We start from the raw sequence: 57,671 nt of genomic DNA on the forward strand, positions 1-57,671 counted from the left end.
ATTTTCAATTTTACCTACACCCATGTAATACTGTGCACGTTTCATTCTACCACCAGAGAACTCTCCTCCTACTTTTAATGTTTTGGCAAATTCTATTCTTACTTTATCGTAAAAAGGTACGTAATCTGTAGGAATTTTAGATTTAGGAACAGAACTAAGTGCAAAGAATGCTTTTACTCGTACGGCTCTTTTTTTATCCTTTAAAAGGGGTAATAATGCTTTGTAATTATCAGTTCCTAGTTTTAATTCGAATAATAAATCTGCAGTAGCTCCTTTTACCAATGGAGATTCATCTTTTAAAAATTGTAATACTTTTTTAACATTTATTAAATGGGTATAGTTATTTAAATTAGAAACAGCAGAAGCTCTAGCAATATTAGGATATACTGTGTCTTTAGCTAAGGCAATTAAACTATCCTTACCACCTTCTTTTCCTTGCATTCCAGGAGCTAATTTATCAGAAAAATGATTCTTTTTAGGCTCTCCATATAATTTTACATAATTCTCATAAGCCCATTTATCATCTTTGTCTTTATGACATCCAGAACATACATTTGGTGTATTGTATTGTAAGCTTAAATCGGGTCTAGGAATTCTAAAACTATGGTCACGTCTAAAATCGTTCCCCATATAATACCTACCAGGCATATGGCAATTAATACACAATGCGCTTTCTGTTCCCATGCTATGTTTATGATGGGTTTCTGTATCGTATTTAGGAGCTTCGTGACATTGTAAACATAAACGATTGTCATCAAACTTACGTTGGGTAGAGTGTACATTGTGGCAATCTTTACAACTTACGCCATTATGGTACATTTTACTTTGAACAAAAGATCCGTATACATAATCCTCATCTAAAATTTGTCCATCTGCATAATACAAGTTTTCTCTAAGCAGCTGAGGATAGTAATGGTCTAAAAAGGTTCCTTGTGGTGTATGAAATAAACTTACATTTTCTCTACGAGCATGACATCTAGCACAAGCATCTACCAATTCTTTAGATCCCAAATCGGTCATTAGCATAGAACCATCGCTTTTGTACATATCTCCTTGTATTACTGCTTTAGATACGTGCTGTTTTCCGGGACCATGACAAGCTTCACAACTTACATTTATTAAAGCATAATTAGTGCTGTAACTATGGTCTTTTTCGTTGTAATTCTTTTTTACATTGGTACTATGACAGTCAGAACACATGGTATTCCAATTTAGTCCTCCTCTACTCCAATGCAACCATTCACTATGTACTACTTTAAAATCTGGATATAAATCAAACCATTTATTTTTTTTAGTATCGTAGGCTGTTCTTAAACACTGATAATGACCATCAGGAAATAAAACAATATACTGCTGTAATGGAGTTAAACCAAAAGTGTATATAATTTCATAGTCGTGATTTTTACCATCTCTACCTTCTGTATTGGCGTAAAATTTTCCATCTTTTTGAAAAAAGCGAGAAGTTACTCCCTGACTTTCAAAAGTTTCTCCTTTAAAAGGAGCTAAAATGCTCTCTCTAGAGGCTTTTTGCATCGATTTATCATGATGAGAGCCTTTCCAGTCTTTAAACTGATCTGGATGACATTCTGCACATTTTTTACTACCCACATAGTGTTTATTAGGAATACTGTCCGTATTGGTAAATATGGACATGGGATCTAATTTTTGGTAGTTTTCTTCTTTTTTGTCACCACAAGAAACAATACAGAAAAAAAGTATAGAAAGAAAGACTAATTTTTTCAAAATACGATGGTTTTTAAAAATCTAAATTTACAAATAAAAGACTAAAAAGTAGTTTATTTATTCAGCCGATTTAGCACATCTAAATCCAGTATTAAACAAAGAAGACTCAATGGTATTCTGTGCTCTAAAAGTAGTTGTGTAACTTAATTCCAAAGCCTGATCAAACATAAAAGAACCTCCTCTAGTAACTACTACTTGCGGATTTCTTTGAAAATTTCCGTTATTATATGGAGCAAAAACGGTAGCAGTCCATTGCCAAACATTCCCTACCATATCGTTAATTCCACTTTTACTTTTAGGAAAAGCACCAATAGGCGAAGTATACAAATAACCATCTAATACATTTTTATCTTTTACGGTAGTACCGTCCCATACATTGGCCATAAATGTGTTTCCGTTTTTAGGGGTATTTCCCCAAGGATATTTTAAGTTTTCACCGTTTTTAGCAGCAAACTCCCACTCTATTTCTGTAGGTAATCTTTTTCCAGCCCATGCAGCATATTTGGTAGCATCGTTCCAACTAACGTGTGTTACAGGATAATTGTCCATTGCTTTTGGTGCATTAGGACCAAAAGGAAATTCCCAAGTAGTACCTGGTACTAAGTTCCAACGCATTCCACTAAAATCAAAAATCCCAGAATCTCCAAAATTTTCAGCTTCAGTTTTGTAATTGGTTGCTTCTACAAATTTTCTAAATTCTGCAACAGAAACTAAATTAATATCTAAATAAAATGGAGCTACGGTTGTTTCAAAACTTGGAGCTTCTATTGGTGTTCTATCATCAGATCCTATAGTAATAGTTCCTCCTTTAAAGTGAACCATATTGTTTGTATTAACAATGGTTTTTTCTTCTTTTACTGGAGTATTAGTAGCTTTTTTTTCTGTGTTTTCTGTTTTGGTTGTAGTAGTAGCTTCTTGTTTGTTATTTTTACATGAAAACAAGGCAATTATCGCCACTAAAGTAAAGAAATATCTCATTTTTTTGTTTGATTTGTATCTAAATGCAATAATATCCATTTAAATCTATATTTTGGTTACAAGTAATAGATAAGATGTTATTTTTGTTCAATGGTTTAAACTAATAATTAGAAACAATGTGTGTGCAGGAAAAAAAGCAATTAAAGTATCATACTGCTTATTTAAAAATGGCTTTCGAGTGGGCCAAATTATCTCACTGTCAGAGAAAAAAAGTAGGAGCTTTAATAGTTAAAGATAGAATGATTATTTCTGATGGTTACAATGGAACTCCATCGGGTTTTGACAACTGTTGTGAAGATGAAAACTACGATACTAAATGGATGGTTTTACATGCAGAAGCCAATGCAATTTTAAAAGTTGCTGCTTCTACACAATCTACCAAAGGTGCTACGTTATATATAACACTATCTCCCTGTAAAGATTGTAGTAAATTAATACATCAATCTGGAATTAAGACAGTGGTTTACGCAAAAGAATATAAAGACACTACAGGTTTAGAATTTTTGGCTAAAGCAGGTGTAGAATTATTGAAATTAGATATTGATGAAACAGAATAATAATATCCCTCTATTTATTGGAATTTCTATTGCATTAGGAATAATGATTGGAAGTTTTTTTAACATAAAGAATACAGGAACTATTTACGAACCTTCGTACAGAAATTCCGACAATAAATTAAACGCTGTTCTTAAATACATAGAAAGTGAATATGTAGACGATGTAAATATAGATGAATTTACAGAGGATGTTATTACAGAATTATTAGATAAGTTAGATCCACATTCTAGCTATTTACCTAAAGAGTTACAACAGGCTACACAAGAAACTATGAATGGAAATTTTGTAGGTATTGGAGTTCAATTTGTAGTTAAAAAAGATACGGTAGTAGTAGTAAAAGTAATACCAGACGGACCTAGTAAAAGAGCTGGTTTACGCGATGGAGATCGTTTGTTAATGGCAGATAAAGATACTTTATATGGTAAAAACTTAAGCTCTAATGATATTGTTAAAAGGTTAAAAGGAGTAGAAAACACCCAAGTATTGGTAAAAGTTTTTAGACCTGGAGAAGAAAATTTAATAGATTTTAATATCAATCGTGGTAAGGTTGCTATTAAGAGTGTACCTGTATCTTATAAAATTGCAGACAGCTTAGGGTATATTAAATTGGATAGGTTTGCAATGACTTCTTACAAAGAATTTAAGGCTGCTTTAGATTCTTTACAAAAGGATGGAATTAAAGATTTAGTATTAGATTTAAGAGGAAATCCGGGTGGTTATATGCACATTGCAGATAAAATTGCCGATGAGTTTTTAGAAGATGGTAAACTGATTGTTTATACCAAGAATAAAAAAGGAAGACAAGAAAATTCAGTAGCAACAACAAAGGGTTCTTTCGAAAAAGGGCATGTATATGTTTTTGTAGATCAGAATTCTGCTTCTGCAAGTGAAATTGTTTCTGGAGCATTACAAGATCATGATAGAGCAACTATTATAGGACGTAGAACTTTTGGAAAAGGATTGGTACAACAACCTATAGATTTTAAAGATGGTTCTGCTATGCGTTTAACCATTGCTAGGTACTACACTCCTACCGGACGTTCTATTCAGAAACCTTATGATAAAAATAATAACTATAACGATGAGGTTAGCAACCGTTATAAAAGCGGAGAATTGTTTTACAGAGATAGTATTAAAGTGAATGATTCTTTAAAGTTTACAACACCTAAAGGAAAGGTAGTTTATGGCGGTGGTGGAATTACACCAGATGAGTTTATTCCCTTAGATACTGTAAATGGAGCTAATTATTATGAGTTAAATTTAATCAACAATTTTGTATATCAATATGTAGATACACACAGAAAAGAGTTGGCTAAATATAATGAGAACAATTTTATTTCTGATTTTACTATAACCAACAGTATAAAAAGAGATTTTAAGAAATTTATAGCCCCTCATAAAATTGAGAATGTTAGAATAGACACGCTTTTAAAGGAAAATTTTGCCGCTACTTTGTTAAACGATGTAGTTTATTACAAGCTAACGCAACAAAGAGATCCATTTATTAAAAAGGTATTATCCTTAAATAAAAATAAATAGTAATGTCTGCTAAGAAAATATACTTTGCTTCCGATCAGCATTTTGGTGCACCCACTACAGCTAAAAGCTTGCCTAGGGAAAAGCATTTTGTAAAGTGGTTAGACGAAATAAAACACGATGCAGGTGTTATTTTCTTATTAGGAGATTTATTCGATTTTTGGTTTGAATACAAGCACGTAGTTCCTAAAGGATTTGTACGTGTTTTAGGAAAATTGGCAGAATTAAGAGATGCTGGAATAGAAATGCACTTTTTTGTAGGGAATCACGATTTATGGATGACCGATTATTTTGAAAAAGAATTGAATATTCCAGTATACCATGAGCCTAAAGAGTTTACACTGCAAGGAAAAACTTTTTTAATTGGTCATGGAGACGGTTTAGGGCCTGGAGATAAAGGTTACAAAGCCATGAAAAAGGTGTTTACCAATTCTTTCTGTAAATGGTTGTTCCGTTGGTTTCACCCCGATTTAGGTGTTGGGTTAGCCAAGTATTTGTCTGTAGAAAACAAAACAATTTCTGGAGAAGAAGATGTGATATTTCAAGGAGAAGACAAAGAATTTTTAATTCTATACTGCAAAGAAGTTTTAGAAAAACAACATTACGATTACTTTATTTTTGGACACCGTCACTTACCTATGATTTTCGATTTACCTCAGAATTCTAAATACGTAAACACAGGAGATTGGATTGGTTATTTTACTTATGGAGTGCTTGAAAATGGTGTTTTTGAGTTGAGGGAGTATATAATGGATTGATATATAGTTTTTTGTGATTTTGTGAAAAAGATAAAAAAACATTACCTTTGTAATAATAAAGTCTGCAAAACACGAAAGTCGACTTCACGTCGTTATTTTAAATATATTTTAAAATTAGTGTTTTAGTGGACTTATTTTATTTTTGATCGTTAATGGATTCTTTTTATTGTCATAATAATTGTTCCAGTTAGTATAATTATCTGTGTCATATAAATCTACAACAACTTTTATCTGTTCCTTTAGATAATTATAATAACGAATTTCACCTTTTTCAAAAACTCTTTGGATAGTCCAACAAAAATAGTCAGCAAGATTAAGCAAAGGGTCTTTTGTAGGATAATTTACATTAAATACAACGTTAGTTTTCATTTTTTGATCGCTATTATTTTTAGAAAACCTTTGTTTTGCTTTTAAAAAAGCTAGTTCTAAGTTGTGATTTTTAGTGCTTTTCCCTCTTTCAGAGATGTGCATTACAAGTTTTTCATGTTTAGAAAGTTTGTTTTTTAATAAATGAGATAATAAATCTGCATAGAAATATTCTTCTTTGCCCTTATGCTTAGTTTCATATCGTTCTATACTTTTTCTGCCTACTACTGCTTCAAAACTACAATTAATCGTTTTTATTAAATCAAACATTTCTTTTCTTACCTCTGGTAAATCATCAGTAGCATGTAAATAATAGCCATTCTTATTAATTTTCTTTATTACACTTGGTACATGATAAAAAGAATCATCAACTATTTTATTTTGAAGAGAATTTATTTTTTCTCTAACTTCATCCAAAGGATCTTTTATTTTCACCAAACCAAGAATGAAAACATTTGATACCCCATTAGTACCAATAATATTTCTTTTTCCTTTACCATAAAAAGTAGTATCTCCTGCTTCATCTAGAAAACGATGATAATCCATTAGTTTACTTTTTCCCATCCATTAATTTTTTTTTTGCAGTTTTTAAAATTTTATCAATATTTTTTTCATCTTTTAAATCATTTACTATTTTATCAGATAACCAGATCACTAATAGTTCATTAAAATCAATATTGAATACTTCTGCTATTTTATTGATAGTTTCTTTTTTAGCAATTCGATTATTAGTTTCAATTTTACTTAGTAATGATTGATCTATATTAATCTTTGCTGATAACTCCCTTAGAAGAAGATTGTTTTCTTCTCTTAATTTTCTTATGGTTTCTCCAAAACTATTTTCCATATACAGACATGACAATATTTGTCAAATTTAATAAAAATTAATTGTAGTAACCAAAATAAATAGTCGTTTCTTAACTTCACAAAATGAATTTAAATCAAATAACAGTTCCCTCTTTAGATTTAAGTAAATCTATTCCTTTTTACGAAAAATTAGGACTTACTTTAATAGTTAAGTCAATGCCGCATTATGCAAGGTTTGTTTGCCCTGATGGGAATGCTACTTTTTCTTTGCACGAGGTAGCGAGTTTACCAAAAGGAGAAGGAATTTGGGTTTATTTTGAATGCGAAAATTTAGACACTCGAGTAGCAGAACTCAAAGAAAAAGGAATTGAGTTTGAACTAGAGTCAACAAATCAAAGCTGGTTGTGGAGAGAAGCTAGATTAAAAGATCTCGATGGAAATCAAATCATCCTTTACTATGCCGGAGACAATCGATTAAACCCGCCCTGGAGAATTAAAGCAGATTAATACAGCTCCAAATAAATACTCTTTAAATAAGATCCTTCTTTAAACCCTATAGGATGGTCAATATCATGACGAGTGGTTTCTAATATTTTATAGGGAACTCTATTGTTTTGTAGTACCTCCTCTACCAGCTCAAAAAATACATCATAGGTAATTCTAGAACTACAAGAAGCCATTACCAAGGTTCCTTTTTTCTTCACCAATTGTAAACCTAATTTTACCAGTTTTTTATAGCTCATGATGGCTCTATCAACCTCTAATGCACTTTTAGCAAATGACGGTGGGTCGATTACTACAATATCAAATTTTGTGTTGTTTTTGGCTAGGGTATTTAATTCCTCAAAAGCATCACCAACAATGGTTTTATGAGTTCCAGAGAAGTCGTTTAAATTGGCATTACTTTTAGCTATTTCCAATGCAGGTCCGCTAATGTCTAGACTGGTAACAGAAGTAGCACCACCTTTTAAAGCATGTACAGAAAAACCACCAGCGTATGAAAATACGTCTAATACGGTTTTTCCCTTAGCCATCTCTCCTACTTTCTTTCTATTGGCACGATGATCTAAAAAGTAACCTGTCTTATGTCCCTTAATTACATTGGCAGAAAAGTTAACACCGTGTTCTTTAAAAACAATTACTTCGTTTTCTAAAACACCATCTAATACTTGTCCATCAGTTAAACCATAACTATTTTTTTCTTTTTGAACATTTCTACCCAATCGTAAAACAGTGGTTTTTGTTCCGCTTATTTCTATTAAAGTGGGTAAAATATCCTTTAAATAAGGAAACCAAAAAGAAGCATATAATTTTACCACCAATACATGATTGTATACATCTGCAACCAAAGAAGGCAAACCATCATTTTCTCCATAAATTAATCGGTAGCTATTCGTTTCGGTTTTTAATAATTCAGCTCTTTTAGAATAAGCTTCTTTAATTTTGCCAATAAACCAATCTTTATTAATGTTTCCTGCTTTGTTGGCTTGTAATATTTTAATTCTGATAGGAGAATTAGGATCGTAAAAACCAATAGCCAATAATTTATTTTTTTTAGTATCAAAAATAATAGCTAAGTCTCCAGATTTCCCTTCCTTATTTTGTTTTGCAATGCTATTGTCAAACACCCAAGGATGTCCTTTTTTAACCAAAACTTCTGCGTTGGATTTTAATTTAATAGCAATTTTACTAGTGGAAACGTCTGGTAATGGAATCAATGGGTACAGTTTTAATAGACTACAAAGCTACGTGTTTCTAGGTGAATTATTAAATGATGTATGACCTATTGAATTTAAGTTTTGCAAAAAATATAAAAAGAAAGCAATATCTCGATTCTTTTTATTTTAAAATACTGACAACTCTTCCTATTTCACATCAATATTGTAAATTGGTACGCAAATTGATAAAACACAACTGTAAAGCATAAAATCTTAGATAAACAATGGAAGTAGACATAAGAGCTATCAGCGAAAAAATAGAAAAGGAGAGTGCATTCGTGGATTTATTATCCATGGAAATGAACAAGGTAATTGTTGGTCAAAAGCACATGGTAGATCGTTTGTTGATTGGACTATTAGGGAACGGACATATTTTATTAGAAGGGGTTCCGGGACTGGCAAAAACTTTGGCAATTAATACATTAGCTAAAGCTGTAGATGGAGCGTTTAGTCGTATTCAGTTTACACCAGACTTATTACCAGCAGATGTAGTAGGTACCATGATTTATAACATGAAAGAAAATGACTTTTCTATAAAGAAGGGACCTATTTTCGCCAATTTTGTATTGGCAGATGAGATCAACCGTGCACCTGCTAAAGTACAATCGGCTTTATTAGAAGCAATGCAAGAACGTCAAATTACCATTGGCGATGAGACATTTAAATTAGACGAACCTTTCTTGGTAATGGCAACTCAGAATCCAGTAGATCAAGAAGGTACATATACGTTGCCAGAAGCACAAGTAGACCGTTTTATGTTAAAAGTAGTAATTGATTATCCTAAGTTAGAAGAGGAGCAATTGATTATGAGAGCCAATTTAAACGGATCTTTTGAAAAGGTAAATCCAGTAGTTTCTTTAACAGAGATTATAAATGCTCGTAAAGTGGTAAATGAAGTGTACATGGATGAGAAAATTGAGAAATACATTCTTGATTTAATTTTTGCCACTCGTTACCCAGAAAAATACGGATTAGAAAACTTAAAACCATTAATTTCTTTTGGAGCTTCTCCTCGTGGTAGTATTTCTTTAGCCAAAGCTGCAAAATGTCATGCGTTTATTAAACGTAGAGGATATGTTATTCCAGAAGATGTAAGAGCGGTAGTGTTAGATATTTTACGTCACAGAATTGGAATTACGTACGAAGCAGAAGCAGAAAACGTAACCTCTGAGGATATTGTGAACCAAATTGTAAATGTAGTAGAAGTACCTTAATGGCTCTAGGCTTTATGCCGTAAGCTTTAAGCTTATAGCCTACTGCCTATGGCTTACAGCCAAAAAATATGGATACCAAAGAAATCTTAAAAAAAGTTAGAAAGATAGAGATCAAGACACGTCGTTTGTCAGATCATGTCTTTTCGGGAGAATATCACAGTTCTTTTAAGGGTCGTGGTATGACTTTTAGTGAGGTAAAACAATATCAATTTGGTGATGACATCCGTAGTATAGATTGGAATGTAACGGCTCGTTACAACGAACCTTATGTTAAGGTTTTTGAAGAGGAACGAGAGTTAACCATGATGCTGGTGGTAGATATTAGTGGTTCTGGAAATTTTGGAACCAAAGAGCAATTTAAAAGAGAAACCCTTACAGAAATTGCTGCGACCATGGCTTTTTCTGCCATTCAGAACAACGATAAAGTAGGTTTACTATTGTTTTCTGATGAGGTGGAATTATACATTCCTCCAAAAAAAGGAAAAAGTCACGTACTACGTATCATACGCGAGTTGATAGAGTTTGAACCTAACAGTAAAAAAACAAATATAAATGGGGCTTTAAAATATTTGTCTAACGTAATAAGAAAGAAGGCCATTGTGTTTATTCTTTCAGATTTTATGGACGATGGATATGAGCAAACCCTAAAAATTGTTGCTAATAAGCACGATGTAACTGGAGTAAGAGTTTACGATCAGTACGACGAGAGTTTACCAAAAATAGGATTGGTTCCTATGGTAGATGCAGAGTCGGGACAAACGGTTTTGGTTAATACATCGTCTAGAAAAGTTAGAAATAAATACGAGCAGCAATTTGCGCATTGGAAGAATAATTTTCACACTGCTTTTCAAAAAAGTGGAGCAGGAGTTTTAAGTTGTAGAACCGAAGAAAATTATGCTAAAAAACTGTTGACGTATTTTAAACAAAGAGGATAATCAATTATAAATTTGGAATTTCAAATTGATGAAAAAATTTAGTTATATAATCACTTTCTTTTTTTGTTGGGTTATGGCAGGACAATCTAATCCTGAAATAAGCGTACAAGTAGATACCCCTAACATTAAAATAGGGGATCAGCTAACTTTTAGTATAGCTGCTCCAAAAGAAGCAAGTGTTACTTTTCCTAGCCTAGAGTTAGATGGTTTAGAGGTTGCAAAAGAATTAGATGAAGAAACCGTAAAAGATAAGGTAGTTAAAAAGTATTTAATCACTGGTTTTGATAGTGGAGCATTCTACATAAAAAAACAAGAGATTTTTATTGATGCCAAATCATATTTTACAGATTCTTTACTAATTAATGTTGGAATCATAAAGGTGGATACTTCTATGTTGAATCAGTATATCAACTTAAAAGAGGCAGAAAAGGACAAAGTTACCTTTGCAGAAATAAGATACAGATATGAAAACTACCTTTACATTGCTTTAGGAGTTTTAGCTTTTATTATTTTAATCTATTTCTTGTTTCGTAAAGAGAAAGAAGAAAAGCCTGTTATTATTCCTAAAATACCTCCATATATTACAGCTACAAAAGAGTTAAAAGAATTACAAACTAAAGAATTATGGCAAAATAATCAGGTTAAAGAGTACTATTCAGAATTAACAGACATTGTAAGAAAATACATAGGGGGAGAGCTTTCCATTCAAGCATTAGAAAATACTACAGACGAGTTAATATCTTTACTACAAGTAGAAAATAAAGAACAAGGATTAGGTTTAGAAAAAGAACTTGTAGAAAAATTAAAGGGATTGCTATCTCAAGCAGATTTTGTAAAGTTTGCCAAACAAAAACCTATAGAAAGTGATATTAGAGGACATGAATCAGATGCGAAACTAATTATCAATACGATTCATAAAATTGTAGAATCAAAAAAGAAACAGGAAGAAAATGAAGAGCAGTAATTTTGAATTTACAAATCCTGAATTTTTATGGGGCTTGCTAATTATACCATTGGTGGCGATATGGTTGTTTCTAAGTAAAAATAGAAATCAAGCCAAACTTTCTATTGCTACTACCAGAGCTATAAAAAGCAGTTCTTTTTTTACTGTAGTCTATCAATTCTTATGGGTTTTAAAATTAATTGCTTTAGGTTTTTTAATTGTGGCATTGGCCAGACCAAGAAATGTATCTGTTACTACTAAAAACAAAAAAAACAAAGGAATTGATATTGTAATGGCTACCGATGTTTCCGGATCTATGTTGGCAAGAGATTTAAAACCAAACAGGTTAGAAGCATTAAAAAAAGTAGCACAAGATTTTGTAGACAAACGTCCAAATGATCGAATTGGAGTGGTTTTATATGCCGGAGAAAGTTATACAAAAACACCTATTACGAGTGATAAATCTATTGTAAAAAGAACCATTGCTTCTATTGAGTATGGAGGTATAGAAGACGGTACTGCTATTGGTATGGGGTTAGGAGCTGCTGTTAATAGATTAAAGCAAAGCAAGGCAAAGAGTAAAGTGATTATTCTATTAACCGATGGTGTAAATAACTCAGGTTCTGTAGATCCAAAATTAGCTACAGAACTGGCTAAAGGAGTTGGTATAAAGGTGTATACTATTGGTATTGGTACCAATGGAATGGCAGAAATGCCTGTAAAAGATCGTTTTGGTAGAACCTTTTATCAACCTATAGAAGTGGAAATAGATGAAGATTTATTAAAACACATAGCTAGAGAAACAGGTGGACAATATTTTAGAGCAACTTCTAATACAAAACTAAAAACTATTTATGATGAAATAGACAAGTTAGAAAAAACAGTAGTAGAAGAATTTAAATATTACAATTACCAAGAATTGTATAGAAACCTAGTTTTAATTGCACTTGGTTTGTTAGTACTAGAATATGTTTTAAAAAATACCTTATTTAAAAGTTTTATATAAATAGAATGAGTTAAAAAGTTACAAGTTCGAAGGTTAACGGGGGTATTGTCGTTGATACATAAACTTTGGAAACATTCAACTTTAAAACTTTAGAAACGAGATTATGAACAGATTAGAAGAACCTATATACTTTTATGTGTTAGCAATAGTACCATTATTGCTAGTTATTTTGCTGTATAAATTTTGGTGGCAAAAAAGGACTCAGAAAGCTTTTTCTGATAGTAATTTGTTAGAAAAATTAGCACCAGATTATTCAGTATACAAAACCTCTATTAAGTGGTTTTTCTTGGTATTAGCCATTAGTAGTTTTGTAGTTGCTTTGGTAAATCCTAAAATAGGAATAAAGTTAGAGACTGTTAAAAGAGAAGGTGTAGATATTGTATTTGCTTTAGATGTTTCTAAGAGTATGCTGTCAGAAGATATTGCTCCTAATAGATTGGAAAAAGCAAAACAGATTATTTCTAGAACTGTAGACCGGTTAGGAAGCGATAGGATTGGAATTATAATTTATGCAGGAAATTCGTATCCTTTATTGCCAATTACAACAGACCATGCTGCGGCAAAATTATTTTTAAGAAATGCTGCACCAGATATGGTTTCTAGTCAGGGAACAGCTATAAACGAGGCACTTGGATCTGCAAAGAATTACTACAATAATGAGGAACAAACCAATAAATATTTAGTGATTTTATCTGATGGAGAAGACCATGAAGAGAATACAATTGAAAAAGCCAAAGAATTGGCTGCTGAAGGAGTAAAAGTAATTACTGTAGGAATTGGAACCGAAAAAGGGGGGGTAATTCCAAATATGGTAAATGGTTATAAAAAAGGACTTAAGAAAGATAGAAATGGAGAAGTTGTAATTACACAAAGACATGTACAAGTTTTGCAAGAAGTTGCTGCAAGTTGTAATGGTTTTTATGTAGATGGGAACAAAACAAATACTTCTGTAGAAAAAATAGTAGAGGTACTTTCTAAAGCCAAAAAAACAGAATTTGAAACCAAACAATTTTCAGATTACAAAAGCCAATTTCAATGGTTTATAGGTTTGGGGATTTTTTGGTTGCTTTTAGACGTTTTTGTTTTTGAAAAGAAAACGAAATGGGTAAAGAATATAAATTTATTTAATGAAAATCAGGAATAAGATGAAATATACATTGTTGATGATTTTTATGATGATCACTGGATTTACCTTTAGCCAAGGGTTATCTAAGGAAAGATTTTTTAAGGCAAAAGAATTTTTGCGAGAAGGGAATACAGCTTACAAGAAGGAAAAGTATGATGAAGCTTTAATCGCCTATCAAAAGAGTATGGCTCAAAATGGTAATTACTATAAAGGTGCTTATAATTTGGGAAATACTTTTTTTAAACAAAAAAAGTATTCAGAAGCAGAGAAATTTTATAAGCAAGCAAATAGATTAGCAGAAACAGAAGCAGAAAAAGCAAAATCTTTTGAATTATTAGGAGATGCATTAAAACAACAAAAGAAATATGATGAAGCTTTGGATGCTTATAAACAGTCTTTATTAAAAAATCCTAAAGACGATATCCTACGTCAAAAATACATAGCTGCAAAACAAGAAAAGAAAAAGCAAGAGGAACAGCAACAAAAGAATAAAGATAAAAACAAGGATCAAAAGGATTCTAACGACGATAAGGATAAAGAAGAAAAAGATAAAAAGGATAACAAAGACGAGGATAAGAAAGGGGATGAAAAGGACCCTAATGGTGATAAGAGTAAAGAGGATAAAGACGGAGATAAAAAAAATAAGGATAAGAAAGGAGACAATAAGGAGCAAGAGAAGGATCCTAATGGTGATAAGCGTAAAGATGATAACAAAGAAGGAGATAAAAAAAATAAAGATAAAAAAGGGGATAATAAGGAGGAAGAAAAAGATCCTAATGGTGATAAGCGTAAAGATGACAAAGACGGAGATAAAAAAGATAAGGATGGAAAGAATAATGAGGAATCTGGAAATGAACCAAACTCCCAACCTTCTAAGTTATCTAAACAGCAAATAGAACAATTGCTAGAGAATATGAGTAATGAAGAGCAAAAAACACAAAAGAAAGTAAATGCTCAGAAAGTTAAAGCAAAAGGCAATAAAAATGAAAAGGACTGGTAAAATAGTATTTAGTACAAAGTATATACTACAAAGTATTCAGTACTTAGTTAGCAGTATACAGTATAAAGTTGAAAACACTCAAAACAGAAATAAAAATTTAAAAAGTTTAATATTTAAGACTAATTACCTAGTACTCTTTACTTTATTCATTGCCACTGCAAATTATGCTCAAGACGTTCAGCTTATCGCCAAGGTAAGTAAGAAAACGTTAGCAGAGAATCAAAGATTGCGTATTTCTTATGAAATTAACAATCAAGAAGCAGATGATTTTTCGTTGCCTAATTTTAAAAACTTTGAGGTTATTCAAGGACCAATGCAGTCTATAAGCAGTTCTAATATAATAACAAATGGTAGTATTAAATCTGTTTACAAAAAGACGTATACTTATTTTTTAAAACCTAAGAGAAAAGGGGTATTTATTATACCTCCTGCTAGTATTTCATATAGAGGAGATATAATAAAGTCTAATGCTATGACTATAAAAGTTGTGGATGCACAAGATTTACCTAAAGATCCAAATGACCCAAATTATTTAGCCAATCAAAATTTAAAAATGGTTATTTCGGTATCTAATAATAATCCATATGTTGGAGAACCTGTTTATGTAGAATATAGACTTTATGTTAATGTTAATCAGATAGTTGTGAGTAATTATAATCCATATGTACCTGCTAAATTTGAAGGTTTTTGGAGTCAAAACATAAAAGTGGATGTAGAGAGACCAGAGGTAAAAGAAGGGAAATTAAATGGAGAAATTTGGAAATATGTAGTTTTGAATAAAACTCTATTAATACCTCAAAGAGAAGGAGTATTAAAAATAAATCCATCCTCTACAGAGGTTATGGCTGGAGTTCCAACAGGTAAATTAGATTTCTTCCGAAATATTGTAACTAGAAACATTAAGGTAGAAGTAGCTTCCACAGAAAAAAAGATAAACGTTAAACCTTTACCGTTAGAAGGTAAACCACTAGATTTTTCTGGTGCAGTTGGAGATTATAATTACAGTGTAACCACCAGTAGAGATGTATTTAAAGCAAATGAATCTGCACAGGTTAAAGTAAAAGTATCGGGTAGGGGGAACATAAAATTGTTTGAGATTCCAACCATTACCACTCCTAAAGAACTAGAAGTATACGATCCCGAAAGAAAAGAGAGAGTAAGCACAGCTACATCGGGATTAAAAGGAAGTATAGAAAATGCATACACGGTAGTACCACAGTATAAAGGAAAATTTATAATTCCTAAAACTTCATTTTCTTATTTCAACCCAGAAGATGAAAAATACCATACCATAACATCAGACGAAATTGTATTAAATGTAACCCAAGGAAAAGAGTTAACTACGGGTACATCATCAGACTATAGCAATGGTAATGATATTATTAAACAATCGGTTAGAAAATCTGGAGAAGATTTTAGATACATACAGACGTTTACAGTATTAAAAGCTATAGAGAAGAAAGATTTCTTTAAGTCAACCTTATTTTATGTACTGTTATTATTGCCTGTAGTTGTAATTCCTTTAGGTTTATTTGCTTCTAAAAAACAAAGAGAATTAAGTAAAGATATTAAGAGAAATAAGCTTAAGAAAGCCGATAAATTGGCTAGAAAGTATTTAGCTAGTGCCAAAAAAGAATTGGGGAATAAGGAAACTTTTTATAGTTCTTTAGAAAAAGCATTACACAACTATTTAAAGGCTAAACTAAGCGTTGAAACTACAGATATAAGTAAGGAGAGGATAGAAGAGTTATTATTGAATAAAAACGTTTCTAATGAGGTTGTAAAACAATTTTTAGATGTATTTGCAGCTTGTGAGTTTGCCAGATATGCTCCTTCTTCTGATGAAAGAATGAAAGAAGATTTTGATAAAGCCAAAAAGGCGATCACTTTAATTGATAAAAACTTATAAAACCAGCAAAGATGAAAAATTTACTATTTGGAATTTTAGTGTTGACCATCAGTTTTGTGAGTGCTCAAGATTCACAAAACAAATTTGAAACGGGAAATCAGTTTTATCAACAAGAAGAGTATAACAAAGCCATTGCAGCGTATAACAATGTTTTAGAACAAGGTTTAGCATCTTCAGAATTGTATTTTAATTTGGGGAATTCGTATTATAAAAGCAATCAAATGGCAAATGCTATTTACTATTTTGAAAAATCTTTACAGTTAGATCCTGCAAATAAAGATGCTGCTGTAAATTTAGCCTATGCCAATCGTAGTATTATAGATAGTATTAAGGAAGTACCTAAATCTGCTTTCGAAAAATTTAACGATAGTGTATTGTCTATTTTATCATATGACAATTGGTCTAAGGTAGCAGTAACGCTTTCGTTGATTGCTGGAGTATTGTGGTTGATTTTCTTTTTTAGTACGCAACCAGTCGTTAAGAAGCTATATTTTACGGTTTCTCTGTTTTTAACAGTTGTTTGTTTTATAAGTTTAGGGATAACCGTACAGCAATACCAAAGAGTTGGAAATACAGTTTATGCGATTATTTTTTCGGAAGAAATTTCTATTAAAAACGAGCCTAAAGATGGTGCTTCAGAAGTTTTTGTTTTACACGAAGGAACCAAAGTAAAAGTATTAGATGAGGTTGGTGAATGGCAAAAAATAAAAATATCTGATGGTCAAATTGGGTGGATTGACAAAAAATACATTAAAAAATTGTAATTTTGTATTGATTATGAGTTTTTTAACTTGTAGTTAGAAGAGTTTTATACGAATTCTTTTATTTTGCTATGATTAAGATTTAATGGTTTAAATCTTAATTATTATGAGTCACGGTTATAGAAATGAAGAATGGAAAGAGATTGTATTTGACGAGGTAATTGCTAAATCTGAGAAATACAAAATATCTAATTACGGTAGGGTTTTAAAATGTAAAGGTGATAAGGAAATAATTCTTAAGTATCACCATATAAATGGGTATACATCCATCCCTTTAACGCAAGAAATTAATGGTAAAAGAACCAGTAGGTATGTTCACAAACTGGTAGCAGAACACTTTTTAGAAAAAAAGGAAGAGGATCAATATGTAATTCACTTAGATTATGACAAGAAGAACAACCATGTAGATAATTTAAAGTGGGCTACTAAGAGAGAAAAAGAATTGCATCAATACGCAAACGAAGAATATTTAAAGTCTAAACCTAAGAGAACTTACGCTAAGCTTACGGAGGGAAGAGTAAAAATTATAAAAAGAAAATTAGCAGATCCAAATAATAAAACGAGGCTTAAAATGATTGCCAAGCAATTTGGTGTTTCGGACATGCAAATTCATCGTATTAAAACAGGTGAAAATTGGGGTTCTGTAACCATAGATGATGACGAATAAAAAAAGTCCCGCATATTTGCGGGACTTTTTACTTTATATATTCTTTGTTGAGCTGTTTTTGTGAACATGTACATCCATTTGTGGATAAGGAATATTAATTCCAGCTTTGTTAAACTCGTTATAAACAGCAGCATTTGTATCAAAATAAACTCCCCAGTAGTCCGCAGCATTTACCCAAACTCTTACTGCAAAGTTTACTGAACTATCTGCCAAAGCAGAAACTTCTACAAATGGTTCTGCAGGGTCGTTAATAACTCTAGCGTCATTCTTTAAGATGTTAAGTAAAACTTCTTTAGCTTGTTCTATACTATCACCATAACCAATTCCAAAAGTAAAGTCTACTCTTCTTGTTGATTCTGTAGAATAATTTACCATAGATGAAGTAGATAAACCTCCATTAGGAATAATAATAGTCTTGTTATCTGGAGTTTTTAAAATAGTATTAAAAATCTGAATTTCTTTTACACCTCCAGTATAACCTTGTGCTTCTATTACATCTCCTACTTTAAAAGGCTTAAAGATTAAAATCATTACACCACCAGCAAAGTTTTGTAATGTACCAGAAAGTGCCATACCCACAGCCAAACCAGCAGCTCCTAAAATAGCTATAAACGAAGTCATTTCTACTCCTAATGTAGAAAGAACAGTAATTACTAATACAGCCTTTAAAATAGCTCCAACTAAGCTTTTTAAGAAAGGTTGTAAAGATTCATCAGTTTTACTTTTATCAAGCATTTTAGCAAACCCTTTGTTTAAAAGCCCAATTATAAAACCTCCAATAATCCAAACAAGAATAGCAGAGATTAATTTTAACCCATATTGAGTTATGTATTCTGAACCTTTAGCGGTTGCAGTTTCTAAAATGTTGTTAAAATCCATAGTATGTTAAATTTATGTTAGCGCTCAAATATAACCATTTTAAATAGTACTAACATTTAACATTTTTTTAGAAAGAGGATAGCTTTTCCGTAGCTTTATATCATAATAAAATATTAAAAATGAAAGTTTTAATTACAGGAGGAACAGGTTTGATAGGTAGTAATTTGCAAGAAAGCTTACTTGCACAGGGTTTCCAAGTGCTAATTATGTCTAGAACGGAAAGAAAATCGGATAGGGAAGGACTTTCATTTGCTGTTTGGAATGTAGAAAAAGGTGAATTAGATACAGAAGCGGTTTGTTCTGTGGATCATATTATACATTTAGCAGGAGCGAATGTTGCAGAAAAGCGATGGACTACAAAGCAAAAACAACGTATTATAGACAGCCGTGTAAAAACTGCAGCATTGCTTTTTAAAACTCTAAAAGAAAACAATCACCAGGTAAAAAGTTTTATTTCTGCATCGGGAATTAGTTACTATGGTACTGTTACTACATCTAAAACTTTTGAGGAGTCTGATGGTCTAGGAGAAGATTTTTTAGCGAAAGTATGCGATGTTTGGGAGAAAGCAGCATTACAATTTAGTTCATTAGGAATAAGAACTGTGTGTTTAAGAACCGGTGTTGTTTTTGCAAAAGAAGGTTCTGCATTGCAAAAGATGGCTCAACCTATAAAAATGGGAATAGGAGCACCAGTAGGTTCTGGTAAACAAATTATGCCTATTATTCATATAGATGATATGGTAAATATGTATGTAGCAGCTGTTAAAAGCCACCATTGGGATGGTATTTACAATGCCGTAGCTGTAAACGATACCAATAAGAAAGTTACTGCTAGGATAGCAGCCGTTTTAAACAAATCTCTTTGGTTTCCAAATGTTCCAGCATTTATGCTAAAATTAATTTTTGGAGAAATGGCTATTATTTTACTAGAAGGAAGTCCTATTAGTAATAAAAAAGCAAAAGAAATAGGATTTACATTTCGTTACAATACACTAGAAGAAATTCTAGACACTACGTTTTAGTTTTTAAAAACAGATAAGGCTTCAATTAAATCAGGGTATTTAAAAGTATAGTCTAACTCATCTATTAATTTTTGGTTAGATATTACCTTAAACGATTTTAATTCCTCTTTAAACGTAGCAGGTTTTTTGCCTACCATCTCCGTTGCCTTTTTATAATAGTTGGCTTTGGTAGGATGAGTACTTGCTGCTGCATTAAAAGTAGTATTCCACTTTTCCTTGTCTACAATAGCTTTAATAATTTCAATGCAATCTTCTAAGTGAATTAAGTTGACTTTAGACAATGCATTTTCTACAATTCTATCTTCTTTAAAAAAGTTTCCTGGGTTTCGAGTTCCCCCAATTAATCCAGCAAAACGTATCACAGTAGTATCAAAGTTAGGATTGTTTTGGAACAACTTTTCTAAGGCAATCAAATCCTTTTTTGCAGAATTAATTTTAAAAGGTTCTTTTTCTGTTACTTCATCATTAATATCAGCGTATACAGATGTAGAACTTATAAAAATAACATGTTTAACAGTAGAAATTTCAATAGCTTCTACTAGTTTTTGATAGCTTTTTATAAAAGATCTCTGTTTTCTGTAGGGAACATTAATCAACAAAATATCAGACTGTAAAAAATGTTCTAAATTTCCCTCTATATCTTCATCAACCATTAAAACATAAGGCTGAATGTCTTTATTTAATAGCGTTTCGCATTTTTCAACTGTAGTAGTACTTCCCTTAACGGTAAAGCCACTATTTACTAAAGATTCGGCCAAAGGTAAACCTAGCCAACCACATCCTAATATGCTAAATACTTTGTTCTTCATTAAATTCTCTTTCTTGATCCTCTTTTTCCTGTTTTTCTCTTTGTTCTTGTTCTAAAAACTTTAAATCTTCTAATTTATCTAGAATTTTAGGGAAAACTACGTTCGCTAAGTTTTTAGTGGGTTCGTATAGAATAGAAGCTTCTTTTTGTTCTTTACTAATAATAGGAAGTATAAAATTTACTCTTTCTAACCAACCTAATAGAACACCCAAAAGTAATCCTAATTTAAGCACTCCAAAAAGACCTCCTAACAGTTTATTTAAGAAGCCCAAAGAAACCATTTTTGCTAACTTGGTAAATAGTTTTCCTATTAAGGAAATACCTAGTATTATTATAATTAATGTACCAAAAAATGCAATTAGAGAATTGTATTTATGATCCATTTGAAAATGTTCTGCCAATATTTCTTTTAAGAAGTACGAAAAATGAATGGCTCCATAGATACCTAAAACCAATGACAATAAAGAGGCTAATTCATCAAAAAAACCTTTTGAAAAACCTTTAATTAATCCATAAACAAGAATTGCTCCAATAACAATGTCTACAATATATTCCATAGAATAATTTTGGGTCAAATATACAGCTTTATAAAGTTTAGCCTTAATGAGTTCTTTATATTTGTCTTAAAAAAGTAAGATGGTTAATGACGAGCAATTAAAATTGCGTTGGAATGAAATTGTAAAGCAATTATCTGATCAGTTTGCAGATGGAGACAGACTGGATGTTGATTCGATTGTATATTTAATAGGTGTTCAGGAATTAGGGCAGGGGTATAGAGAGTTTAAAAAAGACGAAAAAATAAATTTAATGCATATTGCTATATGCAAATTATTAGAGCCTTATGGTTACTACGAATTCGATTTTTTTGATGATGATGGTTGGCCACATTATAAAACCTTAGATACCTTACCAAACTTAAAACCTGGTGAACAAAGTTTGTTGATGAAAGAAGCCATTGTAAAGTATTTTGACGACTAATTTTTTGGAATGTTATTTGTAATTAAAAAGAGCATGAAAAGATATATATTTCTACTTTTTGTAGCTGTGCAAAGTTTGCAAGCTCAGAATACTGTAACAGGAGTTTTTATAGATTCTCTTCACGGTATTAATGATATCGCACTTTATCGATTTGAAAAAGGAGAGAGAAGATATGTAAAGTATGTAAGAGCCGAAAAAGATACTTTTCGTATTCCTATGGATAGCTTACAGTCTGGATATTACAGAGTTCGTTACATAAATAAAAAAACAGGACGAGTAGATTTTATTTACAACAAAGAGAATGTAGAATTTACGGTACATAGTAAAATAGGGCAGGAGTCTGTAAGTTTTTTAGCTTCTAGAGAAAATCAGTTGATGGATTCTTATATCTACAATATGCAATCTATTCAACAGAAATTAGATTCTGTTCAAATGGCTTACTTTAAGAATCCTAAATCTGATATTACAAAGTATCAAGAAATTCAAGGAAAAATAGAAGGAGCTCAAAAGTATTACGAAGAGTTGGCAAAGAACGATTATTGTTTGGGAGTTATTAAAGCCTCTAAAAGATACAATGCTCCTATACCATTTGCTTTACCAAGCGATTATATAGAAAGCACCATTAACCACTATTTCGATTTTATAGATTTTTCGGATCAGAGAATTATAGACTTTACTTTTCTAGAGAAAAAGGTTTTAGAGTATGTGTTTAAACTGCATCAGTCTAGTAATGTTGGAGTAGAGAATAAGTTGTTGGTAAAAGCAATAGACAATGTGTTGTCTCATGCTACAAATGATACATTAAAGGAATATGTTCTAAAGACAATTATTAAAAAATTAGTAGAGGAGGAGAACAATGAAATATTGCAAAAAACATTGGCCTTATATAAAGCTTTACCAAGGAGAACACAGGATATTGGCTTTGTAATAGAAACTGAAGAAGTTGCAAGAGTTATTCTTGGTGTAATAGCTCCTAATATTCAAATTAACAAAGACAAAACATTGTACGATTTAAATACGAGTAACCAATACTTAGTTATTTTTTGGAGTAGTACATGTTCTCATTGTTTAAAATCTTTGCCCAAAGTAAAAAAGATAATAGAGGATGCCAACAAACAAAACTTAACGGTGTTGGCTGTAGGACTTGAAAAAGAAAAGGACAAGGCTAAATGGGTAGCGCAGTCAAAGAAATTTTCTAACTGGACACACACTATTTCCTTAGGAAAATGGAAGAGTAAAGCAGCAAAAGAGTACAGTATAAACTCCACACCATCTTATTTTCTTTTAAATTCTGAGAAGCGAATTATTGCCAAACCAGACGATGTAAAAGAATTAAAAATGATATTGGAAAAGTAGTTTTTACTACTCTTCCAATAGTTCATCTATTTTACTGGTCATTAGGTTTTTAATATTTCTTTTATAACCAATTTCAAAAAACTGAACGGTTCCCTTTTGGTCTATAATAATATTGGTAGGATAGGAGGTAATTTCAAACTTATTGGCAATCCATCTTCCTTCGTCTACAATGTCGAATTTTAGAGGGTATTTTTTTAAGAACTTTTCTATTTCGTACTTGTCATCCAGACCAAAAGCAATAAACTCTACATTAGGATCATCCTTATACACTTCTTTAAGTTCATTTAATTTTGGGATTTCCATTTTACAGGGACCACAAGTTGTAAACCAAAAGTTAAGAACCATTATTTTACCACTTTCAATATTCTTTTTACTAGAAATTTTTTTGTTTTCTATGGTTCTCGTATAAAATTTTGGGCATTTTTTACCAATGCTTTGAGACAATAATTCTTGTCTTCTTTTTTTGTAAGCGTCACTTTCTTTTTTATACTCTTTATAGCTTTGAACATGATAGCCTTCTAAAGAAAAAATATTTTTTGGAAGATTGGCAAAGGAAATTTTTTCAGCTTTTACTTTATAGTACCCTAAGTATTTATCGTATTGAGTATACTCCATTAGTAAACCTTGTACATTGTAATTTTTAATAAAACGGAGACCCATTTTTTTTGTGGTGTACACCTCTGTAGGTTTTCCTTTTAAAAAGGAAATGTATGTATCGCACTTTATACCTGCTATTTTTTTGGTTTCGCCATCTTGTAATACACCTTCTATAACAGGCTCTTTAAAATCGTAAGAAAGAGCAGATTTACTAGTTTTATATTGACGACAGATGTAATACTTATTTTTGGTATAATCGAAAAGTGTAAAAGAAGAATTAGTACCATTGTAACCAAATCTTTTTTCTACAATTTTATTGTTGTTTAATATAATTACAAACTCTTTAATAAAGCTGGAAGATTTCTTTTGTTTGTCTGTTAACTCGTTTTCATAAGTAACCGAATAATTTATAATGACATCCTTTGTTAGTTTATTAGCAGTATTGTATGTCCACTGAGCATACATATTTGCGTGAAAAAGAAGAAATAATAATGGAGAAAATCGGAAACAATTTTTAAGATTCATGTTGCAAAATTTTCCCTAAATATATTCTTTTTTAATAACATTTGTAATGCTTATTATTCAAACGCCATAAAAGCATTTTCTATATGCTTGGTTTTAGTTTCGTATTTATTTTTAACAATGGCATATACATCAAACCGAGTTTCTATATCTAAATTTCTTTCTTGTATATAAGCATCGGTAGCCTTTATAAGTAGTCTTTTTTTGCCTGTAGAAATAAATTCTTCTGGGTTTCCAAAGAAGTCTGTGGTTCTGGTTTTAACTTCTACAATAACCAGTGTATTGTCTTTTAGAGTAATAAGATCAATTTCTGCTTTTAAATACCTCCAGTTCCTTTCTAAGATTTGATACCCCTTATTTTGTAGGTCTTCAGAAGCCATATCTTCACCCAATTTTCCAAGTTCGTTGTGACTCGCCATTTTAATTTAAAGTTAAGAATTAATTTTTTGGAGATAAATATTTGGCTATCAAATAAAAAAGTTTCAAGTTTGTACTAGAAATGAAAGCACAAAATTTACATAACGTTCAGTTTACAACTTCTAAGAAGTGTTTACGCCAAGTGATTATGGGTAAAGCCATAACTACAGGGACGTTGTTATATGTGTAATTTCATTTAGTAGAGCATAAGAAATTAGAACAAAAAATAACAAAAAGCGTCCCAATAGGGACGCTTTTTTTGTTAGCATATTTTAGGAACATTAAATAATAGAACAATGAACAAACATTTAGGATTATCGGTATTAGCATGTACAGGGGGTTTTACACCTTGTTTTATTCAGATTATGCGTGTCAAACATGTAAAATCTCGTCTTTATAAATCAGATTATATGTAGATAAACTAACATATTCCAATTGAATTATAAAGACGCTCTAAAAGCGTCTTTTTTTATTGGAACAAACTAAACAAAATGAAAACTATACAGCAGCAGCTAAAAAGAATAAATAAAAAACTAGAGAAAATAATAAGTAACTATATAGAAAACGCTACTGGGGCTTTTTTCCCAAAGCAAAAGAATAATAATTCTACAGAAGAAGACGATGACGATCCAGTGCTATTTATATAGAAAGGTATAGTTTTTGAAAACGTCAAATAAACTGTATAAATCAATAAAAACAATAATTAAAAATCAGAAATTATGGAAAATTTTATCCTTACAAAAATCAACAGTACTCCTGGTCATCTTATTAAGTCAGACGAGGAAAGAGAGTCTTATCCTTATTTTTTAGACGAAGGAGATGAAGAACATTTACTATTTATCTAATGCTTATGAAAAGTGATTTAGTGAAAGGTGAGTGTACCTCCTTCTGGAGTGACTTTTAAATGGGCTTTTTTCCCAAAAAATAAGCCCATATTTTTATTTTCGTGCCCTGCGGGAAAGTCGAATAAGACAGGTATTTTATACTTTTTTACAATACTTAAAACAAGTTCTTCTAGGGTTTGTCCAAAGCTTGGACTATTTTTTTTGATATTGGTAAAATCACCTACAATTAAACCGTCACAATCTCTAAAATATCCTTTCCTATCCAAAGCTCTTAGCAATCTATCAATATGGTATTTATGCTCTCCTATTTCTTCTATAAAAAGAATTTTACCTTTGGTAGAAAAGCAAGTATCCGTACCAATCATGTTTTCTAGGATGGTTAAATTTCCACCTACAAGAACTCCAGCACAGTTACCAACAATATTTTTTTCGTTTTTCTTTACGGTGTAATTAGGTAGCTCTCCTATAAGCATCTTTTTTAATTGCAACATGCTTTCTTTAATTTCTGGCCAAAACTCTTTAAAGTTTATAGGCATTGGAGCATGAATTGTTTGAAAACCTAAATTATGTAGTTTGTTGTGAAACACAGTAAAATCCGAGTAACCAACCATCCATTTTGGACGTAAAGCGAATTTCTTAAAATCTAATTGATCTATAATTCTTACAGAGCCATAACCACCTCTTGCACACCAAATAGCTTTTGCCTTAGGATGATCTATTGCCCATTGCATGTCTTCTAAGCGTTTTTCATCTGTTGCAGAGAAATGATGGTAGTTGTTAAATACATTTTTACCAATTTCTACTTTGTATCCCCAGCTCTCAAAAGTTTGTTTGGCTTTGTAAATAGCTTCTGGTTGTTTAACTACACCAGCAGGAGCCACAATTAGAATTAAATCGCCTTGTTTTAGATAGTCTGGTTGTGAGAAGGTTATGTTTTGAGCGTTCATATAAATAGACACAAAAAAGAGAATGAATTGAATGATAGATTTCATAAACTGAATTCGATAATTGCAAAGCAAAGTTACTTTAATTTGTCTGGGTTTTTCAAATTCTTTTTCTCATCACTTTTTAATTTCCTATCAACTTTTGCAATATCCTCTTCAGGTTTTAAGTTTTCGGGTTGAATACCACGCGATATAAGTGTCTTTCTTACTGATGTATTATTGGTAACATGTTCTCTTGAAATTTGACTCTCCGTTTTCATGCTATTTTCTCGAGCATTGAAGATTGTTATCTCCGTAGCGAAATCTTTTGCCTTAAGAAGAATCGTAGGCATGAAGTCGGCCAATGGTTTACTTTTAGAAACTCCCCATTTGGTCTTCATTTGTTGAGTGTTTTTTCCAAATAAAGCAATATCACCTTTACTTCTAATCAATGCAAAATTTTGATTACCACCTGTTTGTTCAAAAATTACTTGAGATAGTTCTTTTTCTGTAGCTTTTAACTTCTCTCTTGCTTGAACTCTTTCATGTTCTAATATTTTTTTCTCTATTAGTTCTGCTTTTCTTGTCTGAACTGCGAAATATTTTTGGGCAAAAGCAATAGTTTCTTTTCTTGGATCACCATTTTGCGTTATTAAGTAGCAAGCATACCTTGTTAGCATAATATCAGGAATAAGTTTCTCTGCTCCTTTAGGCATTTTTATCGTTTTGTTGACGTCAACAAAATGATCATCAATTTTTTCATCTGAAACTTCACAAGCAGTTTTTGCTTTGCTAATTACAAGATTAAAATTTCTCCATTCTTTGTAATCTAATAAGTGTTGTAAATCTCTTGCCATCCAAAATTCAACTCCATCAGATGTTTTATTTACTATTGATTCAAAGTTTTCAGTAAGACTTTGTATTAATGAACTTTTCATATTATTTTTTATTTTTTCCAAAATACAAAAACTATAATAAACAATCTTTCAACTAGCTATTTTGTAAAGTTTCCATTCATAATTGTATTTTTGCCATCTAAAATTTAAGAACCCATGAACAATCCTAAGAGATATACCATTACTACAGCTTTGCCTTATACAAATGGTCCTATTCATATTGGACACTTAGCTGGGGTTTATGTACCTGCTGATATTTATGTACGTTACTTACGTAACAAAGGAAAAGATGTAGCTTTTGTTGGAGGCTCTGATGAACACGGTGTACCTATTACAATTAAAGCAAAAAAAGAAGGTGTTACACCTCAGGATGTAGTAGATAAGTATCATGGGATTATTAAAAAGTCTTTCCAGGATTTTGGAATTTCTTACGACAATTATTCAAGAACTTCTGCAGACATTCATCACAAAACAGCTTCTCAGTTTTTTACCAAGTTGTATAACGAAGGAGAATTTGTAGAAAAAGTAGAAGCACAATTATACGATGAGGAAGCAAATCAATTCTTAGCAGACAGATTTGTAATTGGAACTTGTCCTAAATGTGGGAACGAGGAGAGTTATGGAGATCAGTGCGAAAAATGTGGTACATCTCACAACGCTACGGATTTAATTAACCCTAAATCTGCAATTACAGGAAACGTTCCAACAGTAAAAGAAACAAAACACTGGTTTTTACCTTTAGATAAGCACGAAGCTTATTTAAAAGAATGGATTTTAGAAGGACATAAGGACGATTGGAAACCGAATGTATACGGTCAGGTAAAATCTTGGATTGACGATGGTTTAAGACCAAGAGCCGTAACTCGTGATTTGGATTGGGGAATTCCTGTTCCAGTAGAAGGAGCAGAAGGAAAGGTATTATACGTTTGGTTTGATGCCCCTATTGGATATATTTCTTCTACTAAAGAATGGGCAGAACAAAATGGAAAAGATTGGGAACCGTATTGGAAAGATAAAGACACCAAATTGGTTCATTTTATTGGAAAAGACAATATTGTATTCCACTGTGTAATTTTTCCTGCAATGTTAAAAGCACATGGAGATTATATTATGCCGGATAACGTACCAGCGAATGAGTTCTTAAACTTAGAAGGAAATAAATTATCGACTTCTAAAAACTGGGCGGTTTGGTTACACGAGTATTTAGAAGATTTCCCAGGAAAGCAAGATGTATTACGTTACGCTTTAACTGCAAATGCTCCAGAAACAAAGGATAATGATTTTACATGGAAAGATTTCCAAGCTAGAAATAACAACGAGTTAGTTGCTATTTTTGGAAATTTTATCAATAGGGTAGTGGTACTAACAAATAAGTATTACGATGGACAGGTACCATCTGCTGGGACTTTATCTGAGTTAGACGAAGATGTATTGGCACAGGTAAAAGAGTTTCCAAATACCATTTCTAAATCTATGGAGCGTTACCGCTTTAGAGAAGCTTTATCGGAGTTAATGAACTTGGCTCGTTTAGGAAATAAATATTTAGCAGACGAAGAACCTTGGAAATTGATAAAAACAGATGAAGAAAGAACTAAGACAATTATGTATGTGGCTTTACAAATAGCTTCTGCATTGTCTGTATTGTCTGAACCTTTCTTACCATTTAGTTCTGAAAAGTTAAAAGGTATTTTAAAGCAAGGTATTAAAGATGTTTCTTGGAACGATGTTGAGGTAAAAGACGAATTGATAGCTGCTGGACATGTTATAGGAAAATCTGAGCTATTATTTGCTAAGATAGAAGACAAAGATATTCAAGTTCAGTTGGATAAATTAGAAGCTACCAAATTAGCGAATGCGGCAGAGGCTAAAGTTGTAGAACCACAAAAAGATACGATTACTTTTGAAGATTTTACCAAATTAGATATAAGAACTGGAACGATTATAGAAGCTGAAAAAATGCCAAAGGCTAAAAAATTATTGGTCTTAAAAGTAGATACAGGAATTGATGTTAGAACGATTGTTTCTGGGATTGCAGAAAGTTACAAGCCAGAAGATATTGTAGGACAAAAGGTATCTGTATTGGTAAACTTAGCCCCTAGAAAATTAAGAGGTGTAGAAAGTGAGGGAATGATTTTAATGACCGATACGAAGGATGGTAAATTATCTTTTATTGCACCGTCTGAAGATAATGTTGGAAATGGAGAATTTGTAAGCTAACGTTCCAAAAAATATTTTTCTTTAAACCCGTTACAAAGTTAAGTTTTGTAATGGGTTTTTTATTTTAATGTTAATAGGTTAAATAAAATACTTTTTTTATTGATATAATTATAAGATTGGATAGTCATGTTTGCTAACATGGCTAGGCTATTTTCATCAAAAATTAATATTTACTAAAATGAAAACTAGTCTATTAAAATCAATTTTATTTGCTGGAATTACTACTGCTTTTGTTGCGTGTTCCGATGACAACGATGCAAAACCATGGGAACTTCCAGAAGTGTCTAATCAAGGAATTAAACTACCTTACACGGTGTTAAAAACTACAGATGATAATGTAGAAGTAAGAAACGGAGGTTATGGTTCTGCTGCCACAGCACACCCAAGAAACGCAGGAGAATTTTATGCTTTAACAGACAGAGGAGCTAATATTAAGTTTGGAAAAAATAAAATTTTCCCAACACCAGATTACACTCCAAGAATTGGACATTTTAAGTTAAATTCTGATGGAACAATTGCTAAAATAAAGGATATTTTACTTAAGGATCCTTCTGGAAATGTAATTAGCGGAAGACCAAATCCGGCTGGTTTTGGTGCAACAGGAGAAATAGCTTATGCGGATGACCAAACAACTATTTTAGACACGGACCCATATGGATTAGATAGTGAAGGTTTAGTAGCCTTAAAAGATGGTTCTTTTTGGGTGTCTGATGAGTACGGACCACATATTGCACATTTCGATGCAGAAGGAAAACAGTTAGAAAGATTAAGCCCTAAAGGAATTGGAGAAGGAACAAGAAAATTGCCTGCTGTTTTTAAAAGAAGATGGGCAAACAGAGGAATGGAAGGTTTGGCAATTACTCCAGATGAGAAAACACTAGTAGGAATTATGCAGTCTACTTTATACAATCCTTCTAAAGCAGAGGTTGCTGATTTTACAATTACAAGAATCGTTACTTTTGACATTGCTACAGGGGCAACTAAACAGTATTTACACAAACAAGATAAAGCTAAAAACTCTAATTCGGAGATTGTAGCTTTAAGCAGTACAGAATTCTTAATTGTAGAAAGAGACGGAGCTTTTACAAAGTCTACACCAGATGCTCAAAAGCACATCTATAAAATAGATATTACAAATGCTACAGATGTTTCTGATACATCAGATTCATTAGATGGTAAGTTAGTAAATGGGAAAACAATTGAACAAAATACGTGGGCTGAATTAGAGTCTGCAGGAATTAAACCAGTTACAAAGACATTGGTTGTAGATTTAGTGGCTACTTTAGGGGATTATCCTCACGATAAATTAGAAGGAATTTGGTTAATCAATTCTAATACGATTGGTGTATTAAATGATGATGATTTTGCAGTTTGGACAGGAGATGCTAGTGCTACAAATCAAAAATATATTTCTAATACAGAGACTCCAGAAAATATTGATGGAAATACGTTATATATAGTAAACTTTTAAGGATATAAGAGTTGATAAATTAAAGGCCTCCATAAGTATGGAGGTCTTTTTAATACCTATTCTCTCTCTTGTATTTAAGTATTTTAAAGGTATATACAGCAAGTAATTCATGGCTACTTGTTCCAATACCACTAGTTTCGGCTAAAGAAACGTCGTAAGAGTAACCCACTCTAATTTTAGGAGTTACTTGCATACCAAAAATAAATCCCATCGAGCTTTGTAACCTATACGAAAGTCCTCCAAAATATTTTTCTTGATAATTAAACGTGGTTGAACCTTCGATTTTTAAAGCACCTCCATCTACAATGCTGGTAAAGAGCATCGGTTTAACACTTAAATCGTCGTTAACAATAAAATTATACCCACCAATAATGTTGTAATGAGGAACCTCGTTGGCAAGGTTAATAGATTTAATTTTGTTGGGTAGTAAATTGTTTACTGCAATTCCACCAAAAAGATGTTTACCTTCATAGTAAATTCCTGCTCCAACAGTCATTACAAACTCGTTTACATTTTGCCTAAAGACTGGGTCATCGAATTCAAAATCTCCTTTGGTCCAATCAATATTAAAAGACCTACCACCAACTCTTAAACCTAAGGATAATTTTCTGTATTTTTCAAAAAGAGGAACCTGATAAGCTACATTGGCAACAAATTCGGTTTCTGTTAAGGGACCAACTCTATCGCTTATAATATTTGCTCCAAGGCTTAGATTGTTAAAGTCTATGGGGCTTTCTATGCTTAAGAATTGTGTTAAAGGAGCACCCTTAACACCAGCCCATTGGTATCTAGAACTACCAAAAATTTTAAACTCATTATGCATAGCTAATGCTCCAGGGTTAATACTGGATAGGTTGTACATATATTGAGTATATTGAGTTTCTTGCTGTCCAAAAGATTTAATAGACAGTAATAAAAAACATATAAGGCCTATTTTTTTCATTTTATCTATTGATATAAATCCAACCATTTCTTTCTCCAGTTCCATCATTTGGGTTTATTACATAAAAGTAAGTTCCATTAGGAAGACGTCTATTTTTATTGATGTAAATTCCTTTATTTCCAGAACCATCGAATTCGTTTTTATAGTCTATACTTTCAAATACCAAAGCACCTAATCGGCTAAATATTTTTAGAGATATTTTGTTGCCTAATTCAGTACATTGAACTACTAAGTTATCATTTATTCCATCACCATTAGGAGAAAACTCATTAAAAACTCTGTAACAAACAGGTTTAATGGTTATACTGGCAACATTATTTGAAGTTATACTATCCAATTCATTAAAAGTACCTATTTCTGCGTTTAAGGTGTGTTCACCATCTAATAGCATTTTAGATTTTAAATTTAAGGTAGTATTGGCATTTCTTTTTAGAGTGTTAATAGTCCATATACCAGTAGTTTCGTCATAAGTACCTACTTCACTATTATAACTTAAAAATTCGAAACCAGAAGGGAGTGGAGCATGGATTGTTAGCGTATTTACATCCGACACATGATCTGAAGTTAAGTTAAGATCTATATTCACCGTTTCATCAATCATAACACCAGGGCCATTTCCACTTAAAGCAATAGCTAAGTCTATGTAAGGAACAACAAAGTCTTGGTCTATTTTATAGGTGTAATCTAATTTATCGAATTGAGTAAAATTATTAGGTTGGCGACCATCAACAAAAGTGGTACTAAGAACTTCTAAATTGTTTATTTGTCCTTGAGTTATGTTATAAGGTATTATATAAGTCCAAGTTTCATTAAAATCTAAAATATTATTATTGTTTGTGTCACCATTTGTATAGTATCCGTTAAGGTCTGATGTGAATAAGCTATTTGTAAGGTCTATATTGTCTAATAGTATTTCACCCACATTTCTAATAGTAATAGTAAAATTTAGGATATCACCTCGAATAATTCTATAGGGTCTCTCCAATTCAGCACTTACAGAAGTAATTTCAATTTGACCGTTTAATACGTTTACTGTTTCGGTTAGATCATCCGGTGTATGGTCACTGTCAATTTCATTTTGCGATGAGCTAATCAAATTGGTTATCGAATCTGTATTATTATCTACTAAGGAAGTAGTATTAAGTGTTAATTCTGCAATTTCTCCTGGATTTAAATTTGCCATTGTCCAAAAAGGAGAACCCCAACTGCCTATGGAAGCCACAAAGCTTTTAAACCTGAGCCTACTAGGAATAATATCTGTAACTCTAAGGTTAGTAACAGGTAAATAACCCTTATTTTCAATGGTAATAAAATAGGTTAAATCATCTCCTCCTTCTAGAATTTCAGTTTTATCAGCAGATTTGTTTATTTCTAGATCGTAACAATGTATAACTTCTAATTTTTCAGATTGATAAGTACATCCATAAGGAGTAACTATATCTGCGTAGTAAGAACCTATTTCATCCAAATCTACCTTAAAATTATTAGCACTAGGTAGTGCAATCCCATTTCTATACCATTGGTAGCTACCTTGAAGACTATCAACAGCTTTTAAGTTTCCATTAGGAGCACAACCATATACTAAATCACGAACAAGTGTAAGGTTTGGTTTTTGGACAGATATAGTATCAGAAATAATGACACAACCATCTGGGGTTATTATATCTGTATGGTATTTACCAAAACTTGTAATGGTATATTCTTTAGAATTTGCACCACCAATATTATTACCATCTTTATACCATTGGTATGTATAGTAGTTGGTTGGATCGTCTTTAAAGATTTTAATTACTCCATCGTTTACACAACCTGAACCTATGTATGTGGAATCTATAGTGGAATCTGGAATATCATCCAGAACAATATAGTCATCGGATTTATAAACACAGCCAGCGGATGTTATTAATTCTGTATAGTAAGTTCCAGGAATACTTGCATCTGCTTTAAAATCAATTTCTCCAGGTAAAAGAACCCCATCTCTATACCATTGATAACCCGATAAACTGGTTTCCAAAGTGGTAAGAATTCTAGTAGGAATACAAGTATCGTATTGTATTCTTCTATCGGGATCTGTAATATCAATACTTTCCGATTTATAAATACAACCCGATGCTGTTTCTATATCCGCATAGTATTCTCCAGCCCCTATTATTTGAACTTTAAAGTTCGTTGCTCCTGGTATTAACGTACCATTTTTGTACCATTGATAAGCAGGTTGTAAACTGTCTTTTATTTTTATAAAACCGTCTGGTAAACATTCACCTTCTACTGCTAATTCTATTTCGTTATTGGGAACCTCATCAAAACCAGAGAAATATCCAGCGAATCCTGCATTACCACCATCATTCACAAAAAAACCAACGACAATATTTCCAGTAGATTCAACTCGAATATTTCCCTTTAGGTTGTCAATAAAAAAAGATTTCCATTTATTGTCTCCAATAAATGGACTAGAGTCAGGTTTTCGGGGTTTTAATATCTCAGAGTTATTTTGAAAAACTTTGATTTCAGAGTCTGAAGTATCAGAAGATGCAATAATTGTTATTGCTGATGCTTTGGTTGGGTTTCCTGCAATACTATCAATTTCAGAAATATGGTTAAAAGATTTAGGTAGTAAACAGACTAAAGGAGGTATAAAGTTCATACCAAGTGTCTGAATTTTTCCAGCTTCTCCAGTAAGGCATTGAAAAGCATAAATTTTTTTATTGGCTTCAACTATTAAATTAGCTCCAGCTCTTGTTCCAGAATAAAAACTACCTGGGATTTCTAAATAATCACCATCGTTAATGGTATTGAATAGTGTACCATTGACAAAAATTTGCGTATTGTCTTTTGTTCCAATAATTATAGGAAACTCAGAAATGTTATTACCATTACCTCTTATAAAACCATATTTTTGACCAATTACATTTGTCGGTACAACTTGATCTATAGTAATATCTCCTAAACCATTCTTTAAGCTGGTAAAGGCTCCAGAGTTTAATACAATAGGTTTTGTAGCTGTTATTTTCGCTCCTAACCACCCTTTTAAATTAGCTGTTCCAATATTGGCAATTACTTCTAATACGTATGACTCATTTTTATTAAGGTTTATGACAAAGGTATCATCAGATATACCAGAATCATTATTTTGTCTCCTAAAAACACAGTTCTTATCATATCCACTAATGGTGACTATGGTATTGTCTTCGCTTGCTGTAAAACTAATATAATTGTTTGTTAAAATTGATTCTCTATGGTTACTTGCTACTCCACCCCATCTAAAATCTTTTCCAAGAGCTTTTTTTCCTTTACAGGTTAGTGAACCAGCATGATTCTCAGACTTACATCTATAATTTACATAAAATTTTTCTCCTCCATTAGAAACAAATCGTAATCCGCTGTTGGTAATTGGAATACCAGTATAAGTATTTGATGCAACAGTAATGTCATTTGTACCATCAGCTACAAAATATTTTTTTGAATTACTATTAGATAACCCTTTTATAGTATCTAAAGGTGTTGTAGATGTACCTTTATATATAAAAACATCAAAGTTACTAGTTATAGGTGTAGAAAAATAAAAAGCTTGTTTATCTATTACATCAAATGATGTATAGTTGTTTTTCAAAGGAGGGAAATAATGCGTGTCATCTAACTGTGCATAAGTTAAACAGGAAACTAAAAAAAGTAGTAAAAGAATTAATTTCTTCATTATAATATATCTTTTCCAAAGGCGGAAACAAAGCTAAAATATCAATATTAAATTCAAGTAAAAATACAGATATTCTTTTGGACTATTTTAACATATATCAAAAAACGTGCTAGACTTACAATACTGTTTGCTCAATTAATATTTTATCGATTTATATAAATCCAACCATTTTTTTCTCCAGAACCATCTTTTGAATTTATGATGTAAAAATAAGTTCCATTAGGAAGTTTTTTATTCTTATTTATGTAAATACCTGTATTACCCCTTCCATCGAATTCATTTTTATAATTGTTACTTTGGAAAACTAAAGCACCATTTCTATTGAATATTTTTAAACTTATTTGATCTGTATATTCTGAACATTGAACTACTAATTTATCGTTTATGCCATCATTGTTGGGAGAAAATTCATTAAATACTTGGTAACAGATAGGTTTAAAACTGATACTGGCTGTATTGTTAGGCAGAATACTATCTATACTAAAGGCATCTGCAATAGTTGCTGTAAAAGTATGGTCTCCATCAAATAACATTTTAGCTTTTAAATTTATAGTTGCGGTGTTGTTTTTTTCCAATAGGTCTATATTCCAATTTCCAGTATCTGGATCGTATGTACCCTCTTTACTAGAGTAATCCTGATATTCAAGACCAGAAGGCAATAATGCAGCTATAACAATGTCTTTTGTTTTAGCAGTATTGTCCGAACTTAGTTTTAGCTGAATATTCACATCGTCTTCTATATAGATATTAGGGCCATTACCGGTTACATTAATTTCTAAATCTATGTAAGGCACTACATATTCAGGGTCTATAGGATATGTATAATCTAACTGGTGATATTGAGTAAAAGTATTGGGTTGTAAACCGTTTACAAAAGTGGTGCTTACTACCTCTAGATTGTTTATTTGCTCCTGAGTTATAGCATAAGGAGCTGCATAAATCCATGTTTCATTAAAGTCTAAAACATTATTATTGTTTGTATCTCCACTAACAAAATTTGCGTTTAGTTCTACAGGAAATAGATTATTGGTTAATTGAATGTTGCTAAGAGGGATTTCGCCTATATTTCTAATAGAAAATGTAAAATTTAAAATGTCACCTTTAATAATTCTAAAAGGACGTACCAACGCTGCACTTACAGCGTTAATTTCAATTTGACCATTCAATATATCAACAGTTTCTGATAGATCATCGGGAGAGTGATTGCTGTCTACTTCATTTTGGGTTGAGGTTATAGTGTTTGTTATTTCTGTGTCTAAATTATCTACTAAAGATGTTGTGTTTAAAGTTAAAGAAGCCATTGCTCCAGAATCTAGCTTGGCTATTTCCCAATAAGGAGCTCCCCATGTTCCTATAGAAGCAACAAAGCTTTTAAAAATAAGTTTATTGGGTATTATATCGGCAATTTTTAAATCAGTTACAGGTAAATATCCTTTATTTAAAATTGTAATCGAATAAGTTAAATCGTCTCCTCCTTCTAAGATTTCGGTTTTATCAGCCGTTTTATTTATTTCTAAATCATAGCAGTGAATAACATCTAAAGTATCAGATCTGTAAGTACAACCATAATGCGTTATAATATCTGCATAATAGGAACCTATGGAGTCTAGATTTATTTTAAAATTTGAGCTTCCTAAAATAGCTTTACCGTTTCTGAACCAGTTGTATGTTCCCTGAAGACTATCTACAGCTTTAATATTCCCATTGGGAGCACAGCCGTAGCTAAGGTCTCTTTCTAAATTTAAATTAGGATGTTCTATTGTAATGGTATCCGAAGTAATGGTACATCCACCAGGATTGGTAATATCTACAAAGTATTCTCCAGTAGTAGATACCATATATTCTTTGGTGTTTTCTAATGGAATTATACTACCGTCTTTGTACCATTGATAGGTATAATAGTTTGTAGGGTCGTTTTTAAATAATTTAATCACTCCATCAGAAATACAACCTGTGCCTACATAAGTGGTGTCAATTTCCGGAGTGGCAACGTCAAATAGTGTTTTGTGTTTGTTTGTTTTGTAAATACAACCCGTTTTAGTGGTCATTTCTGCATGATAGATTCCTTGAATAACAGGTACGGTAGTAAACTTGGTTTCTCCTACTAGTAGCGTATCGTTTCTATACCATTGATAAGCTTCTTGTAAAGAGTCTTTAGTTTTTAAGGTACAATTATTAAACAGAATTTCTCTGTTAGGGTCTGTAATATCTATACTTTCAGATCTATACACACATCCTGTTTTGGTAAAGATATCGGCATAATATTCACCTACACCATCCATTTGTACTTTATAAGAGGTAGCTCCTGTTATTTCTACTCCGTTTTTATACCATTGGTAACTAGTTTGTAAAGTATCTACAAGTTTTAGCTCTCCATCGGGTAAACATTCTCCTTTAATGGCTAAACCTACATCGGTTTCAGGAACTTCATCAAATCCAGAAAAGTAACCAGCATAACCGGCATTACCTCCATCGTTTACAAAGAAACCAACAACAATATTTCCAGGAGATTCAACTTTTATATCGCCAGTAAGATTGTCTATAAAAAATGATTTCCATTCTGACGTACCATTGAAATTTAAAGAAGTAGGTTTGCTTATTTCTATATTGTTTTGATAAACTTTTATTTCAGAATCTGGTGATGTAGTAGCTGTAATTAATGTAATTGCAGATGCATCGGAAGGGTTACCTGCGATATCATCTATATCCGAAATATAATCGAAAGAAGTAGGAAGTAAACAGACCAATGGAGGAATAAAATTCATTCCTATGGTTTGTATTTTTCCAGCTTCTCCTGTTAAACACTGAAAAGCATATACTTTTTTATTCGTTGCTACAAAAAGGTTAGTTCCAGCAACTGAACCTGAGTATAAATTACCAGGAATTTGCAAGGATTCACCATTATTAATTGTTTGATAAAAGACACCATTTACCGATACTCTAGTATTGTCTTCTGTGGCAATAATTAGGGGGAATTCAGAGGCATCTGCTCCGTTACCTCTAATAAAACCATATTCTTTACCCAGTACATCTAGAGATACTATTTGATCCATAGTAACATCTCTACTATTTCCACTTAATCCGGTAAGTCCAACTGAACTTACTGCAATAGGATTGTTTGATAAAATATTTGCTCCTAACCAACCATTGAAATTTGCGGGCTTACTAGGGGCTAGAACAGCTTCTAATATAAAGGATTCGTGTGCATTTAAAGTAATCTGAATAACATCGTCGCTTAAACCATTTTCATTGCTTCTACTTCTAAAAGTACAGTTAGGGTCAAAACCACTAATTGTTACAGTAGTATTATCCTCAGATGCCATAATACATGCTGCATTGTATGCTGCAGGAGCTGTACTACTGGTTACACTGGGAATACCTCCCCACCTAAAGTCTGTTCCTAATGCTCTTTTTCCTTTACAAGTTAAAGAACCTGCTTGAGCACCAGACTTACTCCTATAATTGGTGTAAAATTTTTCGCCGTTTTCAGCAACAAATCTTAAACCACCATCATTAATAACCACACCTACATGAAATTCATCCACAATACTGATGTTATTTGTTCCATCAGTTAAATCATATCTAATAGAACTTGTATTAGAAAGTCCAGTAAGAACTTTTAGAGGAGTAGTAGAATTTCCTTTATATACAGTGACATCAAAAGGAGTGGTTTCTGGAGTAGATAAATAAAAGGATTGCTGATTTATAGAGTTGTTTCCTTCTTGTGTTAAAGGAGGAAAGTAATGCGTATCATCTAATTGAGAAAAACCAGATAATGAAATTATACAAAAAAGAAATAAGAGTAGAGATTTTTGCATTCAACCAAAATTATCAATAAATACTATAGTTTGTTGTTTTTTAGACCCTGAAAAAATAGAATAGTTAAATTTAGTGTAGATTTTTGTATTTATTATTAATAAATTCATAAAATGCAAAGAGTCTGTGTTTTTAATAACACAGACTCTTCTTGAAATAATCGCAGTTTAGTTTATTGGGGTAGCACTATATTTTTGTTATTTCATTTCTAAAGCAGCTTTAAGTATATCTTTTCTGCTTATTTGTCCAATTACTTTGTCAGACTCCATTACAGGAAATCTGTTTCTTCTTGATGTACAAAACATATGTGCAACATCAAAAATATTGTTATCTCCTTCTATAGTCTCCACAATAGATTCCATATACTCTTTAACTACTTGATCGTTTAATGGAATGTTGTAATATCTACTATTGGCTATTTTCTTCATGCAATCACCTTCAGAAATCATTCCTAATAAATGATCATTTTCATCTACTACAGGAGCACCTGATATATTTTTTGTAACCAAAATTTGCATGGCTTCTACAATCTTTAAATCGGGAGAAAATGTAATCAATTTATTTCTTGATACCATGTAGTCGGATACTCTAATTCTATCTGCTAGAACCTCCGCTGGTGCGTTCGGAGCTCTAAAATTCTTAATTGCCATAATTATGTTGATTTTAGTGAGAATCCTAATTTAGTATTAAATATTCATTAAATCAACTATTTTATTATTATTTTTAAATTAAAATGATTGTTGTGTAGTGTTTTTTGTTAAAGTAGTGTTTTGTGAAATTTCAATATCTTTTATATATCATTATACCAATAAAACGTCTAAACGTTGTTCATTAAGTCCTCAATTTCTTCAATTTCTATTGGAATAGTACTCATTAAATTAATAGGCTGAGAATTTTCTTGAACCACAAGATTATCTTCCAAACGAATTCCAATTTTCTCGTTGGGGATATAAATACCTGGTTCTACAGTAAGCACCATATTGGTTTTCATAGCCGATTGAAAATCTCCGTAATCATGTGTGTCTAAACCTAAATGATGGGACGTTCCATGCATATAGTATTTTCTAAAAGCAGGTTGTTCTTCTGTTTGGTTTTGAATGTCTACTTTGTCAATCAATTTAAGGTTCAGTAATTCTTCTGTCATCCATTCACCTACTGCTTTGTTGTAGTCTTTCCATTCCAAGCCTTCTTTTATAATAGAGGTGGCTTTATTTTTTACATTTAATACCGATTGATATATAGCTTTTTGACGATCTGTAAAACGACCATTAGCGGGTATGGTTCGTGTTAAATCGCTAGAGTAATTGGCATATTCTGCAGCAGTGTCCATTAGAATTAAGTCACCGTCTTTACATTGCTTGTTATTTTCTATGTAGTGCAATACACAAGCACTATAACCAGATGCTATAATAGGGGTATATGCAAAACCTTTAGATCGGTTTCTAATAAACTCATGAATCAATTCTGCTTCAATTTCGTATTCCCAAACAGTTGGTTTTACAAAGTTTAAAACACGTTCAAATCCTTTTTTGGTAATGTTACAAGCTTGCTGAATTAATGCTATTTCTATTGCTGATTTGATGCCTCTTAATTCGAACAAAATATCAAAAGAAGCTTTGTAAGTATGCTTTGGGTACTCTAGTTTTAGCTTTTTAATAAAACGATCCTCTCGAGTTTCCATTTCAAGCGGGGCACGTCTATGGGCGTTTTCATTAATGTAAATGTTTTTAGCTTCATTAATTAACAATGGTAAAACAGCATCCATTTCAGATAGCCAATACACCGTTTCTATTCCTGAGACTTGTGTTGCTTGTTGTTTGCTTAGCTTTTCTCCTTCCCAAATAGCAATCAATTTACTAGTTTCTTTTACAAATAATATTTCCTGATACTTAGGGTTTTTAGCATCAGGAAAAAGGACTAAAACAGACTCCTCCTGGTCTACACCACTTAGATAGAAAATATCTCTATGTTGGTGGAAAGGTAAGGTACTATCGGCACCCGTTTCAAAAATATCATTGGCGTTAAAAAAAGCAATGGAATTAGATTCCATTTTCTCTGTAAAACGCTGTCTGTTTTCTGTAAAAAGTTGTGAGTTGATGGGTGTGTATTTCATATACCTAAAGATATATAAATCCAAGAAACTATTGCTCTAATAAATCGGTTTCAATCATTAACCAAAGTTCATCAGTAAACTGTTTAAGTTTACGTTTTGTAGGATTGTTAATTTGATACGTAGCTTTACAAACTAATTTATTAGTTTCTACATTTAATGCCTCTATTAAATATTGATAACTTAAGTTTTCATAGCCGCCTATCATACCATTAGGTCCCATTGAAGGAGAAGAAAAAGAATACCTTACGTTTTTTGGAGTAATTTTAATTACAAGTTTTTTATTTTCTTTTACCGCTACCTGATGATGCTCATTAGACTTTAATAAAATTTCGTCATTAAAACCCTTGTATTTAGATAGGTCGTGCTTAATTTCAAAAAAATGGAAATTCGATATATTATTATTAGTGCTTATTTCCTTGAGATTATTAAAAATAAATTGATTGTTTTTAGAAATCATTTCATATTCACATAAGGTACACTTAAAAATTGATTCTTTAGAGGATTTGTATAAGGAGTCATCAACTTTTATAGAAACTAAATTTTCTTTAGGTGTAGCTCCGTTTTGAGCTAAATTTTTAATTAACATTAACTCGGAACAACCAGCTAAAATAACTGAGAGTAAACTAACAAAGAGTGTTTTTTTCATGACAATAAATTTACCTACTAAATGTAAAAAAAACCGCTTCTTTTAAGAAGCGGTTTTAAGATTCTATATATGAGATTACTCTATGTTTAATTTTTCTAAATGTAGGTTCAATGTTTTCTCTTTTTTGTTGTATTCAGAAAGTAAAACATATCCTGGTTTTGCAGGGTAAACTCTAGAGGCTGTTTTTTTACTACTTAAGTAAATCTTATCTTCGGATAACTTCCCTTGGTTGTAGTTAATAGATTTTAAAACATACCTATCTTTTGCGTTATCAATTATTTCCTTATAAATAAACATAGAGTAGAACCTATCTTTGGCAACATCTTTTTGAGTGTATTTGTAATCAAAATCACCTAATTGATTTATGATATGTGCATTTACAGGAGCACTTCCAAAATCAGCTAAACAACCAACTCTAGTTTTTCCCTTAGGGAATTCAGTAATTTCTTTTAAGTTGAAATCTTTATCAAAATGAATAATTTCTGAATTTGTAATCGTCAACTTAGTATTAGCAGCAGAGATGTGTACAGACCCTCTTGTAGCAACTGATGCAGCAGCACCTAATACATTCGCCATAATTCCACCAGCACTTGCAGATTTTTTATATTGTTCAGCAACAGCATAGTATTCTCCAGAATTAGTTTTTATTACATCGTGGAAATAAAGGTGGTTTCTATTTTTTTTATCACCTTCTACTTTAAATTTACCCAACATATCGGTATCCCAACTAACTTGTTTTGTAGATAGTAAATTTCCAGAATAATCATATCTGTCAAAATACATTCCATTACTTGCATCTTTAATTGGGTTTTCACCAGTTGAAAAATATTCTCCAATGTTTACAAAAGAATCATCACCAAAGTAAGTATTAGTTAACAATTTTGGAATCTCTGCTTCAGAATTATTTAAGTCTAAGATAGCATTTCCTGTTTTTGGATCTAAAACTTTTACATGAACTCGAGCCTTTCCTAGTGCTGATTTTTTTGAAAAAGTATACAAAGAAATCCCTTTTTCATCTACACTAGAGAAACTAGCAAATTCGTGGAGTTTAGATTTTTTAGGAGTTCCGGTTGTCCAAGCATTGCTACCATCTGTAGGGAAAAAGTGTAATTTATAACCTCTTTTCTTTTCCCAAGAAAAACGTAAGAATAAGAATCCCTTATTGTCTATACTATAGAATTGAGTAAACATATTTTGTTTAGACATTGCATTTTCTAGCGCAATATCTTTTGATGATAATTGAATGGTATGGCTTCTGGTTTGATTACCATCTTTATCGAATCCAACAAATTTGTATCGTTGTTCTTTAGTGTTGTAAAAACGAACCATTAATTCTTTCTGATTGTAAATAGCAGATTCAACAGTTAAATATTTCGAATCAACCATTTTTTTAGTAACCACGGTATTTAAGTTACTATCTAAAATCTCTAAAACATATTCACGTTGTTTCTTTTTTAATTTTGCTCCTTCATAAAAATTAAAATAACCTTGAACACTTTTGTCCTTAGCTATCATAATTCCAAAACTTTTGGAATCGAAATCTGCTAAATCTGTTAAGGTTTTCACTTGTGCCTGAGAACTAAATAAAGTCCCTAAGCATACTAGTAAAGCAATTGCTATTTTTTTCATAATTATAATTTTTGTTTTAAATAGATTTGAATGTTTTTTAGTTGTTGTAGTTCAGACTCATACAGGAAATGAATAATGTCATTGTATATTTTTTCTTTTGAATAGTTGTTGATAAAAGGAGGGATGTACTTTCCCAAAGTATGGTTTTTTTTACGCTTATATATTTCGTCGATTAATTCAATAAGCCTGTTTGTATGATTATTTTCATTTGGAAACTTCTCATGTAAAAGTGTATATATATAAAAGGGTTTTACCAAACTAAAATGTATTTCTCCTAAAGATGAATATGCTTTTATTTGCTCTTGATTAAGTTTGTTTTCTATTTCTATATGTTGGTTTTCTAAACCTAATTTTTGTATTCTTGTTTTGGTGTGAGGATGGGTTCTAATAGAATCTTTATCGATTTTAAAATCAGCATCTATTACCCTTTTTTTAAACATTGTATTGGTGTTTACGTAACCTTTGTAATCTATCCCAAAAGTTTGTTTCCAATTAATTTTATGTGAAAAAAGACGTTCTTCTAAGGTTCCCAGTTTTTGTAATAAAGTATTGGGAGCTTTAGGGTTATACATCGTTTTTTGGTAGTATATCAACCCTAAAGAATCTGCCTGAATTTCAAATTCTCTGGATTTATCACTTAGATCTGTAGCAATGTTTTTTAGTATTTTAATTGCTTTAGAGCTTTTAGGACCGTCTATTTTCTTTAGAGCTGTTACTTTTCTCTCTAGCTCATCGTTGTTGAATGTATTATTTCTGTCTTCAATCTTTTTTTCTAAATGTTTTAAGTATTGATGAGCCATCTCGTGGCAAATAATAAATGCTAGCTCATCATCATTTTCAATTAAAGCAAATAATCCTAAATTAAATTCATAGGTGTGAATTCCGAAACAGGCAGCATTAGGCGTAAAACTTCTATTTAGTAAGAATATATTATTAGGATTTTTTAACTCAGGATTGGCTTTGTATATATTTTCAACAACTCTGAGAACCTTAGCTTCAAAGTATGGATTATGTACATATATACTATCTTCTAATGCTTGGCTAAAGTATTCTGTAATGTTTTTTACAGTTCTTTTTTTCTCTTTAGCGTAGTCAGAACCTTTAAAGCTTTTAGTTTTTAGTTTAATATTTTGCTTTATCTTTTTCTCTAAAACGGTTATCTCGTTCTCTTTGAAAAAAGAAATTTTACTTTCTTGAGCAAGTAAGGTGTTGATTCCGAGTATTAAGGAAAAAATAAAAAAGGTTTTTTTTATCATGCTATAAAAAAGCGATTGAAATTTAGCTCGCAATACTAAGAAAAATTCACCTAGAATTTAACTGAGAAAAGACACAGTTAAATAGACGATAGTATTCTTAAAGCCTTCTTTACACTATCAATCCTAATAAACGTAATCAACAATCTTAATCCAGTTTTGGTTTCTTTTTTTGTAGTTGTATAGATGGAGTTGTTTTGTGTTTATTGAGTTATTTTTTACCTTGTATAAAATAAGGAGGTAGCTTGAGAAATTCTTTTATTGATGAAGTTAAAAACTTCTAGATATTTCTGCTGTTTTTAAATATATCATACAAAAAATAAAAAGGTAGTGATTGTAAACCACTACCTTTTTATTATTAATTATTGTTTCACTTTTTTAAGATGTCACAAAATTTATAATTTATTCAGATATAGCTACTAAATGTCCTCTCCATTCAGAAGGGATATCATTTATAGAGTAAATTTGTAGACCTTGGTCGTTAGTTTTTACTTTAGCTGTAGTATTTTTCTTTGCTAAAGTTTCGTTTAAGAAAGGAGTATCTAATTTGTACATGGCACCTGTTGCAGGATCTACAATTAACCAACCAATAAAACCTCCAAATAAAATATTACCAATGTACCATCCATCTAATTTAAAGTTGATAGGAACAATTTTAGGCTCATAACCTTCTTTTTCGTATTTTACTAAGTAAGAAGCTTTAGAGAAAAAACCTGCACTAGCTTTTAATTTTAAGTCTGCAGGAGTATTACCTGTATATATAATTTGTTGTTTTTTATCAGTAATGGTAATTTTTGCATTAGAAGGTACACTATTTATAGAAATAGGGTAATTACTTTTACTAACAATACTTGCACAGCTGGTTAATAAAACTGAAGAAACTAATAAAAGTGATAAAAATTTAATTTTCATGATTTAATTTATTGTGATTTTTATAAAATACTATTTGATAAGTTTAATTTTTAAATTAGGATAGTTGGAACTTCTAACAGGAACTAAGAATGTTTTAGTTTCATTAGATTCAATTTTGGCTTTATAAATATTATACTTATTTAATTCACCCTCAAATTTATTATTTGCATTTTTGGCTGTAATAAAGTTTCCTATGGTTATTGCAGGTCCTATAACTAATCCAATAGGAAAAATATTTTCAGTAGAGGTTATTCCGTTTTCTGTCTTTGTACTTTGTAACTGAAGTGGAGAAAGTAATAAGTACAGTAAATGAGAAGCGGGTTTTTGCTTAAGATTTGAAAAAGTTTCATTTGATGTAAGCACATTTATCTCATCACCCGCAGCAGTAGTAATTTTAAAGTCATTACCATAAGTAATGGTTTTTAAAGAAGAATTTTTAATTTTAACTGCGGCTATTTTAACACCTGTGTTATATGACTTTTTAGCATATTTCTTTCTTAAAGGTACATAGTCATACGATAGTTCAATTTCTCCGTCTTTATTACTTGTTGTAAATGCTCTATTTTCAGGAGATAATAAATTGTATTTATTAGCACAGCTGGTTAAAAACAAGATTAAGACTAGTCCTGAGAAAGAAATTTTTTTCATAATTATAGATTGTTTTTACAATAGTGTATGTAAAATATAATTGGCAATACTAAGAAAAATTCACCTAGAATTTAACTGAGAAAAGACACAGTTAAATAGACGATAGTATTCTTAACGCCTTCTTTACACTATCAATCCTAATAAACGTAATTAACAATCTTAACCCAGTTTTGGTTTCTTTTTCTTTCATTACACAAGTAGTTGGGTTCTTTTGTACGTACTGAATAACTTTGGTAAAGTTTTCTGTAGTATAGAACTCACTTTGTTGATTGGAAACAAAGTAACCAATCATTCTTTTTTGTTTTAGTACTAACTTTTCTATTCCTATTTGTTTTGCAATCCATTTAATACGCACAGAGTCTAACAAATCTTCTACTTGCGTTGGAATTTCTCCAAAACGATCTCTTAATTGAGTTTCGAAATTTTGAAGTTCTGCTTCGGTTGTTAACTCACCTAATTGTTTGTAAAGGCTAAGTCTTTCTGCAATTGCGTTTACATAGTCGTCTGGGAAAAGAATTTCAAAATCAGTATCTATCTGAATGTCCGAAACGTATTCTTTATTCGGATTTTCTGATTCGTTATACAGGTCTTTAAACTCCTTTTCTTTTAATTCCTTAACGGCTTCTTCTAAGATTTTCTGATAAGTATCAAAACCAATATCTGTAATAAATCCACTTTGTTCACCACCCAATAAATCTCCTGCTCCACGAATTTCTAAATCCTTCATGGCAATGTTAATTCCGCTACCTAAATCTGTAAACATTTCTAGAGCCTGAATTCGTTTACGGGCATCTTCAGTCATCATGTGGTATGGCGGACAAATAAAATAACAGAAAGCTTTTTTGTTAGAACGTCCCACACGTCCACGCATTTGGTGTAAGTCAGACAGTCCAAAGTTGTTAGCGTGATTGATGAAAATGGTATTCGCATTCGGCACATCTAATCCAGACTCTATAATGGTAGTGGCTACTAGAATATCAAAATGACCATCCATAAAGTTGACCATAATTTCTTCTAGTTTACGTCCTTCCATCTGTCCATGACCAATTCCAATTTTAGCATTGGGCACCAAACGTTGTAACATTCCGGCAACTTCCTTAATATTATCTACTCGGTTGTGGATAAAGAAAATCTGACCACCACGAGAAATCTCATACATTACCGCATCTCTAATGGTTTCTTCACTAAAACCAATTACATTGGTTTCTATAGGATGACGGTTGGGTGGAGGAGTGGCAATAACAGATAAATCTCTTGCTGCCATTAAACTAAACTGCAACGTTCTAGGAATAGGAGTAGCGGTTAATGTTAACGTATCTACATTTTCTTTGATGGTTTTTAATTTGTCCTTGGCAGCAACTCCAAATTTTTGTTCCTCATCTATAATTAAAAGTCCTAAGTCTTTGTATTTAATTTTATCAGAAACCAATTGATGTGTTCCAATAATGATATCAATTTTACCTTGTTCCAACTCATCGGTAATGATGCGTTTTTGTTTGGCAGTTTTAAAACGGTTGAGGTAATTAATGGTAACAGGAAAATCTTTTAATCTTTTGTGGAAAGATTTAAAATGTTGAAATGCTAAAATGGTAGTGGGTACCAAAACAGCTACTTGTTTTCCGTTATCTACAGCTTTAAAGGCTGCACGTATGGCAACTTCTGTTTTTCCAAAACCAACATCCCCACAAACCAATCTGTCCATGGGTTTTTCATTTTCCATATCTGCCTTAACATCTTGTGTGGTTTTAAACTGATCTGGAGTGTCTTCGTACATAAAACTAGCTTCTAACTCATGTTGTAGATAGCTATCAGGGTCAAGAGCAAATCCTTTCTGATTTTTTCGTTTTGCGTAGAGTTGAATCAAATCAAAAGCAATTTGTTTTACTTTAGTTTTGGCCTTTTGTTTGGCTTTTTTCCATGCAGGCGATCCTAACTTATGTACTTTTGGAACTTTACCGTCTTTACCGTTAAACTTAGAGATTTTATGTAACGAGTGTATGCTTACATACAATACATCAGAATCTCCGTAAATTAATTTAATGGCTTCTTGCTTTTTACCGTTTACATCTATCTTTTGTAGGCCTCCAAATTTTCCAATTCCGTGATCTATATGTGTTACGTAATCTCCAATTTCTAAGTTGTTAATTTCCTTTAAGGTGACCGCTTGTTTTTTAGCAAAACCATTTTTTAGTTGGAACTTGTTATATCTTTCAAAAATTTGATGATCTGTATAACATACAATTTTACGCTCGTGGTCTATAAAACCTTGATGAATTTGAAACACGATGGTTTCGTATGCAATTTCTTCTTCTGCATCTTTAAAAATATCGTGAAAACGCTGTGCTTGCTTTTCGTTGGCACAGAACAAATAGTTGGTATAGCCTTTTTCAGAATTCTCTCTTAAATTATCTATCAACAAATCAAACTGTTTGTTAAAAGAGGGCTGAGGTGTTGTATTTCCATCAATTGCATTGTCTGCATTAGAGCTAGTGTTAATGCTTACTCTACTATAATGGTTTAATTGCTCTTTTATCTGAATTCCATCCACAAACAGTTCGCTTGGCAGTGCGTGTTTTAAGCTATCCGATAAATTGTTATAATGCCCTTCAGCCTTTTCAAATAAGGTATTTAAATCGTTAAAAAGAATATCTAGCGTATGAGTAAAAACAATACTGTTCTTAGGAATAAATTTTAAGAAAGATTCTCGTTTTTCCGAAAACTGTTTGTTCTCTACGTTGGGCATTACCTGAATTTTAGTAGGCTTACCAGTAGATAACTGACTTTCTACGTCAAAAGTTCTAATGCTGTCAATTTCATCGCCAAAAAACTCTAATCTATAAGGTTCGTCATTGGCAAACGAGAACACATCTACAATTCCACCACGAACCGCAAACTCTCCAGGTTCTGTTACAAAATCTACACGGTTAAATTTGTATTCAAATAAGACTTCGTTTATAAAATCTATGCTGTATTCGTCTCCAGTGTTAATTTTTAGGGTGTTCTCGTTTAGTTCTTTTTTGGTAACTACTTTCTCGAACAATGCATTTGGATAGGTAACAATAATAGAAGCTTTTTTTCTAGAGTTTAGACGATTTAATACCTCTGCACGCATTAATATATTGGCATTGTCTACCTCGTCTACTTCGTAAGGTCTACGATAAGAACCTGGGTAGAATAATACATCTTTGTCGTTTACCAAACGTTCTAAATCGTTTAAATAATAAGCAGCTTGCTCCTTATCATCAAATACCAATAAGAAGGTTTTCTCTGTTTTTTTAAAAGCTTCTGCAATTAAAAAAGACAAAGCAGCACCGTGGTATTTACTTAAAATACTGTGCGATTTTTCTTCTTTTAGTTGAGAAATAAATGTCTGTACGTTAGACGTGTTTTGAATAGTTTCTAGTAAAGATTGTATTTTCAAACCCTAAAAATTTTACACAAATGTAGGGCTATATTCAGTTGTTTACAAGGAGGGAAATAATAAGTGTTTTTCAATTGTAGCTAAACAAATAGATATTTATTTTTGCGGCATGAGCAAATTTATCACTTATAGAAATACTCAAATTCACTACACAGATACAGGTAAAGGATCTGCAATAGTATTGTTACATGGTTTTTTGGAGAATAGTACCATGTGGCAAAATTTAGAAAATCGGTTAAGTGCTAAGTACAGAATAATTACAGTAGACCTGTTGGGGCATGGAAAATCGGAAAACTTAGGCTATGTACATGCTATGGAAGAAATGGCCGAAGCAGTAAAAGCGGTTTTAGATACTTTAAATATTCGTAGGTCTTATTTTATAGGTCATTCTATGGGTGGCTATGTTGCTTTGGCTTTTGCTGAATTGTATCCAGACAACGTAAAAGGGTTGGTGTTGTTAAACTCTACCGCAAGAGCAGATTCCGATGATAAAAAAAGAGGAAGAGATAGAGCGATAGCAGTGGTAAAAGAAAATCATAAATCTTTTATTAGAACTTCTATTCCTATGTTGTTTCGTTCTAAATGCAGAAAAATATATAGCAACGAAATAGCCGAGGTTAAGAAACAGGCATTAACAACATCTCAACAAGGAATTATTGCAGCTTTAGAAGGAATGAAAATAAGACAAGACCGAGAAGTTTTATTGCACTTTGGGCCTTATCCTAAACTGATGATCTTAGGGAAAAAAGATCCTGTTTTGTCTTACGATGATTTAATTGATCAAACAAAGGGGAATGATACAGCGGTAGTTGCTTTAGAAAATGGACATATGAGTTTAATTGAAGATAGAGAAGGAGCAGAACAAGCTATATTTAATTTTGTAAAAACGCATGGATAGTTTTTTAATGATTTGTGTTCTTTAAGTGTATACTAAAAAACAATTTCCACACCTGCACGCACACCCTCAGTCCTTTTATTCATGAAATTTGATTTATTCATATTAAATTAAATTTATTTCATGAAAAATCGTCATAATTATATAGCCACTTTAGTATGCCTGGTCTTATCTATTCAGTGTCTTTGGTCTAACGAGTTTCCTAAAAAACAAACAAACTTTGTTACAGAGTTAGAGAATATTAGAAACATTGTTCCAACAAAAGTAGATGGGGAACAAGCTTTGTTTTTATCAAGTTTAACCGGTCAGGTGGGATGTTATACTACCGATGGTAAAAAGTTATGGGTTCGTAAAACAGAGAAACAAAATGCAGTGGTATTTCAAATTACAGCAGGAGATTTAAACAATGATGGTCAGGATGAATACTTGGCGGTTTCTGCAGATGGATATGTACAGTGTTGGGATAAGAATGGGAAAAGCCTTTGGGTGTTTAGAACAGAAAAAAAGGTGAGATTGGCTCAGGTAGCAATTGCCAATACGAGTAATGGAGCTTTTGTATACACAGGTGGAAACAACAATACCTTGTACAAATTAAATGGTAAAGGAAAAGTGGTTGCTACTGCAAAGTACAAAGGTTCTATGGGTAGATTGTTTACTGGAAACTTTACCAATGCCAATAAAGAATCTTTAATGATGATTACTTATGTGCACGATAAATTTAGATGGGAGTTTTTTGGGTTTGTAGATCCAGAAACCCTACAAACCATAAAAGTATTGCCTAAAAAGAAAAAAATAGCTGCTGTAAAAGGAATGATTACCGATGTAAAAATATCGGACATTAACAAAGATGGTAAAGACGATGTTTTGTTTTTTATTTCTGGAGGAGATGGTGCTTTTACACCAAGTTTTGCCGCTTTAGATTCGGATTTTAATGTATTGGCAAATTTTACGAGAAAGCAAATACCAAAAAAGGAGAGTAGAGGAATGGTGTTTAGATATGCTCATAACACTGGGGTTTCTTTGATGCCTTTTAAAAATGAAATTATTTTTCAGTTTGGTAGAGTAACTTATTTGTTAGATGCAAAAGGAAATATAATTGACAAGGTTGGACTGGAAGATAAGAATGCTCATTTTAGTACTTATAGCACTTGTTTTCTTCCAGAAGAAAAAAAGGTATATACTGCAGGAGAAGTGAGTGGAGGAAATGCGGTTTATAGTTACGATGTGTCTAAAAGTTCGGGTTGGAGTACCAGTCCAAAATTAATTGGTAAAACTGCGGAGGTAAATGAGAATTTAGAGAACTTATACGAGCAGGTTTTAGACTTTAAATTACCCTCTTATCAAAAGAAAGCAGAAAAGCCTTGGGTTATGATTTATGGAGCGGAAATTCCATCTAAAGTAACAAGGTTAAAAGGAGCAGATTTGGTAATCCCAGATCAGTACACATGGTCGGAAAACTATGATCGCTCTAAAATGGTTGCTGCTATTGGAAAAATTGCCAACAAGAAAGACAAGAGAAAACCCTATAAATTAACGCAAAAACAAATCTTACAAAAGGCAAAAGCTTGCGAGAGTAGAAACCAAGCCTTTACTATTTGGGCAGGTCATGGAAGCGACCCTTTTATTACCAGCATAGAGACCATAGAAAAAATTATAGAGGTTGCTCCAAATACATGTTATGGATTTGTGTATGCAGAAATGGCGAATACAGAAGATCCAAGATCTCATTACTTTGTAAAAGAGTACATGCCAAGATTGGCAAAAGCGTGTAGAAAAAGTGGTAAGGCCAAGTTGTATTTTAGATACAAGCAAATGTTTTGGGCTAAGAATATTTATATAGAACCTTGGAAAGATTTATTCTTGTCTAAAAAATATGCAGATATTTTAGTGCCTTGTACAGAAGATACAAATTCATTTACCCAAGATTTAAATTTGGCAGGTAGAATAGGAATGAAGTTTGGAGGTTATGTAAATGATTTTGGAATGCGATTGATTGATGACAATGTTACTGGTTGGAGACCTTTTGCTCCCGGGGGACAGAAATCTATTTCACCATTTTTAAGAAGTGGGGTAATGCGTGCTGCTTACGGTGCTAGGTATGGAGTTGTTTACAATTTTAAAAATACAGCCGGATCTAAATTGAACATACTTTGGGCACTAATGAAATCGGGAGTAATTCCGCAGGTAGATAGAGAAAATATTGCTTCTATTGGTTCTTGGCATTTGATTGATGGTGTACACGAATCTGCTTTAGAAAAGCATGGAGCAGGACATAATATTGACAATTGTAAAGAAGAAGACTATCAGTTAGTTATGAACGTATCTACTACAGGATGGGGAGGAACAAGTGTTCCAGATTACGATTTATCTAAGTTTTTAGGAGTAGAGTACCGTTGGACAAATTTTACTCCAGAACTTCCTTATGGAATGATACCGATTGCTCCCATAGATCTAAAGAAAGATTTAGATAAAACGGGTACAAAGTATACGGTTAGCGATCATGCTTTTGGATATGTTAATGGAAAAAAAATAAAAGCAACAGAGTTTGGTGCTACCTTAAAAGAGACCAGTATTAAAGGGAATAAAGATTTAGCTATAAATGTAAAAGGAGCTGCTTGGAGTGCTATTCAGTTAGATAAAAAGCACATCCGTTTAATTCTAATAGATCCAGGGTATATTACTCCTGCAGACAGAAATGTAATAATTACTTTAAATAAAAAGGCAAGTTCTGCAGTAGATATTTTAAGCAAAGAGAAGATTAAAATACAAGATGAAATAAGTGTAGAAGTACCAGCAGGTTCTATGAGATTCATCGATTTTAGTTACTAATACATAGTGTATTTAATATTCTTAAAAGCTCAATCTGTAGATGTATAGATAGAGCTTTTTTTGTCTTTTGTGTGATGGGGAGAATAGTTTTAAAAAAAGGGGGGCAATAATATGTCTTTATAAAATTTACTTAGAAGCCTATTGGAAACCGGATAATAACCCAACTTTATAACTACGAAATAAAAGAATTCTAAAAATGAACAGATTATTCACTTTACTAATGTGTGTTGTGTTTACCATGGGTAATGCACAAAAAAAGCCAAACATCATATTCATTTTGGCTGATGACATGGGGCCAGGAGATGTAAAAGCTTACAACAAGGACTCTAAAATCTTAACTCCCAATATAGATAGATTGGCGAAAGAGGGTGTCAGATTTATGGATGCGCATACGAGTTCTGGAGTATGTACACCAACACGATACGGAATTATTACGGGACGATATTCTTGGAGAACACATTTAAAAAAAGGGGTTTTAAATGGTCATAGCCCACATTTAATTCCAAGTTCAAGAGAGACTGTGGCAAGTATGCTAAAAAAACAAGGATACAAAACAGCTTGTATTGGTAAGTGGCATATGGGAATGGATTGGAAAATAATGCCCAATGCAAAAGAAAAGAAGCCAAAGAGAGAAATAGATATGGCAGCTCCCATTAAAAATGGTCCTAATACGGTTGGTTTTGATTATTATTTTGGAATTTCGGGTTCTTTAAACATGAATCCGCATGTGTTTATTGAAAACGATAAAGCACAAGGAACTTTTGAATATCTTAAAAATTATCCAGAATTAGAAAAGAGAGGATATATAGGGGCAAAGCCTGGTTGGTCTGCTAAGGAGTTTGAACAAGATCAGGTATTGCCAACGTTTGCTAAAAAAACGTGTAATTGGATTAAAGAAAACCACGATCAACCATTTTTTGTGTATTTACCGTTAAATTCTCCACATTCTCCTATTGTGCCTAGCAAAAAGTTTAAGGGGAAAAGTGGACTAAATGCACATGGAGATTTTTGTATGGAAACCGATTGGGCGGTTGGTGAGGTATTAAAAACATTGGATGAGTTACATATAGCTGATAATACGTTAATTGTTTTTACGGCAGATAATGGAACCTCTCCTAAAGCAGGTTTTCCTGTAATGGCAAAACAAGGACACCATTCTAGCTGGATTTACAGAGGGATGAAAGGTACCAATTGGGAAGGTGGACATAGAATGCCTTTTGTAGTACGTTGGCCAAAAGAAGTAAAAGCAGGTGGTATATCTAATCATTTGGTGTGTACTACAGATTTTATGGCTACTTGTGCAGAAGTTGTAGGTGTAAAATTAGAAGACAATCAAGGAGAAGACAGTGTAAGCTTTTTACCAATTATCAAAGGGAAAAAGACACCCAATCACCAAAATAGAACTATTATTCACCATTCTGACAAAGGAATTTTTTCTGTGAGAACCAATCAATGGAAGTTAATGTTCGATAATTTTGGAGGTTCGGGAAGATCAGATCCTAGAAAGAAAGAATTAATTAAGGATAATGGCGATATTTTGTTGTTTGATATGCAAAAGGATGCTACAGAGGATATCAACTTAGCGAATAAAAATCCTGAAATTGTTGAGGAGTTAAAAAAGAAATTGGCCAAGATTGTTATAGAGGGAAGAAGTACCAAAGGAAAAAGGCAAGTCAACGAACCTGCAGGAAAAGATTCTTGGAACCAATTAAAAGTAGTAGTAGAATACCTAAACGGCTATTCTTTCTAAAGGTGTTTGTATCTTTAGTTCGTAATTAGTCTACGAATGAAGCATCATATTGCGATTTTTAATCAATCCCAAGAAAAAAATAATTTGACAAAAAGTCTTTTGAACTCAGTTTCAGAAGGCTTTTTGTGCGATTTAAAAGGAAAAAAAGGAGCGTTATTTAGCTTGTCTGAAGTGCAAGATTTTTTAAAAGAAGAAGAGATTCATGATGATTATACTTTAACTGAACACAAGATTGATAGCAATGGAAACACAAGAAAGTTGTCATCTTTTTCCAGTGGTCAGCAAAAACAATTGTTGCTAAGACATATTAGAAAAGAGTTAAAAAATACTCAGATAGACTTTTTGGTCTTAGACAATCCCTATGATTGTATGGATGTGCAAGCTCAGGAAGATTTAGCAGAGGAGTTTTTAAGCTTGGCTGATGAAATCCAATTGATACAAATCTTTAAAATAAGAGATGAGGTGTTGCCGTGTATTCAACAAATTTATTTGGTAAACAATACAGAAGTTGTTTTTTCAGGTTCTAGTGAAGCTTATGACGAGTATTTTTACCAACAATTAAAACCATATGAATTTAAGGGTGATTTACCCAATGCTCTTGAACAAATAGAAGTACCTAATACTTTGGTGAAATTTACCAATGTGAATATTTTTTACAATGAAACAAGACAGATTGTAAATAACATTAATTGGGAAATTAAAAAAGGAGAATTTTGGCACTTAAAAGGCCCTAACGGTTCTGGTAAAACAAGTTTATTAACCATGATAACGGGAGATAATCCCAAAGCATTTGGAGAGGATATAGAACTATTCGGAAGGAAAAAAGGTTCCGGAGAAACCATTTGGGAACTAAAGAAAAAGATAGGTTATTTCTCCCCCAGTTTAACTCACAACTTTGGAAAGCTGTTTACCGTTCAGCATATGGTAATTTCTGGGTTTTACGATTCTATTGGTTTGTACCAAAAACCAACAGGGCATGAAATTTATGAGGCAGACAAATGGTTAGATTTAATTGGATTGAAAGAAAAAAAGCAAACTTATTTTGTTCATTTGTCGCCAGAAATGCAAAGAATAGTTTTAATAGTTCGTGCTTTGGTAAAATATCCACCATTGTTAATATTAGACGAACCAACAAATGAACTAGATGATTATGCTACCTCTATGCTCTCGGCTTTCATTCATAAAATTCATCAAGAAACAGAAACAACTATTCTCTACGTTTCACACAGAATGCTAAAAGGGTTGCATCCCGATAAAGTTTTTGAGTTAATTCCAACAAAAAATGGGTCTTTGGGTAAGGTTGTTGAGTAATTATCCATTTTAGAAAACTTCTATTTATGTTTTGGTTCCTTAATTTTAGTGACAAAACATTTATAATTATGCGAGTTACCATTTTAGTATTGGTTTTATTTTTAAGTATTTGCTCTTGTAGTAAGAAAGCGCAAACAGAATCTCAAATAGAGAAAGAGGTTTTAAGTGATTTTCCTTTTGGGAATGTACCAAGAGAAAAACCCAATAGACCTTTAAGTAAATCTACTGAACGAATTTATGAAGGAAGTATAAAAGGTTTTGAAACACAGAACAACGAGTTGTTTACCACATTTAAATATACCCCTTTAAAAGGATTGGACTATTCCAATGGAGATGGAACAGTATCTAGAAGAGACGTTTCTAAAGTAATAAAAGCAAATGGGAAGTACTATGTGTGGTATACGCATAGAGATACATCAACACCACCTTATAATGTAGAAGGGAATGATACCATTCCGGCCAGAGATTGGGATTTAGCTGAAATTTGGTATGCCACAAGTAAAGATGGTTTTACTTGGGAAGAGCAAGGAGTTGCTGTGGAAAGAATGGAAAAGCCTCATGCAGGTTGGAGGTCTGTTTCAACACCAGATATTTTAGTGTATAAAGAGAAGTACTATTTGTACTATCAGGCTTATTTAAACATGCCTGGAAGTCAAAAGAAAGGTTTGGCAGATGCTTGTCCAGTTTCTGTTTCCTATGCAGATTCACCAAATGGTCCTTGGACTCCATCTAATAAAGTAGTAGTGCCAAATGGGCCTGAAGGATCTTGGGATAGCTATGTAATTCACGATCCATACCCAATAGTTTATAACAATAAAATTTACTTGTACTATAAAGGAGAAATGGGAGGAAATC

General features: G+C 32.0%; 48 protein-coding genes (2 of these 48 cut by a window edge). 25 read left to right on the forward strand and 23 right to left on the reverse strand.

Going from position 1 to position 57,671, the window contains the following annotated elements:
* Both ACXHHC_RS10815 and ACXHHC_RS10820 read right to left on the reverse strand, forming a co-directional pair.
* Nucleotides 1–1,743, reverse strand: the 5' portion of a protein-coding gene (locus tag ACXHHC_RS10815; protein WP_458226393.1) for a tetratricopeptide repeat protein. The gene continues 489 nt to the left of window position 1, outside the view; only the first 1,743 of its 2,232 coding nucleotides appear in the window; its start codon is at nucleotides 1,741–1,743; the stop codon falls past the left edge of the window.
* A gap of 57 nt (nucleotides 1,744–1,800) precedes the next feature.
* Nucleotides 1,801–2,760, reverse strand: a complete 960-nt coding sequence (locus tag ACXHHC_RS10820; RefSeq protein ID WP_458226394.1) for a formylglycine-generating enzyme family protein — start codon at nucleotides 2,758–2,760, stop codon at nucleotides 1,801–1,803.
* A gap of 83 nt (nucleotides 2,761–2,843) precedes the next feature.
* Between ACXHHC_RS10820 and ACXHHC_RS10825 the strand changes: the two genes are divergently transcribed.
* The 3 genes from ACXHHC_RS10825 to ACXHHC_RS10835 are packed head-to-tail and all read left to right on the forward strand — an operon-like array spanning nucleotide 2,844 to nucleotide 5,573.
* Nucleotides 2,844–3,278 (forward strand): deoxycytidylate deaminase, encoded by a 435-nt coding sequence (locus ACXHHC_RS10825; RefSeq protein ID WP_458226395.1) that lies wholly within the window; start codon nucleotides 2,844–2,846, stop codon nucleotides 3,276–3,278.
* Complete coding sequence (locus ACXHHC_RS10830; protein WP_458226396.1) at nucleotides 3,265–4,818, forward strand: S41 family peptidase; 1,554 nt, start codon at nucleotides 3,265–3,267, stop codon at nucleotides 4,816–4,818. Before ACXHHC_RS10825 ends, ACXHHC_RS10830 begins: the two co-directional genes overlap by 14 nt.
* A gap of 2 nt (nucleotides 4,819–4,820) precedes the next feature.
* A complete protein-coding gene (locus ACXHHC_RS10835; RefSeq protein ID WP_458226397.1) occupies nucleotides 4,821–5,573 on the forward strand; it encodes a UDP-2,3-diacylglucosamine diphosphatase in 753 nt (250 codons plus the stop codon).
* Between the two features lie 114 nt (nucleotides 5,574–5,687).
* Here ACXHHC_RS10835 and ACXHHC_RS10840 read toward each other — a convergent pair whose 3' ends face one another.
* A complete protein-coding gene (locus ACXHHC_RS10840; protein ID WP_458226398.1) occupies nucleotides 5,688–6,503 on the reverse strand; it encodes a DUF3800 domain-containing protein in 816 nt (271 codons plus the stop codon).
* Nucleotides 6,490–6,786, reverse strand: a complete 297-nt coding sequence (locus ACXHHC_RS10845; RefSeq protein WP_458226399.1) for a helix-turn-helix domain-containing protein — start codon at nucleotides 6,784–6,786, stop codon at nucleotides 6,490–6,492. Before ACXHHC_RS10845 ends, ACXHHC_RS10840 begins: the two co-directional genes overlap by 14 nt.
* 83 nt (nucleotides 6,787–6,869) lie before the next feature.
* On the opposite strand from ACXHHC_RS10845, the gene ACXHHC_RS10850 reads away from it, so the two are divergent.
* Entirely contained in the window at nucleotides 6,870–7,253 is a 384-nt protein-coding gene (locus tag ACXHHC_RS10850) for a VOC family protein (RefSeq protein WP_458226400.1), read from the forward strand.
* Here ACXHHC_RS10850 and ACXHHC_RS10855 read toward each other — a convergent pair.
* Nucleotides 7,250–8,464, reverse strand: coding sequence for a class I SAM-dependent rRNA methyltransferase (locus ACXHHC_RS10855; RefSeq protein ID WP_458226401.1), 1,215 nt, complete (start codon nucleotides 8,462–8,464; stop codon nucleotides 7,250–7,252). The genes ACXHHC_RS10850 and ACXHHC_RS10855 overlap by 4 nt on opposite strands.
* Nucleotides 8,465–8,688: 224 nt before the next feature.
* Between ACXHHC_RS10855 and ACXHHC_RS10860 the strand changes: the two genes are divergently transcribed.
* The 9 genes from ACXHHC_RS10860 to ACXHHC_RS10900 all read left to right on the forward strand — a co-directional run bounded on the left by ACXHHC_RS10860 (nucleotide 8,689) and on the right by ACXHHC_RS10900 (nucleotide 18,025).
* Nucleotides 8,689–9,678: an AAA family ATPase gene (locus ACXHHC_RS10860; RefSeq protein WP_458226402.1), complete on the forward strand. Its 990-nt coding sequence runs from the start codon at nucleotides 8,689–8,691 to the stop codon at nucleotides 9,676–9,678.
* 68 nt (nucleotides 9,679–9,746) lie between these two features.
* Entirely contained in the window at nucleotides 9,747–10,613 is an 867-nt protein-coding gene (locus tag ACXHHC_RS10865) for a DUF58 domain-containing protein (protein WP_458226403.1), read from the forward strand.
* Between the two features lie 28 nt (nucleotides 10,614–10,641).
* Nucleotides 10,642–11,577, forward strand: a complete 936-nt coding sequence (locus ACXHHC_RS10870) for a hypothetical protein (protein WP_458226404.1) — start codon at nucleotides 10,642–10,644, stop codon at nucleotides 11,575–11,577.
* Nucleotides 11,564–12,562 (forward strand): vWA domain-containing protein, encoded by a 999-nt coding sequence (locus ACXHHC_RS10875; protein ID WP_458226405.1) that lies wholly within the window; start codon nucleotides 11,564–11,566, stop codon nucleotides 12,560–12,562. The genes ACXHHC_RS10870 and ACXHHC_RS10875 overlap by 14 nt, the downstream gene beginning before the upstream one ends.
* Before the next feature lie 103 nt (nucleotides 12,563–12,665).
* A complete protein-coding gene (locus ACXHHC_RS10880) occupies nucleotides 12,666–13,706 on the forward strand; it encodes a VWA domain-containing protein (RefSeq protein WP_458226406.1) in 1,041 nt (346 codons plus the stop codon).
* Entirely contained in the window at nucleotides 13,690–14,688 is a 999-nt protein-coding gene (locus tag ACXHHC_RS10885; protein WP_458226407.1) for a tetratricopeptide repeat protein, read from the forward strand. Before ACXHHC_RS10880 ends, ACXHHC_RS10885 begins: the two co-directional genes overlap by 17 nt.
* Nucleotides 14,672–16,597, forward strand: coding sequence for a BatD family protein (locus ACXHHC_RS10890; RefSeq protein ID WP_458226408.1), 1,926 nt, complete (start codon nucleotides 14,672–14,674; stop codon nucleotides 16,595–16,597). The genes ACXHHC_RS10885 and ACXHHC_RS10890 overlap by 17 nt, the downstream gene beginning before the upstream one ends.
* 11 nt (nucleotides 16,598–16,608) lie before the next feature.
* Nucleotides 16,609–17,361, forward strand: coding sequence for a tetratricopeptide repeat protein (locus ACXHHC_RS10895; protein ID WP_458226409.1), 753 nt, complete (start codon nucleotides 16,609–16,611; stop codon nucleotides 17,359–17,361).
* A 103-nt stretch (nucleotides 17,362–17,464) separates the two neighbouring features.
* On the forward strand, nucleotides 17,465–18,025 hold the full coding sequence (locus tag ACXHHC_RS10900; RefSeq protein WP_458226410.1) for an NUMOD4 domain-containing protein: 561 nt from the start codon (nucleotides 17,465–17,467) through the stop codon (nucleotides 18,023–18,025).
* A gap of 33 nt (nucleotides 18,026–18,058) precedes the next feature.
* Here ACXHHC_RS10900 and ACXHHC_RS10905 read toward each other — a convergent pair whose 3' ends face one another.
* The gene (locus ACXHHC_RS10905; RefSeq protein ID WP_458226411.1) at nucleotides 18,059–18,904 is read right to left on the reverse strand and encodes a mechanosensitive ion channel family protein; all 846 of its coding nucleotides are present in this window, start codon (nucleotides 18,902–18,904) and stop codon (nucleotides 18,059–18,061) included.
* Between the two features lie 119 nt (nucleotides 18,905–19,023).
* On the opposite strand from ACXHHC_RS10905, the gene ACXHHC_RS10910 reads away from it, so the two are divergent.
* Nucleotides 19,024–19,926: a TIGR01777 family oxidoreductase gene (locus ACXHHC_RS10910; RefSeq protein ID WP_458226412.1), complete on the forward strand. Its 903-nt coding sequence runs from the start codon at nucleotides 19,024–19,026 to the stop codon at nucleotides 19,924–19,926.
* Here ACXHHC_RS10910 and ACXHHC_RS10915 read toward each other — a convergent pair.
* Nucleotides 19,923–20,735: an NAD(P)-binding domain-containing protein gene (locus ACXHHC_RS10915; RefSeq protein ID WP_458226413.1), complete on the reverse strand. Its 813-nt coding sequence runs from the start codon at nucleotides 20,733–20,735 to the stop codon at nucleotides 19,923–19,925. The two genes, ACXHHC_RS10910 and ACXHHC_RS10915, sit on opposite strands and share 4 nt — an antisense overlap.
* A complete protein-coding gene (locus tag ACXHHC_RS10920; RefSeq protein WP_458226414.1) occupies nucleotides 20,716–21,291 on the reverse strand; it encodes a CvpA family protein in 576 nt (191 codons plus the stop codon). Before ACXHHC_RS10920 ends, ACXHHC_RS10915 begins: the two co-directional genes overlap by 20 nt.
* A gap of 79 nt (nucleotides 21,292–21,370) precedes the next feature.
* Between ACXHHC_RS10920 and ACXHHC_RS10925 the strand changes: the two genes are divergently transcribed.
* Nucleotides 21,371–21,712 (forward strand): hypothetical protein, encoded by a 342-nt coding sequence (locus ACXHHC_RS10925; protein WP_458226415.1) that lies wholly within the window; start codon nucleotides 21,371–21,373, stop codon nucleotides 21,710–21,712.
* A gap of 33 nt (nucleotides 21,713–21,745) precedes the next feature.
* A complete protein-coding gene (locus ACXHHC_RS10930) occupies nucleotides 21,746–23,068 on the forward strand; it encodes a thioredoxin-like domain-containing protein (protein WP_458226416.1) in 1,323 nt (440 codons plus the stop codon).
* Between the two features lie 6 nt (nucleotides 23,069–23,074).
* Here ACXHHC_RS10930 and ACXHHC_RS10935 read toward each other — a convergent pair whose 3' ends face one another.
* Both ACXHHC_RS10935 and ACXHHC_RS10940 read right to left on the reverse strand, forming a co-directional pair.
* On the reverse strand, nucleotides 23,075–24,190 hold the full coding sequence (locus tag ACXHHC_RS10935) for a TlpA family protein disulfide reductase (RefSeq protein WP_458226417.1): 1,116 nt from the start codon (nucleotides 24,188–24,190) through the stop codon (nucleotides 23,075–23,077).
* Between the two features lie 53 nt (nucleotides 24,191–24,243).
* On the reverse strand, nucleotides 24,244–24,606 hold the full coding sequence (locus ACXHHC_RS10940) for a YraN family protein (protein WP_458226418.1): 363 nt from the start codon (nucleotides 24,604–24,606) through the stop codon (nucleotides 24,244–24,246).
* Between the two features lie 489 nt (nucleotides 24,607–25,095).
* On the opposite strand from ACXHHC_RS10940, the gene ACXHHC_RS10945 reads away from it, so the two are divergent.
* Together ACXHHC_RS10945 and ACXHHC_RS10950 are read left to right on the forward strand one after the other, a co-directional pair.
* Entirely contained in the window at nucleotides 25,096–25,251 is a 156-nt protein-coding gene (locus tag ACXHHC_RS10945) for a hypothetical protein (protein ID WP_458226419.1), read from the forward strand.
* A gap of 72 nt (nucleotides 25,252–25,323) precedes the next feature.
* Nucleotides 25,324–25,449: a hypothetical protein gene (locus tag ACXHHC_RS10950; RefSeq protein ID WP_458226420.1), complete on the forward strand. Its 126-nt coding sequence runs from the start codon at nucleotides 25,324–25,326 to the stop codon at nucleotides 25,447–25,449.
* 17 nt (nucleotides 25,450–25,466) lie between these two features.
* Here ACXHHC_RS10950 and ACXHHC_RS10955 read toward each other — a convergent pair whose 3' ends face one another.
* Together ACXHHC_RS10955 and dinD are read right to left on the reverse strand one after the other, a co-directional pair.
* Nucleotides 25,467–26,441, reverse strand: a complete 975-nt coding sequence (locus tag ACXHHC_RS10955; protein ID WP_458226421.1) for a S66 peptidase family protein — start codon at nucleotides 26,439–26,441, stop codon at nucleotides 25,467–25,469.
* A 29-nt stretch (nucleotides 26,442–26,470) separates the two neighbouring features.
* The gene (gene dinD, locus ACXHHC_RS10960; RefSeq protein WP_458226422.1) at nucleotides 26,471–27,331 is read right to left on the reverse strand and encodes a DNA damage-inducible protein D; all 861 of its coding nucleotides are present in this window, start codon (nucleotides 27,329–27,331) and stop codon (nucleotides 26,471–26,473) included.
* 93 nt (nucleotides 27,332–27,424) lie between these two features.
* Here dinD and metG point away from each other — a divergent pair, with 93 nt between their 5' ends.
* Together metG and ACXHHC_RS10970 are read left to right on the forward strand one after the other, a co-directional pair.
* Complete coding sequence (gene metG / locus ACXHHC_RS10965; protein WP_458226423.1) at nucleotides 27,425–29,485, forward strand: methionine--tRNA ligase; 2,061 nt, start codon at nucleotides 27,425–27,427, stop codon at nucleotides 29,483–29,485.
* Between the two features lie 178 nt (nucleotides 29,486–29,663).
* The gene (locus tag ACXHHC_RS10970) at nucleotides 29,664–30,956 is read left to right on the forward strand and encodes an esterase-like activity of phytase family protein (RefSeq protein ID WP_458226424.1); all 1,293 of its coding nucleotides are present in this window, start codon (nucleotides 29,664–29,666) and stop codon (nucleotides 30,954–30,956) included.
* A 49-nt stretch (nucleotides 30,957–31,005) separates the two neighbouring features.
* On the opposite strand, the gene ACXHHC_RS10975 is transcribed toward ACXHHC_RS10970, so the two are convergent.
* The 11 genes from ACXHHC_RS10975 to mfd all read right to left on the reverse strand — a co-directional run bounded on the left by ACXHHC_RS10975 (nucleotide 31,006) and on the right by mfd (nucleotide 50,031).
* Nucleotides 31,006–31,944, reverse strand: coding sequence for a PorP/SprF family type IX secretion system membrane protein (locus ACXHHC_RS10975; RefSeq protein WP_458226425.1), 939 nt, complete (start codon nucleotides 31,942–31,944; stop codon nucleotides 31,006–31,008).
* Entirely contained in the window at nucleotides 31,901–35,593 is a 3,693-nt protein-coding gene (locus ACXHHC_RS10980) for a T9SS type B sorting domain-containing protein (protein ID WP_458226426.1), read from the reverse strand. The genes ACXHHC_RS10975 and ACXHHC_RS10980 overlap by 44 nt, the downstream gene beginning before the upstream one ends.
* A 143-nt stretch (nucleotides 35,594–35,736) precedes the next feature.
* Nucleotides 35,737–39,411, reverse strand: a complete 3,675-nt coding sequence (locus ACXHHC_RS10985; RefSeq protein ID WP_458226427.1) for a T9SS type B sorting domain-containing protein — start codon at nucleotides 39,409–39,411, stop codon at nucleotides 35,737–35,739.
* Between the two features lie 195 nt (nucleotides 39,412–39,606).
* Nucleotides 39,607–40,059 carry a CBS domain-containing protein gene (locus ACXHHC_RS10990; RefSeq protein ID WP_458226428.1) on the reverse strand — a complete coding sequence of 151 codons (453 nt, stop codon included), beginning with the start codon at nucleotides 40,057–40,059 and terminating at the stop codon, nucleotides 39,607–39,609.
* 167 nt (nucleotides 40,060–40,226) lie between these two features.
* The gene (locus ACXHHC_RS10995; protein WP_458226429.1) at nucleotides 40,227–41,522 is read right to left on the reverse strand and encodes an aminopeptidase P family protein; all 1,296 of its coding nucleotides are present in this window, start codon (nucleotides 41,520–41,522) and stop codon (nucleotides 40,227–40,229) included.
* Between the two features lie 28 nt (nucleotides 41,523–41,550).
* The gene (locus ACXHHC_RS11000) at nucleotides 41,551–42,168 is read right to left on the reverse strand and encodes a hypothetical protein (protein WP_458226430.1); all 618 of its coding nucleotides are present in this window, start codon (nucleotides 42,166–42,168) and stop codon (nucleotides 41,551–41,553) included.
* A 75-nt stretch (nucleotides 42,169–42,243) separates the two neighbouring features.
* Entirely contained in the window at nucleotides 42,244–43,797 is a 1,554-nt protein-coding gene (locus tag ACXHHC_RS11005; protein WP_458226431.1) for a DUF6770 family protein, read from the reverse strand.
* 2 nt (nucleotides 43,798–43,799) lie between these two features.
* Nucleotides 43,800–45,053 (reverse strand): M48 family metalloprotease, encoded by a 1,254-nt coding sequence (locus ACXHHC_RS11010; protein WP_458226432.1) that lies wholly within the window; start codon nucleotides 45,051–45,053, stop codon nucleotides 43,800–43,802.
* Between the two features lie 399 nt (nucleotides 45,054–45,452).
* Nucleotides 45,453–45,962 (reverse strand): PEGA domain-containing protein, encoded by a 510-nt coding sequence (locus ACXHHC_RS11015; RefSeq protein ID WP_458226433.1) that lies wholly within the window; start codon nucleotides 45,960–45,962, stop codon nucleotides 45,453–45,455.
* 30 nt (nucleotides 45,963–45,992) lie between these two features.
* Nucleotides 45,993–46,610, reverse strand: a complete 618-nt coding sequence (locus ACXHHC_RS11020) for a hypothetical protein (RefSeq protein WP_458226434.1) — start codon at nucleotides 46,608–46,610, stop codon at nucleotides 45,993–45,995.
* Between the two features lie 91 nt (nucleotides 46,611–46,701).
* Nucleotides 46,702–50,031, reverse strand: coding sequence for a transcription-repair coupling factor (gene mfd / locus ACXHHC_RS11025; RefSeq protein WP_458226435.1), 3,330 nt, complete (start codon nucleotides 50,029–50,031; stop codon nucleotides 46,702–46,704).
* Between the two features lie 109 nt (nucleotides 50,032–50,140).
* Between mfd and ACXHHC_RS11030 the strand changes: the two genes are divergently transcribed.
* From ACXHHC_RS11030 to ACXHHC_RS11050, 5 genes are all read left to right on the forward strand, one after another.
* Nucleotides 50,141–50,929 (forward strand): alpha/beta fold hydrolase, encoded by a 789-nt coding sequence (locus ACXHHC_RS11030; protein ID WP_458226436.1) that lies wholly within the window; start codon nucleotides 50,141–50,143, stop codon nucleotides 50,927–50,929.
* 120 nt (nucleotides 50,930–51,049) lie between these two features.
* Entirely contained in the window at nucleotides 51,050–53,755 is a 2,706-nt protein-coding gene (locus ACXHHC_RS11035) for a hypothetical protein (protein WP_458226437.1), read from the forward strand.
* Nucleotides 53,756–53,951: 196 nt separating this feature from the next.
* Nucleotides 53,952–55,505 (forward strand): sulfatase family protein, encoded by a 1,554-nt coding sequence (locus tag ACXHHC_RS11040; RefSeq protein WP_458226438.1) that lies wholly within the window; start codon nucleotides 53,952–53,954, stop codon nucleotides 55,503–55,505.
* Nucleotides 55,506–55,604: 99 nt separating this feature from the next.
* On the forward strand, nucleotides 55,605–56,816 hold the full coding sequence (locus ACXHHC_RS11045) for an ABC transporter ATP-binding protein (RefSeq protein WP_458226439.1): 1,212 nt from the start codon (nucleotides 55,605–55,607) through the stop codon (nucleotides 56,814–56,816).
* Between the two features lie 68 nt (nucleotides 56,817–56,884).
* On the forward strand, nucleotides 56,885–57,671 hold the 5' portion of the coding sequence (locus ACXHHC_RS11050; protein WP_458226440.1) for a glycoside hydrolase family 117 protein. It continues 494 nt past the right edge of the window; only the first 787 of its 1,281 coding nucleotides appear in the window; its start codon is at nucleotides 56,885–56,887; the stop codon falls past the right edge of the window.

The organism is Wenyingzhuangia sp. IMCC45574 (assembly GCF_054182685.1).

Bases quoted from the DNA above. Each gene is read 5' to 3' on its own strand.
- ACXHHC_RS10820 (WP_458226394.1), bottom strand. From the start codon at position 2,760: ATGGATATTATTGCATTTAGATACAAATCAAACAAAAAAATGAGATAT.
- ACXHHC_RS10830 (WP_458226396.1), top strand. From the start codon at position 3,265: ATGAAACAGAATAATAATATCCCTCTATTTATTGGAATTTCTATTGCA.
- ACXHHC_RS10835 (WP_458226397.1), top strand. From the start codon at position 4,821: ATGTCTGCTAAGAAAATATACTTTGCTTCCGATCAGCATTTTGGTGCA.
- ACXHHC_RS10840 (WP_458226398.1), bottom strand. From the start codon at position 6,503: ATGGGAAAAAGTAAACTAATGGATTATCATCGTTTTCTAGATGAAGCA.
- ACXHHC_RS10845 (WP_458226399.1), bottom strand. From the start codon at position 6,786: ATGGAAAATAGTTTTGGAGAAACCATAAGAAAATTAAGAGAAGAAAAC.
- ACXHHC_RS10850 (WP_458226400.1), top strand. From the start codon at position 6,870: ATGAATTTAAATCAAATAACAGTTCCCTCTTTAGATTTAAGTAAATCT.
- ACXHHC_RS10860 (WP_458226402.1), top strand. From the start codon at position 8,689: ATGGAAGTAGACATAAGAGCTATCAGCGAAAAAATAGAAAAGGAGAGT.
- ACXHHC_RS10865 (WP_458226403.1), top strand. From the start codon at position 9,747: ATGGATACCAAAGAAATCTTAAAAAAAGTTAGAAAGATAGAGATCAAG.
- ACXHHC_RS10870 (WP_458226404.1), top strand. From the start codon at position 10,642: ATGAAAAAATTTAGTTATATAATCACTTTCTTTTTTTGTTGGGTTATG.
- ACXHHC_RS10875 (WP_458226405.1), top strand. From the start codon at position 11,564: ATGAAGAGCAGTAATTTTGAATTTACAAATCCTGAATTTTTATGGGGC.
- ACXHHC_RS10880 (WP_458226406.1), top strand. From the start codon at position 12,666: ATGAACAGATTAGAAGAACCTATATACTTTTATGTGTTAGCAATAGTA.
- ACXHHC_RS10885 (WP_458226407.1), top strand. From the start codon at position 13,690: ATGAAAATCAGGAATAAGATGAAATATACATTGTTGATGATTTTTATG.
- ACXHHC_RS10890 (WP_458226408.1), top strand. From the start codon at position 14,672: ATGAAAAGGACTGGTAAAATAGTATTTAGTACAAAGTATATACTACAA.
- ACXHHC_RS10895 (WP_458226409.1), top strand. From the start codon at position 16,609: ATGAAAAATTTACTATTTGGAATTTTAGTGTTGACCATCAGTTTTGTG.
- ACXHHC_RS10900 (WP_458226410.1), top strand. From the start codon at position 17,465: ATGAGTCACGGTTATAGAAATGAAGAATGGAAAGAGATTGTATTTGAC.
- ACXHHC_RS10905 (WP_458226411.1), bottom strand. From the start codon at position 18,904: ATGGATTTTAACAACATTTTAGAAACTGCAACCGCTAAAGGTTCAGAA.
- ACXHHC_RS10910 (WP_458226412.1), top strand. From the start codon at position 19,024: ATGAAAGTTTTAATTACAGGAGGAACAGGTTTGATAGGTAGTAATTTG.
- ACXHHC_RS10915 (WP_458226413.1), bottom strand. From the start codon at position 20,735: ATGAAGAACAAAGTATTTAGCATATTAGGATGTGGTTGGCTAGGTTTA.
- ACXHHC_RS10920 (WP_458226414.1), bottom strand. From the start codon at position 21,291: ATGGAATATATTGTAGACATTGTTATTGGAGCAATTCTTGTTTATGGA.
- ACXHHC_RS10925 (WP_458226415.1), top strand. From the start codon at position 21,371: ATGGTTAATGACGAGCAATTAAAATTGCGTTGGAATGAAATTGTAAAG.
- ACXHHC_RS10930 (WP_458226416.1), top strand. From the start codon at position 21,746: ATGAAAAGATATATATTTCTACTTTTTGTAGCTGTGCAAAGTTTGCAA.
- ACXHHC_RS10935 (WP_458226417.1), bottom strand. From the start codon at position 24,190: ATGAATCTTAAAAATTGTTTCCGATTTTCTCCATTATTATTTCTTCTT.
- ACXHHC_RS10940 (WP_458226418.1), bottom strand. From the start codon at position 24,606: ATGGCGAGTCACAACGAACTTGGAAAATTGGGTGAAGATATGGCTTCT.
- ACXHHC_RS10945 (WP_458226419.1), top strand. From the start codon at position 25,096: ATGAAAACTATACAGCAGCAGCTAAAAAGAATAAATAAAAAACTAGAG.
- ACXHHC_RS10950 (WP_458226420.1), top strand. From the start codon at position 25,324: ATGGAAAATTTTATCCTTACAAAAATCAACAGTACTCCTGGTCATCTT.
- ACXHHC_RS10955 (WP_458226421.1), bottom strand. From the start codon at position 26,441: ATGAAATCTATCATTCAATTCATTCTCTTTTTTGTGTCTATTTATATG.
- metG (WP_458226423.1), top strand. From the start codon at position 27,425: ATGAACAATCCTAAGAGATATACCATTACTACAGCTTTGCCTTATACA.
- ACXHHC_RS10970 (WP_458226424.1), top strand. From the start codon at position 29,664: ATGAAAACTAGTCTATTAAAATCAATTTTATTTGCTGGAATTACTACT.
- ACXHHC_RS10975 (WP_458226425.1), bottom strand. From the start codon at position 31,944: ATGGAACTGGAGAAAGAAATGGTTGGATTTATATCAATAGATAAAATG.
- ACXHHC_RS10980 (WP_458226426.1), bottom strand. From the start codon at position 35,593: ATGAAGAAATTAATTCTTTTACTACTTTTTTTAGTTTCCTGTTTAACT.
- ACXHHC_RS10985 (WP_458226427.1), bottom strand. From the start codon at position 39,411: ATGCAAAAATCTCTACTCTTATTTCTTTTTTGTATAATTTCATTATCT.
- ACXHHC_RS10990 (WP_458226428.1), bottom strand. From the start codon at position 40,059: ATGGCAATTAAGAATTTTAGAGCTCCGAACGCACCAGCGGAGGTTCTA.
- ACXHHC_RS10995 (WP_458226429.1), bottom strand. From the start codon at position 41,522: ATGAAATACACACCCATCAACTCACAACTTTTTACAGAAAACAGACAG.
- ACXHHC_RS11000 (WP_458226430.1), bottom strand. From the start codon at position 42,168: ATGAAAAAAACACTCTTTGTTAGTTTACTCTCAGTTATTTTAGCTGGT.
- ACXHHC_RS11005 (WP_458226431.1), bottom strand. From the start codon at position 43,797: ATGAAAAAAATAGCAATTGCTTTACTAGTATGCTTAGGGACTTTATTT.
- ACXHHC_RS11010 (WP_458226432.1), bottom strand. From the start codon at position 45,053: ATGATAAAAAAAACCTTTTTTATTTTTTCCTTAATACTCGGAATCAAC.
- ACXHHC_RS11015 (WP_458226433.1), bottom strand. From the start codon at position 45,962: ATGAAAATTAAATTTTTATCACTTTTATTAGTTTCTTCAGTTTTATTA.
- ACXHHC_RS11020 (WP_458226434.1), bottom strand. From the start codon at position 46,610: ATGAAAAAAATTTCTTTCTCAGGACTAGTCTTAATCTTGTTTTTAACC.
- ACXHHC_RS11030 (WP_458226436.1), top strand. From the start codon at position 50,141: ATGAGCAAATTTATCACTTATAGAAATACTCAAATTCACTACACAGAT.
- ACXHHC_RS11035 (WP_458226437.1), top strand. From the start codon at position 51,050: ATGAAAAATCGTCATAATTATATAGCCACTTTAGTATGCCTGGTCTTA.
- ACXHHC_RS11040 (WP_458226438.1), top strand. From the start codon at position 53,952: ATGAACAGATTATTCACTTTACTAATGTGTGTTGTGTTTACCATGGGT.